The sequence below is a fragment of the Algoriphagus zhangzhouensis genome (genome assembly GCF_900148515.1).
Taxonomy (GTDB): Bacteria; Bacteroidota; Bacteroidia; order Cytophagales; family Cyclobacteriaceae; genus Algoriphagus; species Algoriphagus zhangzhouensis.
In genome coordinates this window covers 461,373-519,043 of record NZ_FRXN01000001.1, presented here as the reverse complement: position 1 = coordinate 519,043, position 57,671 = coordinate 461,373, and the positions used below count along the sequence as shown (strand labels likewise).

At 38.5% G+C, this 57,671-nt stretch carries 49 protein-coding genes (1 of these 49 only partly in view); 31 read left to right on the top strand and 18 right to left on the bottom strand.

The genetic code is table 11. The features are described 5' to 3' along the window. The first annotated feature begins 211 nt into the window (after window positions 1-211). Both tnpA and BUF13_RS02230 read left to right on the top strand, forming a co-directional pair. Window positions 212-649, top strand: a complete 438-nt coding sequence (tnpA, locus tag BUF13_RS02240; protein ID WP_073570115.1) for an IS200/IS605 family transposase — start codon at window positions 212-214, stop codon at window positions 647-649. Window positions 650-1,663: 1,014 nt separating this feature from the next. Next, complete coding sequence (locus tag BUF13_RS02230; RefSeq protein WP_073570113.1) at window positions 1,664-2,185, top strand: DUF4943 family protein; 522 nt, start codon at window positions 1,664-1,666, stop codon at window positions 2,183-2,185. Between the two features lie 32 nt (window positions 2,186-2,217). Here BUF13_RS02230 and BUF13_RS02225 read toward each other — a convergent pair whose 3' ends face one another. The 4 genes from BUF13_RS02225 to BUF13_RS02210 all read right to left on the bottom strand — a co-directional run bounded on the left by BUF13_RS02225 (window position 2,218) and on the right by BUF13_RS02210 (window position 7,454). Beyond that, window positions 2,218-3,510, bottom strand: coding sequence for a serine hydrolase domain-containing protein (locus BUF13_RS02225; protein ID WP_073570112.1), 1,293 nt, complete (start codon window positions 3,508-3,510; stop codon window positions 2,218-2,220). Window positions 3,511-3,647: 137 nt separating this feature from the next. Beyond that, on the bottom strand, window positions 3,648-3,866 hold the full coding sequence (locus BUF13_RS02220) for a DUF4287 domain-containing protein (RefSeq protein WP_073570111.1): 219 nt from the start codon (window positions 3,864-3,866) through the stop codon (window positions 3,648-3,650). 140 nt (window positions 3,867-4,006) lie between these two features. Then, complete coding sequence (locus tag BUF13_RS02215; RefSeq protein ID WP_243839681.1) at window positions 4,007-5,494, bottom strand: arylsulfatase; 1,488 nt, start codon at window positions 5,492-5,494, stop codon at window positions 4,007-4,009. A 73-nt stretch (window positions 5,495-5,567) separates the two neighbouring features. Beyond that, window positions 5,568-7,454 (bottom strand): sulfatase family protein, encoded by a 1,887-nt coding sequence (locus BUF13_RS02210; protein ID WP_073570110.1) that lies wholly within the window; start codon window positions 7,452-7,454, stop codon window positions 5,568-5,570. A gap of 226 nt (window positions 7,455-7,680) precedes the next feature. Between BUF13_RS02210 and BUF13_RS02205 the strand changes: the two genes are divergently transcribed. The 6 genes from BUF13_RS02205 to BUF13_RS02180 all read left to right on the top strand — a co-directional run bounded on the left by BUF13_RS02205 (window position 7,681) and on the right by BUF13_RS02180 (window position 12,500). Further along, window positions 7,681-8,340, top strand: coding sequence for a YiiX/YebB-like N1pC/P60 family cysteine hydrolase (locus tag BUF13_RS02205; RefSeq protein WP_083586344.1), 660 nt, complete (start codon window positions 7,681-7,683; stop codon window positions 8,338-8,340). A 253-nt stretch (window positions 8,341-8,593) separates the two neighbouring features. Continuing rightward, window positions 8,594-8,962, top strand: a complete 369-nt coding sequence (locus BUF13_RS02200; protein WP_134204300.1) for a DUF2147 domain-containing protein — start codon at window positions 8,594-8,596, stop codon at window positions 8,960-8,962. Window positions 8,963-9,043: 81 nt separating this feature from the next. Then, window positions 9,044-10,078 carry a sensor histidine kinase gene (locus tag BUF13_RS02195; protein WP_073570108.1) on the top strand — a complete coding sequence of 345 codons (1,035 nt, stop codon included), beginning with the start codon at window positions 9,044-9,046 and terminating at the stop codon, window positions 10,076-10,078. Further along, window positions 10,053-10,817, top strand: a complete 765-nt coding sequence (locus BUF13_RS02190) for a LytR/AlgR family response regulator transcription factor (RefSeq protein ID WP_073570107.1) — start codon at window positions 10,053-10,055, stop codon at window positions 10,815-10,817. Before BUF13_RS02195 ends, BUF13_RS02190 begins: the two co-directional genes overlap by 26 nt. Window positions 10,818-10,938: 121 nt before the next feature. Then, window positions 10,939-11,715 carry a sterol desaturase family protein gene (locus BUF13_RS02185; RefSeq protein ID WP_073570106.1) on the top strand — a complete coding sequence of 259 codons (777 nt, stop codon included), beginning with the start codon at window positions 10,939-10,941 and terminating at the stop codon, window positions 11,713-11,715. 11 nt (window positions 11,716-11,726) lie between these two features. Further along, window positions 11,727-12,500 (top strand): hypothetical protein, encoded by a 774-nt coding sequence (locus BUF13_RS02180; protein ID WP_073570105.1) that lies wholly within the window; start codon window positions 11,727-11,729, stop codon window positions 12,498-12,500. A 74-nt stretch (window positions 12,501-12,574) separates the two neighbouring features. On the opposite strand, the gene BUF13_RS02175 is transcribed toward BUF13_RS02180, so the two are convergent. After that, window positions 12,575-15,685, bottom strand: coding sequence for a VPS10 domain-containing protein (locus BUF13_RS02175; RefSeq protein ID WP_073570104.1), 3,111 nt, complete (start codon window positions 15,683-15,685; stop codon window positions 12,575-12,577). Window positions 15,686-15,768: 83 nt separating this feature from the next. Next, on the bottom strand, window positions 15,769-17,229 hold the full coding sequence (locus BUF13_RS02170) for a BNR-4 repeat-containing protein (RefSeq protein ID WP_073570103.1): 1,461 nt from the start codon (window positions 17,227-17,229) through the stop codon (window positions 15,769-15,771). 192 nt (window positions 17,230-17,421) lie between these two features. Here BUF13_RS02170 and BUF13_RS02165 point away from each other — a divergent pair, with 192 nt between their 5' ends. Next, window positions 17,422-18,240, top strand: coding sequence for a sugar phosphate isomerase/epimerase family protein (locus tag BUF13_RS02165; protein WP_073570102.1), 819 nt, complete (start codon window positions 17,422-17,424; stop codon window positions 18,238-18,240). A 9-nt stretch (window positions 18,241-18,249) separates the two neighbouring features. On the opposite strand, the gene BUF13_RS02160 is transcribed toward BUF13_RS02165, so the two are convergent. Further along, window positions 18,250-19,068, bottom strand: coding sequence for a PAS domain S-box protein (locus tag BUF13_RS02160; RefSeq protein ID WP_073570101.1), 819 nt, complete (start codon window positions 19,066-19,068; stop codon window positions 18,250-18,252). Between the two features lie 214 nt (window positions 19,069-19,282). Then, window positions 19,283-19,669 (bottom strand): hypothetical protein, encoded by a 387-nt coding sequence (locus BUF13_RS02155; RefSeq protein ID WP_073570100.1) that lies wholly within the window; start codon window positions 19,667-19,669, stop codon window positions 19,283-19,285. A gap of 231 nt (window positions 19,670-19,900) precedes the next feature. Here BUF13_RS02155 and BUF13_RS02150 point away from each other — a divergent pair, with 231 nt between their 5' ends. Both BUF13_RS02150 and BUF13_RS02145 read left to right on the top strand, forming a co-directional pair. Further along, window positions 19,901-20,293: a DUF983 domain-containing protein gene (locus tag BUF13_RS02150; protein ID WP_073570099.1), complete on the top strand. Its 393-nt coding sequence runs from the start codon at window positions 19,901-19,903 to the stop codon at window positions 20,291-20,293. 43 nt (window positions 20,294-20,336) lie between these two features. Beyond that, window positions 20,337-21,215 carry a helix-turn-helix transcriptional regulator gene (locus tag BUF13_RS02145; protein WP_073570098.1) on the top strand — a complete coding sequence of 293 codons (879 nt, stop codon included), beginning with the start codon at window positions 20,337-20,339 and terminating at the stop codon, window positions 21,213-21,215. A gap of 11 nt (window positions 21,216-21,226) precedes the next feature. On the opposite strand, the gene BUF13_RS02140 is transcribed toward BUF13_RS02145, so the two are convergent. Beyond that, window positions 21,227-22,372: a Pycsar system effector family protein gene (locus tag BUF13_RS02140; protein ID WP_073570812.1), complete on the bottom strand. Its 1,146-nt coding sequence runs from the start codon at window positions 22,370-22,372 to the stop codon at window positions 21,227-21,229. Window positions 22,373-22,479: 107 nt separating this feature from the next. Between BUF13_RS02140 and BUF13_RS02135 the strand changes: the two genes are divergently transcribed. Continuing rightward, on the top strand, window positions 22,480-23,313 hold the full coding sequence (locus tag BUF13_RS02135; RefSeq protein WP_166669804.1) for an SdiA-regulated domain-containing protein: 834 nt from the start codon (window positions 22,480-22,482) through the stop codon (window positions 23,311-23,313). Further along, a complete protein-coding gene (locus BUF13_RS02130) occupies window positions 23,310-26,951 on the top strand; it encodes a BamA/TamA family outer membrane protein (RefSeq protein WP_073570096.1) in 3,642 nt (1,213 codons plus the stop codon). Before BUF13_RS02135 ends, BUF13_RS02130 begins: the two co-directional genes overlap by 4 nt. Here the strand turns inward: BUF13_RS02130 and BUF13_RS02125 are convergent. The 3 genes from BUF13_RS02125 to BUF13_RS02115 all read right to left on the bottom strand — a co-directional run bounded on the left by BUF13_RS02125 (window position 26,919) and on the right by BUF13_RS02115 (window position 31,886). Then, a complete protein-coding gene (locus tag BUF13_RS02125; RefSeq protein WP_073570095.1) occupies window positions 26,919-29,294 on the bottom strand; it encodes a GAF domain-containing protein in 2,376 nt (791 codons plus the stop codon). The genes BUF13_RS02130 and BUF13_RS02125 overlap by 33 nt on opposite strands. Before the next feature lie 224 nt (window positions 29,295-29,518). Further along, window positions 29,519-30,586, bottom strand: coding sequence for an alkaline phosphatase (locus BUF13_RS02120; RefSeq protein ID WP_073570094.1), 1,068 nt, complete (start codon window positions 30,584-30,586; stop codon window positions 29,519-29,521). Window positions 30,587-30,794: 208 nt separating this feature from the next. Further along, entirely contained in the window at window positions 30,795-31,886 is a 1,092-nt protein-coding gene (locus BUF13_RS02115; protein ID WP_073570093.1) for an SGNH/GDSL hydrolase family protein, read from the bottom strand. A 170-nt stretch (window positions 31,887-32,056) separates the two neighbouring features. On the opposite strand from BUF13_RS02115, the gene BUF13_RS02110 reads away from it, so the two are divergent. The 3 genes from BUF13_RS02110 to BUF13_RS02100 all read left to right on the top strand — a co-directional run bounded on the left by BUF13_RS02110 (window position 32,057) and on the right by BUF13_RS02100 (window position 34,786). Further along, window positions 32,057-33,055: a bestrophin family protein gene (locus BUF13_RS02110; protein ID WP_243839680.1), complete on the top strand. Its 999-nt coding sequence runs from the start codon at window positions 32,057-32,059 to the stop codon at window positions 33,053-33,055. A gap of 288 nt (window positions 33,056-33,343) precedes the next feature. Next, window positions 33,344-33,961: an NADPH-dependent F420 reductase gene (locus BUF13_RS02105; protein WP_073570091.1), complete on the top strand. Its 618-nt coding sequence runs from the start codon at window positions 33,344-33,346 to the stop codon at window positions 33,959-33,961. Between the two features lie 150 nt (window positions 33,962-34,111). Continuing rightward, window positions 34,112-34,786 (top strand): ROK family protein, encoded by a 675-nt coding sequence (locus BUF13_RS02100; RefSeq protein WP_073570090.1) that lies wholly within the window; start codon window positions 34,112-34,114, stop codon window positions 34,784-34,786. A 54-nt stretch (window positions 34,787-34,840) separates the two neighbouring features. On the opposite strand, the gene rfbA is transcribed toward BUF13_RS02100, so the two are convergent. Further along, window positions 34,841-35,707, bottom strand: coding sequence for a glucose-1-phosphate thymidylyltransferase RfbA (gene rfbA, locus BUF13_RS02095; RefSeq protein WP_073570089.1), 867 nt, complete (start codon window positions 35,705-35,707; stop codon window positions 34,841-34,843). A 114-nt stretch (window positions 35,708-35,821) separates the two neighbouring features. Between rfbA and BUF13_RS02090 the strand changes: the two genes are divergently transcribed. The 11 genes from BUF13_RS02090 (at window position 35,822) to BUF13_RS02040 (ending at window position 47,639) form a co-directional block, all read left to right on the top strand. Continuing rightward, complete coding sequence (locus tag BUF13_RS02090; RefSeq protein WP_073570088.1) at window positions 35,822-37,084, top strand: glycosyltransferase; 1,263 nt, start codon at window positions 35,822-35,824, stop codon at window positions 37,082-37,084. Beyond that, complete coding sequence (locus BUF13_RS02085; RefSeq protein ID WP_073570087.1) at window positions 37,081-38,589, top strand: glycoside hydrolase family 32 protein; 1,509 nt, start codon at window positions 37,081-37,083, stop codon at window positions 38,587-38,589. Before BUF13_RS02090 ends, BUF13_RS02085 begins: the two co-directional genes overlap by 4 nt. 60 nt (window positions 38,590-38,649) lie before the next feature. Next, window positions 38,650-38,997, top strand: coding sequence for a hypothetical protein (locus BUF13_RS02080; protein WP_073570086.1), 348 nt, complete (start codon window positions 38,650-38,652; stop codon window positions 38,995-38,997). A 55-nt stretch (window positions 38,998-39,052) separates the two neighbouring features. Then, a complete protein-coding gene (locus BUF13_RS02075) occupies window positions 39,053-39,547 on the top strand; it encodes a hypothetical protein (RefSeq protein WP_073570085.1) in 495 nt (164 codons plus the stop codon). A gap of 133 nt (window positions 39,548-39,680) precedes the next feature. Beyond that, a complete protein-coding gene (locus tag BUF13_RS02070) occupies window positions 39,681-40,298 on the top strand; it encodes a TetR/AcrR family transcriptional regulator (RefSeq protein ID WP_073570084.1) in 618 nt (205 codons plus the stop codon). Window positions 40,299-40,352: 54 nt separating this feature from the next. Continuing rightward, complete coding sequence (locus BUF13_RS02065; protein WP_073570083.1) at window positions 40,353-41,705, top strand: TolC family protein; 1,353 nt, start codon at window positions 40,353-40,355, stop codon at window positions 41,703-41,705. Between the two features lie 2 nt (window positions 41,706-41,707). Next, window positions 41,708-42,757 carry an efflux RND transporter periplasmic adaptor subunit gene (locus tag BUF13_RS02060; RefSeq protein WP_073570082.1) on the top strand — a complete coding sequence of 350 codons (1,050 nt, stop codon included), beginning with the start codon at window positions 41,708-41,710 and terminating at the stop codon, window positions 42,755-42,757. A gap of 3 nt (window positions 42,758-42,760) precedes the next feature. After that, a complete protein-coding gene (locus tag BUF13_RS02055) occupies window positions 42,761-45,793 on the top strand; it encodes an efflux RND transporter permease subunit (protein ID WP_073570081.1) in 3,033 nt (1,010 codons plus the stop codon). A 3-nt stretch (window positions 45,794-45,796) separates the two neighbouring features. Next, entirely contained in the window at window positions 45,797-46,045 is a 249-nt protein-coding gene (locus BUF13_RS02050; RefSeq protein WP_073570080.1) for an acyl carrier protein, read from the top strand. 95 nt (window positions 46,046-46,140) lie between these two features. Further along, window positions 46,141-46,809 (top strand): CAP domain-containing protein, encoded by a 669-nt coding sequence (locus BUF13_RS02045; protein WP_073570079.1) that lies wholly within the window; start codon window positions 46,141-46,143, stop codon window positions 46,807-46,809. Window positions 46,810-46,889: 80 nt separating this feature from the next. Continuing rightward, window positions 46,890-47,639 carry a hypothetical protein gene (locus tag BUF13_RS02040; RefSeq protein WP_073570078.1) on the top strand — a complete coding sequence of 250 codons (750 nt, stop codon included), beginning with the start codon at window positions 46,890-46,892 and terminating at the stop codon, window positions 47,637-47,639. A 531-nt stretch (window positions 47,640-48,170) separates the two neighbouring features. Here the strand turns inward: BUF13_RS02040 and BUF13_RS02035 are convergent. Further along, window positions 48,171-49,550, bottom strand: a complete 1,380-nt coding sequence (locus BUF13_RS02035; RefSeq protein ID WP_073570077.1) for an MATE family efflux transporter — start codon at window positions 49,548-49,550, stop codon at window positions 48,171-48,173. Between the two features lie 231 nt (window positions 49,551-49,781). Here BUF13_RS02035 and mnmA point away from each other — a divergent pair, with 231 nt between their 5' ends. The 4 genes from mnmA (at window position 49,782) to BUF13_RS02015 (ending at window position 54,373) form a co-directional block, all read left to right on the top strand. After that, complete coding sequence (gene mnmA, locus BUF13_RS02030) at window positions 49,782-50,993, top strand: tRNA 2-thiouridine(34) synthase MnmA (protein WP_073570811.1); 1,212 nt, start codon at window positions 49,782-49,784, stop codon at window positions 50,991-50,993. A gap of 32 nt (window positions 50,994-51,025) precedes the next feature. After that, window positions 51,026-51,745 (top strand): pseudouridine synthase, encoded by a 720-nt coding sequence (locus tag BUF13_RS02025; RefSeq protein ID WP_073570076.1) that lies wholly within the window; start codon window positions 51,026-51,028, stop codon window positions 51,743-51,745. A 45-nt stretch (window positions 51,746-51,790) separates the two neighbouring features. Further along, window positions 51,791-53,263 carry a M28 family peptidase gene (locus BUF13_RS02020; protein WP_073570075.1) on the top strand — a complete coding sequence of 491 codons (1,473 nt, stop codon included), beginning with the start codon at window positions 51,791-51,793 and terminating at the stop codon, window positions 53,261-53,263. A 99-nt stretch (window positions 53,264-53,362) separates the two neighbouring features. After that, window positions 53,363-54,373, top strand: coding sequence for a family 43 glycosylhydrolase (locus tag BUF13_RS02015; RefSeq protein WP_073570810.1), 1,011 nt, complete (start codon window positions 53,363-53,365; stop codon window positions 54,371-54,373). On the opposite strand, the gene BUF13_RS02010 is transcribed toward BUF13_RS02015, so the two are convergent. The 4 genes from BUF13_RS02010 to BUF13_RS01995 all read right to left on the bottom strand — a co-directional run. Then, window positions 54,374-55,657 carry a NupC/NupG family nucleoside CNT transporter gene (locus tag BUF13_RS02010; protein WP_073570074.1) on the bottom strand — a complete coding sequence of 428 codons (1,284 nt, stop codon included), beginning with the start codon at window positions 55,655-55,657 and terminating at the stop codon, window positions 54,374-54,376. It abuts the gene before it with no gap. Window positions 55,658-55,740: 83 nt separating this feature from the next. Further along, complete coding sequence (locus tag BUF13_RS02005) at window positions 55,741-56,337, bottom strand: bifunctional nuclease family protein (protein WP_073570073.1); 597 nt, start codon at window positions 56,335-56,337, stop codon at window positions 55,741-55,743. 6 nt (window positions 56,338-56,343) lie between these two features. Continuing rightward, a complete protein-coding gene (locus BUF13_RS02000; protein ID WP_073570072.1) occupies window positions 56,344-57,312 on the bottom strand; it encodes an electron transfer flavoprotein subunit alpha/FixB family protein in 969 nt (322 codons plus the stop codon). Between the two features lie 35 nt (window positions 57,313-57,347). Further along, window positions 57,348-57,671, bottom strand: partial view of an electron transfer flavoprotein subunit beta/FixA family protein gene (locus tag BUF13_RS01995; RefSeq protein WP_073570071.1) — the final stretch only. The gene runs 414 nt beyond the window's last position; only the last 324 of its 738 coding nucleotides appear in the window; the start codon falls outside the window, past its right edge; the stop codon is at window positions 57,348-57,350.

Here is a 57,671-nt window from a genome sequence, read left to right as displayed (position 1 = left end):
GATAACCCCGGTTAAAACCGGGGCCTATTCAACACAAACATTTAAAATGGTTTTCCAATTTCAATAGGATTGGCCTTTAATTCAATTTGATAAATATGGGGATTGAATAGGATTGGCCTTTAGGCCATTCTAACAATGAATTGATTTTTTTATGGGGGCTTTAGCCCAATTCTATTTTTATACCTATATTCTTAATTAATATTTTTCAATCATGGCATTTATTAAAATTTATATCCATCTCGTATGGAGCACCAAAAACCGCCAACCATTTTTAAATTCCAGAGAACTCAGAATTAAAGTTTGGAATCATATCCGAGAAAATGCCTTGCAAAAAGGAATATTCGTCGATTTCGTAAATGGATTTTCAGACCATTGCCATTGCTTGATTTCTCTGGGAAAGGATCAAACAATTCAGAAAACAGTTCAATTATTAAAAGGTGAATCTTCCTTTTGGATCAACAAAAACAAATTGACAGAAGAGAAATTTGAATGGCAGGATGAATATTTTGCCGTCTCTATTGCCGAATTGATGTTAGATAATGTTAGGGAATACATCAAAAATCAAGAGGACCATCATCGAAAAAAATCCTATGCCCAAGAATATGAAGAATTTATTTCCAAATATGGATTTGAGAAATTGGGTGAATAATTGAATTATTTGATTGTTTTGAATTGGATTGGCCTTTAGGCCATTCTCTACCAATGGACATTTTTTATTTGGGGTTTTAACCCAATAATTGATCTATTGGGCTAAAGCCCGATTGGGGTGGTTGGTATTATTTAAAACCCCGGTTGAAACCGGGGCCTATTCAATACAAACAATTTTTAAGATTTACGATTTGAATAGGATTGGCCTTTAATTCAATTTGATAAATATGGGGATTGAATAGGATTGGCCTTTAGGCCATTCCCTACCCATTGACATTTTTTATTGGGGTTTTAACCCAATAATTGATCTATTGGGCTAAAGCCCGATTGGGGTGTTGGGGATTATTGATGACCCCGGTTGAAACCGTGGCCTATTCAACACCAACAATTATTATGATTTACGATTTTGAATAGGATTGGCCTTTAATTCAATTTGATAAATATGGGGATTGAATAGGATTGGCCTTTAGGCCATTCCCTACCGATGGGCATTTTTTATTGGGGGTTTTAACCCAATCATTGATCTTTTAGGCTAAAGACCGATTTGGGTGTTGGGCATTATTGATAACCCCGGTTAAAACCGCGGTCTATTCAATACAAACATTTATAATGGTTTTCCAATTTCAATAGGATTGGCCTTTAGGTCATGCCAAGAGGTTAAATTCCATAGGTTTTGAATAGGATTGGCCTTTAGGCCATTCCGTACCCATTGACATTTTTTATGGGGGTTTTAACCCAATAATTGATCTATTGGGCTAAAGCCCGATTGGGGTGTTGGGGATTATTTGAAACCCCGGTTGAAACCGCGGTCTATTCAACACCAACATTTATAATGGTTTTCCAATTTCAATAGGATTGGCCTTTAGGCCGATCTTTAATGGAATATTAATTAATACAGGGGATTTAATTAATGAAATAACTTTCTGAAAATCACCTGTATCGATTCGATTAGTTAACACGTCAATTATTTGATTATCATAGCCGTTTACCCAAAAAACCTTAATTAATTTCAAACATGAAATTGAAAGTTGCCACCCTCAGCATTTTTCTGATAGTAACCCTGGCCATTTTCTCTAGTTGCAGTGAAAATTCCGAATCCCCAAACATAAGCGTAGAACGATACGTCTCGCAATTAAAGGCTGAAAAATACGACAAAACAGAACTTCCCAATTTTAATGCAAATGATATTGAGAAGCTTCTAACTTATCGAAACGAGACTCAGAAAATTTCCAATTTCCCACGAAACCCAATTTCATCATCGATCACAGTGGAATCCACTGTGGGAATGTATATCCTCTGGACTATCGAGTCTATTCGGGCCAGATCTTTTGGAAGCGAATTCCTTATCGGAACATTTCCTTCACAAAATCCAGTGGTAAAGAATAAGGAAACACTAGAGTTTGTAAACCAAACAAATCTGATACAAAGGGAAATAGCGGATTCCTATTACGATTGGTGGGAAACAAATAAATCCAAAGACTTCTCAGAATTCAATCAAATTGATCCCTTGGAAGAAACTGACTATCGTTGGCATTGAAATGCTAATGATATCTCAGTACTGGTAATCTATTATTTTTCAGCCCTGTAAAAAACATCCATCAAAGCAGTTCGAATATTTAAGCCATACAGCTTTTGGTGAGATCTGGATGGATAAACTCGATTAGACAGGAAAATATAGGTTATCTTTTTGACCGGATCGGCCCAAACAAAGGTTCCAGTGAACCCAGAATGTCCAAAGCTTTCCGGACTAGCCAATGGTGAAGGATAAGCTTCAGATAGCGGAAGTTCCGAATTATTCAAAAGCGGCTTATCAAATCCCAAACCTCGACGGTTTTCATTTTCTGGATATTGCACCTTGATAAACTCCTTTACTGTAGCTGCAGAAATGAGCTGTTGACCATCCACATTCCCATAGTTTTGATACAAAAGCATCAGTTTAGCTAAATCATCAGCGGTGGCAAAAAGACCTGCATTTCCGGAAACACCACCTTTCAATGAAGCATTTTCATCATGCACCCAGCCTTTTACCAAGGATTTTCTAAAGAGTGAATCTACTTCTGTTGGGACAATTTCATTATCGAAATTTTTATCCTCAGGCAGAAATCCCATGGTTTTGCTCCCAATAGGATCATAAAAATTTTCCTTCAAATAAGTTTGATAGTCAGTTCCTGTAAGTTGCTCAATAAGAGCAGGAAAAATCAAAAACGTCAATCCTGAATACAGGTATTTCTTCTCCTCTGAAACCTTGGATCGGTTAATAATCCGATTCATTTTCTTCTCAAAGCGATTGTTGATATATATCCCATCGTAGACTTGTCCTTGAAACCGATTATCGGGTGTATCATGGACAAATCTCTTTTTGACCTTTCCATTTTTCTTTACCACTTCATTCAAAAAAACAATGTATGGGATCAAACCAGCTTGATGAGCTAAGATTTCTCTAAGTGTTAGGTCTTTTTTGTCTTTCCGCTTTCTCCAAGGTTCCCAATAGGTGCTGAAAGGTTTATCCAGATCCAGCTTCCCTTCATCCACCAATTTCATAAGGGCTGGTAAAGGACCGGAAATTTTGGTTACAGAAGCCAAATCATACAAATCATTCAAGGCAACAGGTTGAACCTTGTCATAAGTATGATAACCATAGGCTTTATGAAAAATGACAGTATCATTCTTCGCTATCAACAACTGAGCACCTGGAAATGCCAAACTATCAATTCCCATTTGCATGATTGAATCCACTTTTTGGTTGATGTAACTTTCATCAAACCCCATTTTCGTGGGTGTAGCATGGACAAGCTCACGCTGAGCATATCCCAATTGAACTACCAAAGCAAACAAGAAAAGCGAAGAGAAGATTTTTTTCATTCTGGCCGAAATTTGACTAAAAGTTAGACACAAATATGTCGCTAATTAACAGGCTAAAATGTCTGCACCAAATTGGGACAAGTATTTTCCTTAATCGGTAAGAAAAATGGGTTTGGGAGCAATTATTTATTTTTCCCTTACTCCTTCTTCCCTTTCAATAAGGCATAAATGGCCATGGCATGACCATGTCCTAATCCAAACTCCTCTTTCAACCAGTTAGTAATTTGAGTAGCCTTCACATCAGATTTGATTTTACCATTTTCGGTAAATCCTTTAGCTTCGGCCATCTCTTTAAAGTCAGACGGAGACTTTCCTGTTTTTGCTTGGATATTATCCAAATAAGCTTGAAAAGACATAATACTTTGGGTTAGAATATTTTTTAATTGGTATATCCGCTTTTGCACCACAACCCGAATTTACTTTGTTGGTAATAGCCAGATGACCGATGACCGATGTCCGATTTTCCAAGTCCTGATCTTAAAAGCGGATAGGAAATTTATTCAATCTCACTTTTCAAAAGAGGGAAAACCAAATTCCTTTGATGACTATTTTTCATAAGCTCTTCCATTTCCTTAACAATTTCGGGGTTTTGATCGGCCACATTTTGAGTTTCTCCCGGATCGGTTTGAAGATTGTACAACTCTATTGGAGAGTTTTCATTATTCTTCACATCCAGCTTCACTGCTTTCCAGTCACCTTTTCTAATTCCCTGCTTCCCTCCTTGCTCTACAAATTCCCAATACAAATAGTCATGTTCTTTTTGCTCTTTTTCACCCAAGAGAGTTGGTAAAAAAGAGACTCCATCAACTTGAGGTAAATTTTGATAATCTATAATCTCCGCAAAAGTTGGCAATACATCCCAAAATGCAGAAATGTGATCAGTTGTACTTCCTGCCTCGATTTTACCCGGCCATTTGACCACAAATGCTGTTCGGATTCCCCCTTCGTAAAGATCTCTTTTATAACCTCGATACCCGTTATTGGAGTCGAAAAAGTCTGGATCATTCCCTCCTTCTCGATGTGGCCCATTGTCACTGGCAAATAGAATAATTGTATTGTCTGTCAATCCCTTTTCTTCTAATTTTTCGATAATTTGACCAACGTAGGAATCAACTCTTTCAACCATAGCAGCATAGGTTGCTCTTGGATAGGGTTGGGATTGATACATACCGATCACCAAGTCATCTCCATAATCAGCGCCTTTTCCACCAACATGAGGTTTTTCATCTCCAAATCTTTCCCTGTATTTATTGATCGTTGCCGTATCTGGTGAAGCCAACTCTGCATGAGGAGCAACTAGAGGAACATACATGAAAAATGGCTCGTCCTGATGCTCATCGATAAAGGCCAAGGTCTTTTCCTGAATCACATCCTGGGCATAAGTCTCCTTATTGACCCAGCCATTTCCTTCCATAGTCACCTTATGATCATTTTCCCATAAATAATCGGGATAATAGCGATGAGCCTGACGCTGACAGTTGTAGCCAAAGAAATAATCCATTCCCTGATTATTGGGATCGCCGGTGGTACCAACAAACCCAAGTCCCCACTTTCCAAAAGTTCCCGTGGCATACCCTGCCTCTTTCATCATTTTACCAATGGTAAAAACAGAATCAGGCATCGCTTCCTGTCCTTCAGGCTGATATTCTTTGTTTCCACGGATCGGAGTATGACCTGTATGAAGACCTGTCAGTAAAGCCGATCTGGAAGGTGCACAAACGGTGCTTCCCGTATAGTGATTCATAAATTTGATCCCTGATGCAGCGAGTTTATCTAAATTGGGAGTCTCGATTTTTTCCTGCCCATATGCTCCCATATCCGCATATCCCATATCATCCGCCAAAATGTAGATGATATTGGGTTTTTTGAAGGTTTTTTCAACTGATTCACTAGCCTGTTCTTGAGAACAGTTTGTAAACAAAACGCAGACAGCTGCTGCAGCAAAAAGACTTGAAACTGTTTTTAGGGATTTTATTGTCATCATTAAACTTAAAATTTTTCTACTATTATTTCTAACCTAGGGAAGCTGTTTAAAAAGCCATTTTTTGAGAATTAACCTACCTGTTTTCAAAATCATTAGGGATCAAACCTAAACTCCCTAGAAAATCTTTACTAGCAGCAGCGGAATTATATTCTCCCTGTCTTTCATATACTTCGCGGATTGGCTCTATAAATGGACTTTTATGTTCAGAGTAAAGTAAATAATTGATAGCCATCAGTGACAAATGTTTGTCTTCACTCAAGATCGATTTCTTCAGAATTTCCTGAGATTCTTGAGCTTGATTTATCTCATATACGATCGAAGCAAGCGTTGCTGAAACATAAGGGTAATCATCATTCATTTTTTCTTCCAACTCAGCAAGATTAGCTTTCAAAGCTTCTTTGCTTTGGGATTTTAATCCAATCGCAGCCCAATACCTTAGGATTGGGTTAGAACTTTCCAATAAGTCAATTTGCTGGGCTAAAATTTCGGACGACCTAAACCCTGATAGTTTAGCTGCAGCATAAATTGCTTCAAAAGGAAAATCAGACTCACTTTCTCTAAATTCATAGGGAGAGGTTGTTTTTGAAATTCTATCCAATTCACCTTCTGGGAGCATCAATACATCTTTTCTTTCTAAAAGGTGCGCTTTTAATGCACTTCTCATTTCAACCAAAACATCCTGATATTCTGAATTGCCAACAAGATTGTTGGTTTCCCAGCTATCATTTTCAATGTCATATAATACTTCTGGCTCTCTCGACTGAAAAATGCTTTCCTGAATTGAGTTCAAAAGCCCATTTTCAAGATCAATTCTCATAATTTGCTTGATCTCTCCGATTTCCATGTACCTGATATACCTCGCTTCAGGCATGTAAGGCATAAAATTCCTGGAATAAACAAACCTACCGTCCGTCACTGTCCTAATCATATCAATTCCATTATCTGATCGGTCAGAAGAAAGAAAAAGCTTATCAGCTTTTGGAGATCTGTTTTCCCCCAACAAAACTCTCCCCTTCAAATAGTCTGGAACCTTTCCTCCAGCTAAACTGATCATCGTGGGTGCAAGATCCTCAAAGCTCATCAATTCATCCGTCCTCGTATTTATTCCCCAAGGAGACAAATGTTCGTACTTTGGAGGAAACCAAATCGTAAAAGGAACTCGGTAGCCAAAATTGATTCCGTTTGTCTTTCCCCTTGGCATCCCCTCACCATGATCCGCAAAAATGAAAATGATGGTCTCCTGCAATAGTCCATCTTCTCGAAGTCTTTCCAAAAGATCACCTATGCGATTATCCGTCAACTTCAGGCTATTATAAACTCTGGCCATTTGCTTTCTCATCTCAGGACTATCCCGATAAAAGGGAGGCATTTCAAATTCATCTTCAGCAATCCGATCTTCCTCAGGAAGCATTTCGAGGACATTTTCAACATACCATTCGTAGGGATGAGTCATGGTCCGAGATTGGTGAGATTCATTGAAATTGAATACCGAGAAAAAAGGTTGCCCTTCTTCCCTATCCCACCAACCTGCTTTTCCAGAACTCTCATTCCAAGCTTCAGCTATAAACTGCTTTTCATTGGCTACATTATAATCGGTTTTGCTATTGTTGGTGACATAATAACCTGCTTGTTTCAAATAATAAGGAAAGCCTTTGAGCCAAGCTGGAATGCTGTAATTACTTCGATGGTTTCCTGTACCCAGTTCATAAGTTTTGATCCCTGTGATGATGGCCGATCTGCTCGGAGAACAAACAGTTCCTGTTGAAAAAGCATTGGTAAATTGAACTCCTTCCCTTGTCAATTGATCCATTACAGGAGTTCTTGAGTCAGAATTTCCGTAGCTGCCAATAAATTGCGGCGATGTATCTTCTATGGTAATCCACAAAACATTGGGTTGTTGGGCACAAACAGATTCAATAGATAGGATTAAAAAGACAAGAACTACGCGAAAGGAATTCATAGGTAAATTTTGGGTAAATAATTTTGGTCCTCAAAAAGCTGAATTTAATCTATCAAACCAATTGAAAGCAATCTAGATCTGGCTCAACTCAAAATTACAAGTTATCCCTATTTGTCAAAGACTAGTCAAGGGTATTAAAAATCAATGGCAATTATCTGGGTTGAAATGATTCGTGTAATAATATAGACTTAAATTTGAATTGAATAATTAGCCTGATCCCTACCTCATGAAAACTCTTTTCAAATTAATTTTACTCTTATTAATCCTAGATTTTACTCCAGCCTTTTCTCAGGATCAAGTTTCTTATTTAGGTCAAAATCTTCAGAATGGAGATTTGATATTTGTAGGAGCTCAAAGCGAAAACCTTTCAGGAGCCATCAATCGGGTAACTCAAAAGACCGAAAATGCATCCTTTGATCATGTGGGCATTATCGAAATCAAGGGTGATAGTTTGCTTATTATTCATGCCAGCACTCAAAAAGGTTCTGTTCGTGAGCCTCTCGACAGTTTGGTTTTTAGAAAAAACTCCACTCCAAAACAGTTTGCAATTTATAGATTAAACGACCCTTATCAATCATCTATAGATCAGGCCATTAACACCTCAAAAACCTTATTGGGAAAACCTTATAATTGGTCGTATGTATTGAATGATTCTAGTCTTTATTGTTCTGATTTTGTCGAAAGAGCATTTAGACATGCCTCCATTTTTCAGTTGGAGCCTATGACTTTTAAAAATCCTGAAACAGGTAATACAGATGAATTCTGGATTGATTTCTATAAAAAGCTCAATATGGAAGTTCCTGAGGGAAAGCTGGGATGTAATCCAAATGGATTGGCATCCAATCCCAAATTAATTTTCATAGGATACCTTATTAATCAGTTCTGATTGATTATTCTATTGAAACCCTAACAGATGATATAGGTCATAAGGCTTTTTTTATCTATTCAGTGATTTAAATGGTTGTATTTATTTGATAAGATGGAATTAATAAAAACTAGGAAGGTAAAACTTTAAGTCTGCAAGTATAAAAACTTCACTCTTGTATTAGGAAGCTTTATCCATCCAAAAAGTCAACTCACCCAAATTTTTTAAGCCTCCACCTGCCTTTTTCCAACTTTTGAACAAAAACAAAAAAACTATGAAAACTACCTTTGCCATGTTCCTTACATTATTTCTGACTTTTCCTTTTTCTTTCAGTATTGAACCTGATTCAATCATAGGGAAATGGGAAAATTCTGATCAAAGCAGGGTCTTGGAATTTGTTAAATCAGGTAATAGCTATGAGGCTAGAATTCTGGAAGCAAAAGACTCAGATCTCATTGGTCAAAATCAATTGACTGACATCATTTTTTCGAAGGAAAACGAAAAATATGAGGGTGTGCTACATATCATTCAGCGAAATAGAACAATTCCCGCAATCCTTACTTTACTTGATTCAAACAATATGGAAATCGAAGTTTCCAAAGGTCCATTTTCAAAAAAGGAGAAGTGGGTAAAAATTCAATAAGGCTAACCAAATCCTAAAAATTAACCCCCGTTTGACGATTAATGGGGGTTAATTAAATGCTTATAGACCTTATATTTAACAATGAAATTTCAACTGGAAGCCAAAGTTTCCTTTAGTCTCACCTTCTTAGTGGCATTGATCCTAAATGCCCCAAAAATTCTATCTCTACAGCCAGATACGGTACTTTCTCAGTGGGTCCAATTCAATCTCCCAGAGTTCTTTCTCCAATGCTCCTTGTCTTGGTTTCTGGCAATGATTTGCTACTTTTTCTTTCAAAAGGTTACTGTCTATCAGTTTGAAAAACAGAAAAAATACCTCACTCTACTCAGTTTCCTTATATTTTTTGCCGGTATTACCTATTTGGCGATCTTGATTCATTCCAAATTATTTGAAATTGGAATGCCATTCAATTTTTTCCGAATGACTTACTTTTTAAAATCAGCCCTTATTTTCCTTTTCTTTGGATTGATGGTCTACATCTGGGAAAAGAATGAAGAGGCTCGTGAGAAAAAGGAAGAAAATCAACGCCTTCAAAACCTTTATCTCAATGCACAGCTTCAAGCTTTACGTCAACAGATCAACCCTCATTTCTTATTTAATGCCTTGAGTAGCCTCTCAGCAATTGTGAGAGAAAATCCTCCATTAGCACAGAAATACATAGGACATCTTTCAAAGGTCTTCAGATATGGATTAGTTGACTCGGAAACATTAGTGACTGTTTCCACTGAACTGGAAGAATTAAAAAGCTACTTTGAATTGATTCAAATGCGATTTGAAACAGGTGTTACCCTAGAAATTGATATTCCTGATTCAATTAGAAAGTATTCCCTTCCCCATTTATCTATCCAGCCTTTGGTTGAAAATGCCATTAAGCATAATCAATTCAGTTCCACCAATCCATTGAAAATCCGAATCTTTACAGAGGAAAACAACCTTATAGTCTGCAATAATTTTAGCCCTTTAAAGATCAAAGAACCTAGTACTCAGATAGGTTTAAGTAACTTGGAAGAACGTTTTAAAATTCTGACAGGTCAATCTATTTTAATTCAACAATCGGAAGAATCCTTCCTTGTAAAACTTCCTCTAATCTATGAAAATGCTCCTTTTGGAGGATGAAGCGGCGACTGTCCGTCTCATTCTAGGTACACTTCAAGATTCTTTCCCAGAAGTAGATGTTATTAAAACAATTTCTACAGTAGAAGAAGCTGTAAAGTGGATTCCTGCCAATCATGACCAATTCGATTTGGCCTTAATGGATATTCGATTAAGCGATGGCTTGTCTTTGGATATTTTTCAGCAGATTCAAATCACCCAACCCGTTATATTTTTAACAGCTTATGACCATTTTGCTTTGCAGGCATTCCAGACTTCTGGGATTTCCTACCTCCTCAAACCACTGGATGTTGACCAATTACGACTAGCGCTTGAAAAGTACAAATCTCTAAAGCAAAGTTCACCAAATCACTCCATGGATCAGATTGCTCATGTGGTTCAAAACCTACTAGCTCCAAAAGGTTATAGACAAGCATTTTTGATTCATGTAAAAGGTAGAATGATTCCCGTGAAAACTGAAAGTATAGCCTATTTCTGGAGCGAGCAGGAAGTCTGTCATGCTAAGACTTTCCAGGGACAAACCTATATTTTGGAAAGTACCCTTGAAAAGTTGGAGCAAGAACTTAATCCGGAACAATTCTATCGTGCCAATCGCCAATATTTTGTGAACCTACAGGCCATCCAAGAAGTCCACTATTATTTCAATGGACGACTTTCATTGAATCTTGATCCTGATACAGAGGACAGAGTTTTGGTTAGCAAAGCAAAAAGTACAGCCTTTAAGGCATGGATGAATAAGTAGGCCATTTTCGCCAATCCTATCCTAGGTCAATTGACCCTTTAATTTGACAGCTTGACCCAGATTTCCAAGCAATTACCCTCCCATTCTCTGCAAATTTGATTCATCAACAAACACAAAAAAGATGAATCCTCTTATTCAAAGTTATGGGAAATGGCTCCTGCTTTTGGTGGCTATTGCAATAATCGCTGAGGTCGTTTGGAACTGGAAAAATGAATGCAAAGTCTACGAGAAAAAAGAGACGGTTGCCAACCTATCAATTCTTGTTGGGCATGTCATTTTCAAAGTTCTCCTGACCGGCTATCAATTATTTATACTTCAATGGATCAGTCAATGGCAATTTTTCTCATTGCCTAAAAACGCACTAGTTTTTGGAGCAACATTCATTCTGGTGGATTTTGTCTATTACTGGTATCACAGATGGTCTCATGAAGTTCCATTTTTGTGGGGCTTTCATCTAGTCCACCATTCAACCCAACAAATCAACTTTTCAAGTGCTTACAGGTTGCATTGGCTAAATGGACTCTTTACTCCTTTCTTCTTTGCTTCCCTTGCTCTAATCGGGATACCGATCGATTGGATAGTGCTATCGATTTCACTTAACCTTCTCTATCAATTTTTCCTCCATACCGAAATGGTTGGCAAGTTGGGGCCATTAGAAGGAGTCCTGGATACCCCAAGTGCACATAGGGTTCATCACGCTAAAAACCCTCAATACCTAGATAAAAATTTTGGAGGTGTATTCATGATTTGGGATAGAATTTTTGGGACCTATATCAAAGAAACAGAAGCTCCGATTTATGGGATTACAGAAGGCAAAGTTGGATATAACCCACTGAAAATAATGGCTTTTGGATTCACAAAACTTATTAATAAAACGAAACAACAAAAAACAATTTAAATCAACATACCATGAAAAAAACTTCAATTTTTACTGACAAGCAATGGGGAAAGAAATTGGCAATTTTCTCCTGTTTAGCATTTGCCCTTACTTCTTGTAACCAAGAAAATGAAAATCCAGACTTATCTATTTCCGAAGAAGAAGCTGCTGAGGTAATATTCAATGCGGTGGATGGAGACTCAGGTGGAATCCTAGATCAAAGCGAATCACTTGGCTCATTTTCCTCCCAAATTCCTTCCCAAGGAGAAGAGGCCAGATATGCATCCAATTCATTCAATTTCACCTGTGGCACACCGCAGACTTATGAATGGAGTCAAGAAATCACTAAAACTAACGCACAGATTGCATGGGATTACCTAGTTACGTGGACTGTCAATTGTAGTATAAATCGGATTCCAAGTCAAATTGTTTTCGCTTTAGCCGGAAACTCTTTCTATGAAAGCCCACGAATTAGCTCTGCGGATTCCAATACTATCCAATGGACTTTTTCAGGTATAGAACCAACTGCAGAGCAATATCAATTAGGTTTAACTATGGAAAGAATTGGAAATCAGGTTTCATACATCAATGAAACAAAGCAATTTTCCAGTAAGCTAAATCTAAGTGCGGACAATCTCACTTTAGAAAAATCCGAAACAGGTGTTATTCTAGGAAAAGTTCAAGTTAGTCTATCTGGCACTGGCAGTGGAGGTGAAACATTCGCTTATGGGGGTACATTAGAGCTAAAAAGCACTCAGGTGATTCTTACTTTGAATAGTGGTCAGGTATTTACAAAAAATAGATAATCAGAGTTTTAAGAAAAATAAAAAGCCGGAATCCTTTAAGATTCCGGCTTTTTGAATTTTTAGCTTGATATAAATTATTCCTTGGTTATCCTGTCTAGCTCCGTTCCTTCCAAACCAATTTTTGCTAAGTCAGCTTTCAACTTGTCCCATTTTGCATGAAGCTCTTCATATCGATCATAAGCATCCTTTCCGGGACGTTGATCTGCTCTTTCCAGCATACTTCTCAAGTATTGAAGTTGGGCTATCAGCATAGGCTGAGGATAAATCTGATCTGCATTTACCAATTGAGTTTGGACTGCTTTTAGACCTTCCAATTCCAATTGAGCTTTCTTGCTTTCATCCTCTTTCAATTTTCCTTGCTGGTCCTCAATTAATTTGGATGCCTTCTTCACTTCTGACTCTAAATCAATGATTTGTTTTACCAGGGCTACTTGACTTTCCAAATCACTTTGGCTGACTCCTTCAAGCCTTGGATCGGCATTTACAGCAAATCCTTGTGCCTGTATATTTCCATCTGTTATCAACCGAACCGTAAACTCTCCAGGCTCAACCATTGGGCCTCTTTGATAAGCTATTCGTTTATTTTCATCCCAAGGACCCGGGTATTTCATATCCCACTCAAAACGGTGAAGACCTGCTGTGCTATCCAACTTGGACTGAAAGTCCTGGAAATAAAAATTGGTCGCCATGTCAGTTTCTTCTGAGCTACTGGCCTGCTGTTGACTTGTATAAGATCGTATCACTTCCCCATTTTTATTGACTATTTCAAGAGTCATTTCTCCTGAATATCCCTCTGGAACAAAATAATCAACAGCCAAAGCAACGCTTGGATAATGAGGAGTGCTTCTTTCACTATTTCCTCTGTAATAATAGCGAATCGCATCTTTCGGCTCATACAAGAAAGGTCCATTGCTATTCTTGGCATCTGCGATTTGATGAATTGGAGTGATATTATCCATGATCCAAAAACCTCTTCCCATAGTGGATAAAATCAAATCCTGACGGTAAACCTTGATATCAGTAATCGGAGTTATAGGAAGATTTTGTTGGAATGATTCCCAAGTCTCTCCATCATTCAAAGAAATAAACAAACCATATTCAGTTCCAGCATACAAAACGCCCTTTCTATCAGGATCTTCTCGAACTGTTCTGGTTGGGAAATCTTCAGGAATTCCATTTTGACCATCAGTCAAAAGAGTCCAGGTTTTTCCATAATCTTCTGTTTTGTAGATATATGGCTTCCAATCACCCAATTGATATCTCAAAATGGAAGCATAGGCCTTTCCTTTGGTATGAGGACTAGGATCAATACAATCTACTCTTCCCCCCTTAGGTAAACCCTTTGGAGTCACATCATCCCACGATGCTCCATCATTTCTAGTAACGTGGATTGGACCATCATTGGCCCCTACCCAGATTACCCCCTTTTCTATCCGGGATTCATTGATTTCATAGATTGTGCTGTAATATTCCTCACCAGTTATATCTCTGGTAATCGGACTTCCTGAAATTACCTGCTTATCAGGTTCATTGGCTGTCAAATCTGGAGAAATCCTTTCCCAAGTAATACCATTATCCTTGGTTCTATGAACATATTGAGAAGTGTGGTAAACCGTATTTGGATCATGGGGAGAGACATGAATCGGAGAAACACGCTGAAAGCGATAGGTCAAATCTTCAGGATCATGTCCATAGATATTGGAAGCGCCCACATAAAATTGCTGCTCTTGGCCTGTTCTTTTATCATAGACTCCAAAACGGCCTTTGCAATTGGCAAAGACTATATTCGGATCCCCTGGCTTAGGTACAACTGGCCCCGTCTCGCAACCACCTACTTCCATCCAAAGTCCAGATGCTCCACCTGGGGCGCTATAAGGAGGTAAACTAGGAACTGCTATCGTGGTATTATCCTGTTGTCCAGCATACAACCAATATGGATATTGGTCATCTACTTCCACCTGATACAATTCAGCTGTAGCTTGATTATGTTGAGAACTCCAAGTCCTTCCTCCATTAGTTGTCACATTCACTCCTCCATCATTCGCTTGAATAAACAAAGAAGTATCCTGAGGATGAATCCACATATCATGGTTGTCTCCGTGAGGGGTTCTCATCGTTTTCCAAGTTTTACCAGCATCTGTTGATTTGTAAAAACCGGTAGACATAGAAAAGAGTACATCCGCATTCTTAGGGTTGGATTCAATATTGGTGTAATAGAACGGTCGATCTAAAAGCCCGTCTTTATTACTTACAAAATAGAATGTTTCTCCTTGATCATCAGATCTATACAAACCTCCCTCTTCACCGGGAGCTTCAACCAAGGCATACAATCTATTGGGATCTGCATCAGAAACAGCTAAGTCAATCTTACCAATCAATCCAGCTGGAAGGCCTTGCGATTTTTTGGTCCAAGTTTCCCCTCCATCAGTGGATTTATAAATTCCTCCAACTCCATCAGCTCCACTTATTACAGTCCAAGGTTTTCTTTCAGCTCTCCAAAGAGCTGTATAAATCACATCAGGATTTCCAGGAGCAAATTCCAAATCCACTGCACCGACGGAATCAGAATGATAAAGGACTTTCTTCCAGCTTTCTCCACCATCAGTTGTCTTAAAAACCCCTCTTTCTTCATTTCGCTGAAAAGGCTGACCAATGGCTGCTACCAAAACAGTATTCGGATCAGAAGGATGAATTTCCACTGCACCAATCAAACCTGATTCTTCCAATCCGACAGATTTCCAAGTTTTCCCTGAATCCTCTGATTTATACATTCCTTTTCCAGCAATCACATTGGATCTCAAGCCATCGGAACCAGTTCCTACATAGACAATTTTGGGATTTTCCTGATATACTGAAATGGCTCCTATGGATGGTGATGCAAAAAAGCCATCACTCAAATTGGAATAGGTGATCCCATAGTCATCTGTTTTCCAAACACCTCCTCCAGTACTTCCCATGTAAAAAGTACCTGGGTTATTGGCAACTCCAGAAACTGCTGTGACCCTACCGCCACGGGTAGGTCCCACATTTCGGAACTTGAGCGTTTTCATGTAAAGTGAATCGGGGTCCGCTAGATGAGCACTCTTTTCCAAGCCAAAACTTGGAATAGAGAGCAATAGTCCAGCTCCCAGCAGGAATGCCCCATTCAATTTCCTCTTGAACAAGACTTCTTTAAATTTAATCATAGGTGGTTTTTTGATTAATAATTCTCTTGATGTAATGTTTACTTTTCATTCCGTTATCTAATGGAAGGAATTGAATTGGTGGGTCACTTTTTGGGCTTAATCCGAATAGGCTTCATATAATCTTCTTCCATATCAGTTGGCAACATATAAACTCTTCCCTTGGAATCTGAGAAATAAAGTCTTGATTCGGACTTTTCTCTTCCGTGTCCATCAGCCCAAAACGCATAGAATTCAGGATGAATAAGGACTGGTCTCCTTGCATAGGTATGGTTGTATTCGGAATTTCGGGTAATTGATTTCACTTTCCAGCTTTCCCCTTGATTTTTACTAGTCCACAGCTCCATTTCTCCTCCAGTATTGTATGCTTGAGGGCCTTTAGCCGTAGGACCAATTACTCTCCAAGTTCCTTTTTTATCAATATATAAAGAACCCATATCATAATTGTTGTCAGATACAGTCATGGGTAGAATATCCCACTCTGTTCCTGTAAATCTTGCTGTTCTCCAAGTTCTAGGATCATTTTTAGGACCAGATTCGTAGCCTTTACTAGTTACAAATAATATCACTGGGTATCCATTCTCATCAAAATTGAGATCATTGATGTAAACCAAAAGTCCCTGAGATTCATACTCAAAAACCAAGGCTTTATTATCCTTCTCTTTCAAGGGTAATTCTAAATCTTCACCTCCTGCCGAGTGCCAAGACTTTCCAAAATCGGATGTTTCCAGAAAATATAAATTGGTTCGAAAGTTTAATCCACTTTCTTTTTCCTTGTATGGATGAAAATTAAATGAGGTACCCACTTTAGAATCCTTAATTCCGCTTGTCTGATAATGTCCTTCTTGAATGGTTGCAATATCTTTCCATTCCGAATAGTTTATCCCGTCTCCACTTGTCATAAAGCTTATAGTTCTCCTCGGCTTTGAATCTTGCCCTGGGATCACGTCTCTATCGTAATGAGTAAATAGGTTTATGAATCCATTTCCTTCTACAAAATAGGTTTGCAAATAGGAGAAATTATTCAATGGAACTTCTTCTCCAGCTTCAATTTTGCTCACTTCTAGGATTTCAAATTCGGAAATATCAAAGGGCTTTTTGCTTTTGCTAATGTAAGATGGTCTACTCACACCATGAGAGGTCGAAAAAATCCAGATATACCCTTCATCATCTATGTTCATTACGGGATTATCATGAGCATCATCTGTTTCCTTGTCCATGATGATGGTAGGTTTTGGTACCCTCCCAGATTGATGATCAAAATAAGAAATCATGTGGAGCAATGTTTTCCCTTCAGGATCTGTACCTCCATAGCAAAAAAAGGTCTTATCCACTTCTGGAGCATAAATAGAGAAAGGATAATGATTGGCTGGATAAGTCCCTAACCCACCACTGTATTTAAAAACATATTCATCATTAGAAGGCTGATTACTATACCAAATCCCCCTATATCCAGTGTCTGATTTATTTATCAACTTGACTGTCTGGCAGTAATTGAATTCGCTGATAAAAAAGAAGACAAGGCTAAAAATGAATATTTTTCTCATGTTTCCTTAAAAAAGGATATTCCTGATTAAAAGACAATTCAAATTTAGAGTTTGGGGAATTTTATGATGTGAATGACTTGTCCCAGTACTCCTATATTTTTTTCTAATAAATGAACCTATTGGTACCGATGAAAATTTATTTAAAACAGGATTAAAAAAGATTGAGCTTTTTTAGCTCGAGATCAATAAAAAATGAAAACTGCTACCATATCATGGACTTTTGGATTGGAAAATCTAGATGAACTATTCGCCAAGGTCAAAGAAATTGGATTTGATGCACTTCAATTTTGTGGTGATTTTAAAATATATCCAGCTTCAGAGGTAAAAAAGAAAGCTCATGAATACCAAATTGAGTTAATTGGGTATGATCCTTTGGAATGCAAACCTTCCAAAGAAAGTGAATCCACACTTGAACACTCCATTAATTTTTATAAAGATGTAATAGACTATGCACTTGAAATTGGGGCACCTATGGTCACAATTCAAGGATTGTCCTTTTGGTGCAAATCGGGACAAACTTATCAAGAGGCCTTAGAACAAATAATTCAAGCGACAAAAGAGCTTAGTATTTATGCTGAAGGAAAAGAAATGACTCTTACATATGAAGCTTGCAATCACTACGAAACTCCATGGATTCATACAGCAGAGGAACTTCTTAGAATTCAGAGGAATGTTCTTTCTGAAAACCTCAAGTTGGTTCTGGAAAGTTTTCATATGAATATAAATGAAAAGGATTCCATTGAGGCAATCCAATCAATTGGAGAGAAATTACTATTTAGCTACCATGTTTCAGATTCGGGAAGAGGAGGAATAGACACAGGACATATAGACTATCCTTCACAATTCAAAGCCTTAAAAGACATTGATTTTAAGGGAATCATTTGTTTTGAAATAGTCACTAAAGAAGTAAGACCGTTCAAATTTCCTATGAACAAAAATCAAATGGAGGATTTTGTAAAACAATCCACCTATAGCCTTCAAAAATGGAATGAGTTAAACCCTTGGGTTTGAAAAAACTTGTTATTGAACCTCTTCCATCTTCTTTGAAATGGATTTCAAGGCGGTATCCAGTTCATTTCCAGATACTTTCAGATATTTAGTCAATTCCTTCATTTCATCTTCTGATAAAAAAGTCTCATCATCAAACAATTCCGTAATTCCTAAAATCCTAGCCAATGGAGCTCTCACCAGGTGACTTTGAGCAAAGGCAATTTCCCTCATTTGCATATTCTGTGTCTCCAGTTTTTCTAGAAAACGCACATTTTCAGTGATGTCTTGAAAGCCTGCAACAAATGAATATTTACCTTTCTTTTCCTCCTGACTTCTGGTTCCAAAAAGTTGGATGCATCTATCCTCCTTGGTTTTGGATTGAATGCAAAGTTTAAATATGAATCCAGTGCCCTTGGACTGAAAAACTTTAGAAAGCTCCAATTCCAACTCTTCTTTGAACTCATCCGCAACTAAAAATTCGAAGGGCTTACCATTCAATTCCTGAGGTGAATATCCTGAAATACCTACAATGTTTCCTGTTACTTGTTGTATTATTCCAGTATTATCAAATTTTATAATTCCAAGGTTGGGATTTGAAAAAAGCAACTCCAAATCCTGATTTCTGTTGTTTACATGATTAAAAAGGTTTTTGATCAATACATATAAAAATATAGCAGTAACTACAACATAACTGACACCTTTATATAATTGGAATTTAGCTAGACCTGTAATATCGTCTCCAAAAAATCTTAAGGCTATTTTATCACTAAATAAAATCCATAAAACTCCCCATCCTAAATAGAAAAAGCAAATCAATTCAGGTTGCTTAAGCCTTTTCAAAATGTTCATTAAAATGTGATTTAGTGCGAATTCGAAAGGTTTTCTTGTTCTTTTGAATGATAAATATGAAAAAAATTAGGGTTAATTACTCCCCTCTAAAATATTTTTGTCAATAAAAAATTAATTTATGTGAATTCATCGTTGTCTACACTTATAAGCAACCATAAAGACATATAAAAAAAGTTCAACTATTATAAAATAATCAATGTTTTCATGGTGGATTTTAATTCAAATTGTATTGATCACCATTCGAATGTGTTAAAATCAATTGATTATTAGTTTTCTGAAAGGTCCAGCTACCAGACAAAATCAAAGTCCAATCAAATTCCGCAGTCCAGGCGCAGGAGTTTGTAAATTCAATCTTGTTCCCTGAAACCTGATAAGTACCATTGCAAATGGCAGGAAATTTTGTAATCTCAGAACTCCCCTCAAACTTTCCATTTTCAAATATCAATTCTACAGTACTACTTTCATTTCCTCTGGTAAAGGTTCCTGAATAGTTTCCTTCCAATAATTGAGGTTGGTCTGTGTCACAGGAGAAAAGCACCACTACAAATCCAATTATCAATAATAGGATCCTAGAAAATGGGTATTGGGAATTAGAAATCATAAATCTTAAGGTCTTAAAGTGTAGGTCATCATAAAGACGTTTAGGTATTGCTCGCCGATACAATTGAGTCTAGGCTTAATAAATTCCTATCTAATAATTTTTCCTTTTCAAACTGAATAATCCTATCAAAAAGTCTAAAATAGAATCATTAAGGATTATTTATCCTACATATTTTCCCATTTGTCCTATATTAGAACTTAGAATTGAAATAGCTTTGCCAAAAAATTAGAAATGAAAGCTATCCAGTTACCATCCCTGATTCTTCAAGGCAAATGTCCCAAATGTCATCAGGGAAATATGTTTCAATCGCAGAACCCATTTCATCCCAAAAAAGGATATCAAATGGTGAAAAATTGTCCTCATTGTCAGCAGGCAACAGAGCCAGAACCCGGATTTTATTTCGGTGCCATGTTTATTAGCTATGCTATTAATACCGCATTCTTTATAATAGTATGGACAGCTTTGACTTTCATTTACCCGAATTACAGCCTAACTGTGCTCCTGTCGCTCTTAGCATTGACTGTTATTCTAATGCTTCCTCTCACCTTCCGACTAAGCCGAACGATTTGGATTTATATTTTTGTGAAATATAAGCCAGAAATCGAACTAGAAAACCAGAGTTGACTGGGTATTGAGTTGGCAGCTGATTTTTTGATTCCTATTTAAAATGAAAAAGTCTCAATTTCCTATTTACAGCATTCCAGACTTTGACAAACAAAGTCAAGAGCCTGAGATTTTTTACTATAGTGATCTTTTAAGCCATTGTCAAAAACATCAATTCATTCAAAAATCCCATAAACATGATTTTTTCCTCGTAGTCTATTTCACAAAAGGGATTGGAACCCATCAAATTGATTTCGAAGACTATCCTGTAAAACCTGGAATGCTCTTTTGTCTTAGACCGGGACAGGTACATAATTGGAACCTTACTGAGGAAACGGATGGACACATTCTTCTATTCAACACTACTTTTCTTTCCAATCATTCAAGCTTCGGGAATTCCATCCATTTTCCAGTCTTTCAAAATCCTTTTATCCAGATTCCCGAAAACTCAAATCTAGATCTTCAGATTAAGGAAGTTTTTCAAAAAATAAAGTTTGAATCTTCCCAGAAACATTGGTTGGGAGGCGAATTAACAAGGTTTTCCGTTTTGGAAATTTTGATCCTTTGTTCAAGAAAACTGATAGATCAAGGATTCAAACCCACTGCTTTTTCTCCCAATCAATCTGAGGTTCTTCCAGCCGAAAAGTTATTGGAATCCTCCTTTTCCATGCACCATGAAGTTTCCTTTTATGCTGAGCAAATGGGTATTGGAGTTAAAAAACTCAATGAATTGACCCGAAGTCAATTCAATGTTTCAGCCCATACATGGATCATGAATCGGGTAATGTTAGAGGCAAAGAGAGTACTAAGCTATGACACTTCACCTGTTCAGGAGATTGCAGCGAATTTAGGATTTGATGATCCCTCTTATTTTTCCAGATGGTTCAAAAAAGGAACTGGACTGACTCCAGAACAATTCAGGAAAAAACTTTTAAACCACTAATGTATTCAAAATCAATATTGAAGTGGATCAAAGAATAGGCTTGCAATAAGGAATGAAATAATTGAAACGATAAAGCCAAACATAAATACATTGTAGCTTTTCCGAAGGAGCTTATACTTAACTGCCAAAACCTTACCTAGAAAATAAATATCACGGATCATGGAGTCATAAAGAAACTCTCCATCCTCCATCATTTCGTGCATTCCTTCCTCATATTCCTTCAAACTCATGTCATAGAAATTACCAAAATAAAGCAAATTGCTTTCCTTTTTGGCGATACTTTCTTTAGAAACTTTCCCTTGAGTCACTTTCGGTCTTGTAGCCAAAATAGCAAAAACCATTGCTCCTAAACAGGTAGAAATCAACAAAATAGCAGGAATGGTATAATTAGGGAATTCCTCCAGTTTCCTGATCAATACTGTCACTACAATGGAAATGATAATCGAATTAACCGAAATCATGATGTTGGCCTTATTATCAGCTATTGAGGACAATTCCAAGTGATTTTTGGAGGTAACACGAAACATGGTTTCTATCCCCTTTTCAGACTTTTTGTCCTTCGATTTCTTTTTGGATTTTTTCTCAGTTTTATCTTCCATGAGTTTGATTTCTTCCTCGATATATCGGAGATTTTTTTCTTTCCCTTGTTGAAGGAACTCTTTTGCGTAATCCGTATGGTAAGAATGGTTATTCATAAACTCCCGAGTACCTATCAACCAGGAATGAAGAGGTATTTCCTTACCATGAACACATTCTTTTTCTTTTTTCAACAGCAATGTATGCTCTCGAAAATTCCCCATTCCAAAATGAGACAGATCGGCATCACATAAAATCGACTCAAATAGAGATTGCGGTTTTTGAGGAACTTGAGTAGCCAGGATTCCCGACTGAATCTTCTGAATCCTTTCACTTGAAACTCCCATTTCCTTCAGCATCTTATGAGCAAATTCAGCTCCTTGCTTTTCATGTCCTTTATCAGTCCCCCGCCAATATCCTACATCATGAAACCAGCCTGCATAGACCAAGTCCTCCAGTTCTTGATCATTAAGCTTGTAAAAAGCTCCCATTTTCTTTACCTGCTCCACTATCAATTGAGTATGATCTAGATTGTGATAACAGATTTCTGGGATTTGCTTTTCAGCAAAGAGCTCTTTCATCTTTATTTCAAACCGATCCAATTGATTTTCCACTGCAATTACCTTAATTTGATTATCTAAGATAAAAGAAAATGTTCACCCCGGTTCATCAAAAGTTATCTAATTTTTTGCCACTTTTTCTCCTTTTGATTTGTCAATGCACTGCTCAAAAGAAGGATTTGGAGCCTATTCCATTCCCTTCCGCCTATTCTTTGGAGCAAATGGAAAAAGTGAATCTCTCTGATGAATTGGAAGAAATTTCAGGCCTTGAATGGATCGATTCTGAAACATTATGGGCCATAGAGGACGAATCATCGATTATTTACCAGCTCGATCCGATGTCTGGTAAAAGAAAAAAGAAATTCAAGTTTGCCAAAAACAAAGACATTGAGGATATCCTCTATATCGATGGAACAGCCTGGGTATTGAGGAGCAATGGAAACTTGTATGAGGTAGAAAACCCTTTCTCTGAATATAGCCAAACCACCATTCATGAATTCCCTATTCATGACAAAAGAGACTTTGAATCACTCATCAAACCCGAAGGAAAGGATGCTATTTGGATATTTTGCAAAGTTTGTAGCTGGGATGAAAACGCAAGTCAGGCATCGGTTTATGAATTTGACCTCCTTTCAAAAACATTTAAAGAGGATGCCGTAATCCAGATCAAAAATGAATCCTTAACAGAGTTGGTATCAAAAGAAGATGCTCAAAAAGTTAAAATCCAGCCTTCTGCCATTGCTTTTCATCCTATTGAAAAAAAGTACTACCTGCTTTCATCAAGCGATCATTGGCTGATGAAACTAGATGAGAATTTCAATCCAGTTGAGTTTTTCCATTTGCCACGAGATATATTCAAGCAGCCAGAAGGGATCAGCTTTGCAGATGATGGAACATTATTTATTTCAAATGAAGCCAGAAATGGGAAACCAAATTTTCTAATTTTTCCTTTTAATCCGTGAAAAAGCTAATTTCTATCCTATTTCTACTCTTTTGGGCTATAGCCGCGGATGCTCAGGAGTCCGAAATAAAGTTTAGGGTCTATCTGATTGGAGATGCTGGAGAATTGGAGAATGAAGAACATCCGGTCATCAAACATGTTAGGAAACAAGTCTCTGAAACCCCTTCTATTCTATCACATGTCCTATTTTTGGGAGATAATATCTATCCTCAAGGTATGCCTGCCATTGGCGATGAGGACAGAAAAGAAGCTGAATTTATCCTCAAAACCCAATTAGATCTTTCTAATAATATCTCTGGGAAAATCTGGATGGTCCCTGGGAATCATGATTGGAAAAAAGGTAAATCCGAAGGCTGGGATAGAGTACTTTTCGCTGAGGAATTCATTGAAGACAATTATCCTCAGGAAAAAGTTATTCAAGTTCCTTCTGGAGGATGTCCAGGCCCCTATGTGACCTTATTGGATGACGAAACCTTGTTCATTGCTTTTGATAGCCAATGGTGGCTACACCAGAGAGATAAGCCAGGTTTAGAGTCTGATTGCGAATTCAAGACTGAAGAAGAAATCTTAGCTTCACTCAACTACCTTTTGGAAGAAAATCAGGACAAGACCATTCTTTTTGCTATGCATCACCCGATGAGAGCCTATGGACCTCATAATGGTGGCTATAGCTGGAAAGATCACCTATTTCCTCTGACGGCTGTTTCTGACAATTTATACCTTCCTCTTCCGCTTGTTGGATCTATTTATCCACTATATAGAACATGGTTTGGAGATATTCAGGACATCCCACATCCTCAATATGAGGCAATGATTAGAGCTTTGGACCAACTTTTCACCAAGCATCCTCATGTTATCCAGGTTTCTGGGCATGAGCATGGTCTCTCCTATACCCAAGAGGGTAATATGCATTACATAGTCAGTGGTGCTGGTGCAAAAGATACCTATATTAAAAAAAACAATCCCGCTGAATTTACTTATCCAAAACAGGGCTATGCCATATTAGATTTTTACTCCAATAATCAGGTGACGCTCCAATTCATGGATCCATTAGAGGAGGAACCACTCTATGAATCAAATCTGATCGAAAGATATGCGAGCAATGCCGCCCAGTTGAAATTGTTCCAACGATCATTTCCTGAAACCATCAAGGATACAATCTCCAATCAATACCTGCATGGAAAAGGATACCAACTCTTTTTGGGATCCAATTACAGAGAAACTTGGGCTATTCCTGCCACATTCCCGGTATTGGATCTGGCAAAAGAAAGAGGTGGCTTAAGGATCAGTAAGCGAGGAGGAGGAATGCAAACCCGCTCACTACGTTTGGAGAATCCTCAAGGAAAAGAATTTGTCCTTCGATCCATCAATAAATATCCTGAGAACGCTCTCACGCCTGCCTTGAGACAAACCATTGCAAAGCAGGTGGTTCAGGATCAAATATCCTCCTCTCACCCCTATGCGGCTTTGGCTGTGGCAAGATTGGCTGATGCAGCAGAAGTTGTCCACACCAACCCTAAAATTGTTTATCTACCAGATGACCCCTTATTGGGAGTTTATCGTGAGGACTTTGGAAATGGCCTATACCTGTACGAAGAGAGAGAGATAGGTCCCAAAAACAGTTCTGATAAGATCGAGTTTTTCAGTACTGACAAAATGCTCAAAAAAATCCGGAAGGATAATGATAATCAGGTGAATCAAAAGGAAGTCTTAAAAGCCCGATTGTTTGACCTTTGGATTGGGGATTGGGACCGGCATGATGATCAATGGAGATGGGTTGGAGAAAAGCAAAAAGGAGATTGGGAGTTTATACCAATGCCTAGAGACCGAGATCAGGCTTTTTTCGTCAATCAAGGCCTATTACCCAAAATTGCCAGTAGAAAATGGGCAAGTCCAAAGTTCCAAGGTTTTGACTACGAACTGAAGAATGTCAATGGATTCATGTTCAATGGACGCTATTTTGACAGAAGCTTCCTGACCAATTTGGATCAAAAAGACTGGGAAAAAGCCTTGGATCAACTTGATAAAAAACTGACTGAGGAAGTGATTGATGAGGCATTTCGCGATTGGCCAATTGAAGTTCAAAATAAGGATAAGGCCGAAATCAAAGCTAAGCTGCTTAAACGGAAAGCTTGGCTTAAAGAAAAGTCTCTGGAGTATTATCGCTTTCTTTCCAAAGACGTCAATGTGGTAGGTTCAAATAAGAATGAAGAATTTGAAGTCAAGCATTTAGAGGATGGAAATATCCGGGTACAAGTCCGAAAAATCAATAAGTCCGGAGACCTCAAACAGAAGATTTATGATAGAACCTTTTCCCCGGATATTACAGATGAGATTCATTTGTATGGCTTGGAGGGAGAAGATCAATTTACATTTTTGGGAGAAGGATCTGGTGACATCAAAATCCGCTTAGTCCCAGGAAATGGAGTGAAAACTCTAAATGATGAAGCAGATTTAAAGAAGAAATCACAATTCATTTATCTACCTGATAATAATACACTTGCCACATCTATCGGAAAATCCACTCGAATCAAAAAGGCCTACGATCCTGATTTATTTGCCTACAATCGCAAAGAGTTTAAATATGACAAACTCATGCCCTTGGCTTCCATAGAATTCAACAAAGATGATGGAGTATTTTTTGGTGCCGGAGTATTGTGGGAAAAGCAAGGGTTCAAAAAGGAACCCTATTCTATTCGACAATCCATCAAGGGAAACTGGGCATTTAAAACCAATGCATTCAACCTTAACTATCAGGGACATGCCGTGGACCGAGTTGGGAAACTGGATGTGGTTTGGGAGGCAGATGTGAGAGCTCCTGACTATGCTTTCAATTATTTTGGACAAGGAAATGAAACCACTTATGATCTGGATAAATATGAAATCCGCTATTATAGAGCACGCTTCAGTTGGTACGAAATTAATGCTGGCCTACAGGCAAAGTTGGGAGAAAAAGGATCTTTGACCTTTGGACCTCATTACCAAGTTTATCGATTTGATCCAGATGACAATGAAGGTAAATTCATTACCAGTCCAGAATCAGGCTTGGATCAAGTGGATATTGATCATGCCAAATTCTATACAGGACTGAGTGCTGAGGTCAATTTTGACAACAGAGATAATATCCATATTCCTTCGAGAGGATTTCAATTTCAAGGACGACTAAAACAAAACTGGGGAATCAATGAATGGGCGAGCAATTTCACCCGTGCAGATGCTGAATTAGCCTTGTTTTGGTCATTTAAATATCCTTCCCGAGTGGTTTGGGCAAGCAGATTTGGAGCTGGAAAAAACTGGGGAGATTATGAATATTTCCAAGGCCATATCCTAGGAGGTATGGATAATCTCCGTGGATTCAGACGATACAGATTCAATGGACGTGCTGTTGCCTATAATAATACCGAAGTGAGAGTGAGGGTTCTGAATTTGAAGACTTATGTCCTTCCTGCCACCATCGGAGTTCTTGGGTTTCACGATATTGGAAGAGTCTGGCTCGACAATGAAAAGTCAAACACCTGGCATCATACATTTGGTATGGGTCTTTGGATTGCTCCTTTAAACCAGATTGTAGCCACACTTTCTCTAGGTTTCAATGAAGAAGAAACCCTACCCTTCTTTTCCTTCGGATATCAATTTTGAGTCTTGAGAAAGGTTTGGTTCTAAGTCTTTGACTGTAACTCTAAGGGCTTTCATACCATATACCCCTTGCATATCCTCCAACTCAACTTCTTCAAGCTCAGAGGTCAATAAACCTTGCTTTTGTAGGAAATGAATATAGTCTTGATATTCTCTTGCGTCTTTGGTTTGAGAGTAAACGATCGCAATTTTACCCGGTTGGTTGAGACGCTCTCTAGTTCCTTTGATCAAAGCTTTATCTATTCGTTTTTTGATGATCTCATAGCGGATGTTATAGGCTCCTTCCACATCAAATTTTCTTTCGTCCAATCGGAAACTAATAGAAATCGGAGTGCTATGGGCCAGGATCATCTGAGTTACATCCAATTCATGAGCAAGTTCTTTTTTGGCAGCTGAAACTCGATGGACTATAGACACTAAAGAACGCAATTGCCAAAGCTTTAAGTTCTTGAGATACAATGGATCAAACTTCCTGTCTTTTACCAAAGATTGACCAATGTAAATATTATATTCTATCCCATCAGTTTTGAACTTCTCAAAATAGTGAGGGAACATTTTCTGAATATTTGTCTCCTCTTGATCCAAATATGAACCTACGATTTGATTCAATTTGGCTAGACTTTGTTCAAATGCTTTTCTGTTTTTATTAACAATTCCCGTCTTAGGATCCAAGGAACTTTGATAGGTTTCACAAAGATCCTTCAAGCCTTCATTTTGCTCCTTGAGATGCTGGAATGTAGGGTCCAATTCAAAATGGAAAAAGTCAGCGATTTTGACTTCTTCCTCTCCCACAACCAAAAGGTTTATTCGAGTTTCAAATTCTTCAATCTGATCAATCAACTTATCCAATAAGGGTAAATCTTGATACTCCTTGGCTTTCACCAAAATATCTTTTCCCATTTTCAGTTGCAACTGCAAGTCCTCCTGAGTGGCTTTGTTTCTTTCAATAGATGAATTTTTTACATCTACAGCTGCATAAAATGGATAAACCTCATTAAAAACAATCGGCTGAAATTCAGGTTCTTCACCCTCCTCTCCTTTCAACACATAGTCCAAAGCTATTTCATCAAATTTCCATTCAACGACTGGATGAATCGCGGTAAAATTCTTGCGAATAATACCTTTGATTTTTTGATCCAAAAGCTCTGCTTGACGATTTAGAGCTATGGATAAAGATGGCGCTAAATAATCCAAAGTATTGAACATGCCTGGATCGAAAGTTCCACTCTCTGGTGCACATATTTCCAATACTCCAACCAAATCATTATTGTGCTTCAAAGGATAAAGAATAATTTCTTTTATCCCCATCTCTGAAACCTTCACGCCTAGAGGAACTTCTTTTTTGGCCAGATCCAAATCATTCAAAAGGATCGGTTTCTCTACTTTCGCAAGCAATTCTAAGACTGCTTGATAGCTTTCTCCACAACCTTCTCCGCACAATTGTTTGATTAAATAGCTATAGGCCAATCTACTTTCAGTCATGACCATTCTTCCATTGATAGTTTGAAGAACAGCCAAACCAACTTTCAAGCCTTTTTTCCTTAGAATACTCTTTACTGAATCCTCTACAAGTTCCATAAATGAATCAGAAGAAACTTGCTCCTGGTGAAGAACCATCTCATTGAGGTTCGCTACACTTTGGGCTAAGGTAAGATCTTGGGCCTCCAAAATCGTAAATCCGTGGAATTCAAAAAGATCCAATGGGATTTCTTTGAGCCAACGATCAAGCTCATATGAATCTACATCGCCTACATTACATAAATCCGAAGCTTGGCTTAAATCAGGAATTGTACCTTTTGGTACAACCTTCACGTATTGCAAATTCATCTGGAATTGAAAATGCTTCGAATAGCCTTCAGGACTTGGAATCTTGAATACCAATGATTCTGAGCCTATAAATTTTTTTCCATAAATCTGGTCAAAAATCAACCCATAAATTTGAGTCATTTTTTGTTTGAATACCTTTTTATGGTAGAAATCCATCGGGATATTCATCTCACCAGCATGATCCAAAAATTCCTTTTGAAATGCAGGGGTACAATAGATTGGCGAATAATCAAATGGCGAAGTTAAGGCTAGGATTTTATCCTCCTCCTGTCCTGAAAGAGGGAAAAGAGAACTCAGGATTATTCCAAAACCTAGTTTATTTTCTTCTCGGTAGACATCATCTCTCTGAAGAGGAGATTTTTGAAGCTCAGGATAAGCTTGAATACGATCTATATAATCATGGTACAAACAAGTGCTAGGACTACTTCTATCCATTAACTTCTCCCACTGCTCAAACAAAAGCTTGAAATCCAGATAGGAAGCTACATTTATACCTCTGCTTTTTTCTTCGCGATCCATAAGATATTGATCAATAATAGCCTAAACTTAAAACTGAATGGGAAGGTTCCTTTTACAACTCTTCTACAAAATAGAAATAACAAGCTTAAACTCTGAAAACCAGAGCCTTTTAATCTTTAATAAAAAGGAAATCGAATGCTTGAAACCCAATATTTAAAGGTTAAAAATGAAAAAAGGCCATTGAATTAAACTCAATGGCCTTATTAATCAAATATGTCTCTTATTTAAAACTTATATGCCTTCAGCATTTTGTGGAAAATCTCATTGTTTTCGTAGATCCCAGAAAACGCTTCAGACCCTGGACCATAGGCAAAAACCGGAATCATAACTCCTGTATGACTTCCAGTGGTGAATTTTCCTTCTACCACACCCTTTTCGGTGCTTCCTTTATTGATCGTGAATCCTCCAGTTTCGTGATCTGCTGTAATGATCACCAAGGTGTTTTTATCTTTCTTGGCAAACTCCAATACCTTACCGATTGCATTGTCAAAATCAATCATTTCATCTACGATGTACTGGGTATCATTAGCATGACCTCCCCAATCGATTTGAGAGCCCTCGATCATCAAAAACATGCCTTTCTTATTGGTTTTCAACAAATCCAATGCGACTTCTGTTGATTTCACTAATTGTTCTCCTCTTCCTTCAGAATATTTTGGCTGCTGTACATCGGCTAAAAAAGCTGCCAATTTCCCAGATTCAACTGCTTCTACTTCCTCGATAGAATTGGCAATTTGATAGCCTCTCATTTTCAATGAATCAACCAAATTCAAATTGTCTTTTCTATCAGTAAAGAACTTTCTTCCTCCCCCAATAAAAACATCCACATCTGTTGATAGGAAATCCATTGCAATCTCCTCTTCCATGGATCTATTTGCTTGATGGGCGATAAAACTTGCTGGAGTGGCATGGGTAATAGCACAAGTAGCAACCAAACCGGTGGCTAATCCATTCTCTTCCGCAATTTCTAGGATTGTTGGTACTGGATTCCCTTCTGGATCAACACCAATTGCTCCATTATATGTTTTCACACCACAAGAAAAAGCGGTAGCACCTGCAGCTGAATCTGTCACATAGGAGTCACTGGATTGGTTTTTATGGAATCCAATTACTGGAAATTCTTCAAGATTTAAATGGCCAAAATTACCAGTCATACCGGCATAAATTTGTGCTACTCCCATTCCATCACCGACCATCAAGATGATGTTTTTAGGGCGTTTTGATTTTTTCTGAGCTTGGCTTACTCCAAATGTTGAGCAAAAAAGAAGAGCTAAAAGAATTCTGAATTTCATATTGTATTAGTATTTAAAAGGGTACCTAATTTGATCCATTTTTGGACTAGCGATTGACAAAACTATCTGTTTGAAAGCAATTCTATAAATAATAAAATAAACAAAGGGAATCAAAACAAAAATTGAACCCTGCACTTATATTCTTAAAAACTCATTTCCAGAATATTAGCATAGTTTTTAAGAAATAATTACTAATTGAATTCAGAGATCATTTCTTCATAATCTCCTTCAATTTCTTCTCATATGCTTTGGCATATCGATACATACCCAGGTCATTGGGATGAGTTCCGTCCACAAAATCATCCACACCTAAATTGATTTCCTCTTTTGTCAAATAATAAACTCCCTTTACAGCTGAGTTTTCCAAGAGCTGAAAGGTTTCTTTTAACATGACATTAAGGCCTTCGTAAATAACAGCCTTCTCTTCATTTACCAAACCATCCGAATATCCTGCATGCTCAGTGAGGAGAATTGGAATTTCAGGATGTTTTTGTCGGATGGATTTCACAGCATACAGATATTTTTCTTGGATTTCTCCCATTATATAGCCTGCTCCTGGTCCTAGATTTGGCAAGCAATCAATTACAAACAGCCCTGCATCAACTTCATTGACCAAATCCACTACTTCTTTCTCCATTCTACCATTGCCAGAAAATGCCAAATTGATAACAGGGTAATCCAAATCTCTTTCTAAAATCCCAGTCCAAGCCATTCCTGGACGAGATGCACAAGCCCCTTGAGCAATGGATGTCCCATAAACCAAAATTGGTTTTTCAGCTCTTTTGGTTAAGAAAGCAAATTCAGCTTCGGCCTTTACTCCTATTTCCATTCTTTTCAAACCATTGTAGAGAGGAAAAAACAGATAAAAGTCTTTGGCCAATTTCTGTGAATTATCCAGTCTAAATACCGCTTTCACAGAATCTGAAAAATTGTAATTCCCTTTGATCCAAAGCCAATTTCCATTTTCATCTTTGGTATATAAGTCCAATCCTGAAACTCCCGTAGTTGGCATATGGTACATATTGAGATTACCAGTTACCTCATAATTCACTTTGATCTCTTCACTACTTGTAGAAAATCTCAATACCAATCCAGCAGTTTGTCTCGACAAATTCCAGACAGGTTTTCTCACTTGCTCTTCAGCCGAAACTGGAAGCCGATTAAAACCAATATCATCCCATCCTCTCCCCTCTAATGCAGCCATCATTTCGGGACTTTCTTTGAACCATTTGAATTCTTGGGAATAGGTAAAAAAATTGACACAAAAAAGGAGGGTTATTAAGGAAATGGTAGCTCTCATTTAGATTTTTTATTGATGAATAAAATCGAAAGAATAGAAAATAGTTTTAAATGACTGACTCAACTGGCCACATTTGATATTGCAGAAACAATATTTACTTTCATAAATCAATTAAATTTTAAGGAGATTGATTTATGATAGTTACTAAAGGTATCAAATTTTCCACCCTGATGAGAATGTCTGGCCATCATATTGTATGGCTTTTGGCATTTACAGGGGCCGTGGCAGCATGTTATTATTATAAAATTTTGGATATGGCTATCCCATGGCTTCCAATCTCTGTAATTGGTACTGCTGTGGCATTTTATGTTGGCTTCAAAAACAACCAAGCCTATGATAGAATGTGGGAAGCGCGCAAGATCTGGGGAGGAATCGTCAATGACAGCAGAACCTGGGGAATGATGGTTGATAGCTTTATCACAAATCAGTTTACTGATAATCCTCAATCGGAAAATCAACTTAAGGAAATCAAAAAGCGATTGATATATCGGCATATCGGATGGCTTTATGCACACAGAAGTCAACTTTTAGTACCTACTTCATGGGAGCATGTCAGCCAATCTGGGCATATAGGTAAGTCTGCGGGATATTACCAAAAGAACTTTGGTGTAGGTTTATTGCATGATGATGACGCCGGAAACAATCTGATACAATTCCTTCCGCCAAATGAATATGAGGCCTTAGTCAAGGCCCAAAATACAGCTACTCAAATAGTCAATGAACAATCTCGAGACCTAGTCAAGTTAAGAGAACAAGGCCTATTGAATGACTTTAGACATATGGAAATGGAGAAAGTTCTGAGAACTTTCTATGAATTGCAGGGCAAAAACGAGCGAATCAAAAAATTTCCATTACCTAGACAATACGCAAATATGAGCAGATACTTTGTTGCCATTTTTATATTTCTATTGCCTTTTGGGATGATCCCAGAATTGGTAAAAATCGAAAATTGGAGGTTTTGGCTTTCCGTACCTCTCACCTCATTGATAGGCTGGATTTATGTCATGATGGAAATTATAGGAGACTATTCTGAAAATCCTTTTCAGGGCATGGCCAACGACATTCCCATGATGTCATTATGTAGAACGATTGAGATTGATTTGAGAGAAATAATGGGTGAAAAAGACCTTCCTCCGGCAATCCACGCCAAGGATGGAATTTTAATGTAGAACCATATTTCGGTGTGCAATAATTTGCTCGAAAGAGCTAAAAACAAAATCATAAGTCAATTTCTAGCTTAACCATAAAAAATTCTATTTTTCACTCAGTGCATTTCAATATACTAATTTTGGACTTTGCAATAGGTTTTATGGTTCGTACATTAAAACTTTAATATTTCCAAAATAAAATTTTGAAATAACTAATCAATACTCTAGTTTTCAATGTTTTATGTGAGTTATTGGAAGTTAATAATAGCTTCCCTTCACCCACGAATTCTTTCATAAAACTGAAAAACTATGAAGATTGGAATTCTTGGAGGGACTTCTTTAGCAAAGGCCCTCGGCAAAAGGTTCATCGACGCAGGACTCAATGTAGTATTTGGCGTTAGACCTGACTTTGACACTGAGGAGGCTGAGTGGAAGATCATGAACAGATTACATCACCGAATCTGTCCTTATGAATCTGCTATCATTCAGGCAGATTTTATATTAATCTGTTCTGAAAATGGCTATCTACCTGAAATATGGGTAGCTCTAAAAAACACAGATACTGAAGGTAAAATGATTATTGACTGTACCAATGCCAAGTTTGATAAAAAGCTTAGCAATGGAAATACACAATTGATCAAAAAAGCTGCACCAAAAGCTCACCTTTTTAAAGCTTACAATAATTTGGGTCTGGATTACCCTCAATCAGATGTTTTAGGAGTAATCAAAGAGACTTATTTCTGCGGGGATGATGTTCCTGAGAAATTACGTGTCAAACGTTTGATCGAAGTGTCAGGCTTCAATGCTGTAGATGTAGGAAAAATATCCAATGCATCTTTATTAGAGGCATTTTACCATTTAAGAAATGAAATTTCCTGGAATAAACAGGAGCACCAGAATTACCATTTCAAATTGGTTTCGATTTAATTTTTTTCATTTCATCAGAGTCAAATTCTTATACTTTTATCTGATTTAGGGCAAGGAGCCGAAGGCTTTTTGCCTTAATTTTTATAGTTTCGAATAATTAATGGATTAAAACCAATTTTCGGTCTTTGGTAAAAGACCTATTTCATTCGGATGAAAGAATTCAATAAAAAAATTCTCGTAATTGATATTGGAGGTTCCAATGTGAAAATTTTAGCAACAGGGCAGCCTGAAAGGATAAAAATTCCCTCAGGTTCAGATTTTTCCCCAGATCAAATGGTGCCTCTTGTCAAGGAACATGCTGCCGGATGGGAATATGATGCGATCACCATTGGCTTCCCAGGTGTTGTTAAACACAATAAAATTATCAATGAGCCTGTAAATATGGGTTCAGGGTGGACCAATTTCGATTTTCAAGCTGCTTTCAATTGCCCTATCAAAATCATCAATGATGCTGCTATGCAAGCATTGGGAAGCTTTGAAGGGAAAAAGCTTCTTTTCTTAGGACTTGGAACAGGACTCGGAACTTCAATTGTGGTTAATAAAACCATTATTCCAATTGAGGGAGGCCATCTTCCTTACAAAAAATCAACTTTCGAAAGCTATATAGGAAAGCCCTTTCTATTCAATAATGGTCAAAAGCGATGGGAAAAGCACGTTTTCAAGACTATTGAGATCTTTGCTGATGCTTTTCAACCTGAAGATATTGTACTAGGTGGAGGCAATTCCAAATTACTCACACAAGTACCTGAAGGATGCCGCTTGGGCACCAATCAAAATGCTTTTAAAGGTGGCTTCCGACTCTGGGAGGATGACTACTGGGTATAAAAAAAGGCTCAAATTTTAAAATTTGAGCCTTTTTTATGTTTTAATTGGTCAGGATTAATTCTTTCCGATTAACCTTCTTAAGTAAACTCCATAGCCACTTTTTCCCAATTTATCCGCAGCTTCCAGCAGCTTTTCTTTTCCGATAAAGCCACTTCTGTAGGCTATCTCTTCGATACATCCGATTTTTAATCCTTGGCGCTCCTCAATCACTTCTACGAATTGCGCTGCTTGAAGTAAGGACTGATGAGTCCCTGTATCAAGCCAAGCAGTTCCCCTATTCAAAATCGCCACTTGCAAAGCTCCCATTTTGAGATATTCATTATTGATATCGGTGATCTCCAACTCCCCTCTTGGGCTTGGTTTGATGTTTTTTGCAATCTCAACTACCCTATTGTCATAAAAATACAATCCAGGAACCGCATAATTTGACTTTGGTTCAACAGGCTTTTCTTCAATGCTTATTGCTTTCTGGTTTTCGTCAAACTCCACTACCCCATAGCGCTCAGGATCATTGACATGATAGGCGAAAACTACTCCACCTTGAGGATCCACATGCTCCCTCAAAGTACGGTGGAGTCCAGATCCATAGAAGATATTATCTCCGAGAATCAATGCTACCTTATCGTCACCTATAAACTTTTCACCAATGATAAATGCCTGAGCCAAGCCATCTGGCGATGGCTGAACCGCATATTCAAACTTACAACCTACCTGAGATCCATCTCCCAATAATTTTTGAAAGGCTTCAGAATCATCTGGGGTAGTTATGATCAAGATTTCGGTAATTCCAGCCATCATCAAAACTGACAGCGGATAATAAATCATGGGTTTATCATAAACAGGCATGAGCTGCTTGCTCACAGAAATTGTCAATGGATATAGCCTTGTACCAGACCCACCTGCCAAAATAATTCCCTTCATTGGATACGTATTAGATTCTTACAAGAAATCCTTCTTTTCAAGAAGGATTTACAAAAAACAAAAACTAGATTAAGTCCTAAAGCTACAATAACCCGAAATGAAAGAAAAATTATCATGAAAATCCTTCTGATTTCATTAGGTACCCGAGGTGATATAGAGCCATTTTTAGCACAAGCAGAACTATTAACTCAAAGCGGTCATGAAATTCTTTGCCTTTTCCCTGAGCAATTCAAAGAGACAGTTGAAAAGCTTGGATATGGCTTCTTGGGCTTTGATAAGCGTTTTCTTGAATTGTTAGAAAGTCAGAGCGGAAAAAAAGTCATGGGTGGAGGCGGCGGATTGAGTCAGTTAAAAGGCTATTTCAACCTAGTCAAAGATTCATTTAAGATTCAGGGAATCATCCAAGCTCAACAAAGACAAGCCATCCAAACTTTTGACCCTGATAAAGTACTATTTCATTCTAAAGCATTGTATTGCTATTTGGGAGCTTTGGTAGATCCCACTCGCTATTTCCTTTTGACTCCTATTCCTTGCATTACGCATCCAACCTTTCAGTTTTCTCACATTGGACTGGCAAAATGGAAATTATCTGAAAAGTGGAATTTCAAAAGTTTCGGATTAGTCAATAGAGCCAGACATATGGTTCTTAAGAAATATTGGAAAAAGTATTATATGGATTTTAAAGACTCAGGAAAAGAATTTAAAGACCTAGCAAATTTCGAAAAGACAGAATTAGAAACGCTATACACCATCTCTCCTAGCTTGTTTCCTAAACCAAAAAATTGGCCCAATTCAGCTCATTTGGTGGGTTTCTATCAAAGAAATCAACAAAAAGATTTTCAACCAGCACCAGAATTGACAGAATGGTTAGCCAATCATCCTAAAGCAATTTTGGTCACTTTTGGATCGATGAGTAATCCCAAACCAAAAGAGCATTCCCAAATGATTATCGATGCATTGGTCGCAAATCAAATTCCTGCAATCATTAACCTTTCTTGGGGTGGCTTAAGTAAAATAGAAAATAGTCCAGAGTCGATTTTCTATGTAGAACAAATACCCTATGACTGGATTTTGCCTCAGCTTTACGGCATGATTCATCACGGAGGGTCTGGTACCACTCATTATGCGGCATTGTCAGGTTGCGTACAATTCATTATACCACATATTATAGATCAATATTTTTGGAATAGACTCATAAATGAAAGAGGACTAGGTCCTTTAGGTACTTCAATCCATCAAATGAAAAAAGAGAAGTTTGAGTCTGACCTAAAGGATTTTTATACAAATTCAGATTATAAAGTAAAAGCTTCTCAAATAGCACTTCAGATGAAGTCCGAGACAGACCCCATCCAATTAACAAAACTCATTACCCAATGAAAAACCTTTCTCAGTCACTTCAATTGGCAATTTCTTTAGCTCTTTTGGTAGGAACAATCACCTCTTGTGAGAAAAAAGAAGAGCTTGGTTTTACCGAATCCACCAATGAGAAATACCGCCCAGAATATCATTTCACTCCTCCTTTTGGATGGATGAATGACCCAAATGGCTTGGTATATCAGGATGGAATCTATCATCTTTTTTATCAGTACTACCCTGATAGCACTGTTTGGGGTCCCATGCATTGGGGACATGCTACTACACAGGATTTGGTCAGCTGGTATCATGAAGATATCGGGCTTTATCCTGACTCTCTGGGATATATTTTCTCAGGAAGTGCTGTATTTGATGCCGAAAACAGTTCCGAATTGGGAACAGATGAGAACCCTCCTTTAGTCGCTATTTTCACTTACCATGATATGGAATCTGAGAGAGCCGGAAATGAGGACTACCAAAGTCAAGGCATTGCATTTTCTACAGATAAAGGAAAAACATGGACCAAATATGAAGGAAACCCGGTCCTACCTAATCAAGGTATTCGCGATTTTAGAGATCCAAAAGTCAGTAGAATTACCAATATCAATGGAGAAAAGGTCTGGTTGATGACTTTGGCGGTAAAAGATAGAATTCAATTTTATGAATCTCCAGACTTAAAAAACTGGAATCTACTGAGTGAGTTTGGACAAACAATTGGCGCACATGGAGGAGTTTGGGAATGTCCAGACCTCATTCCGATGTCTGCTCCAAATGGTGATCAAAAGTGGATTTTGTTTGTCAGCATCAACCCTGGTGGACCGCAAAAGGGATCAGCAACCCAATATTTTATCGGAGATTTTGATGGAAAAACATTTACTCCAGATGATGAGCAAGAGCAATGGATAGATTGGGGGACAGACAATTACGCTGGAGTCACTTGGTCCAACTTACCGGAAAGTAGAACCAACCCACTTTTCATTGGTTGGATGAGCAATTGGCAATATGCTCAAGTAGTTCCAACAGAGTCCTGGCGCTCAGCGATGACTATCCCAAGGGAATTGGAGCTTTTTGAGGCTAATGGCAAACTTCATCTGAAATCAATTCCAGTTCCTGAGATCAAAGACCTCAGATCAGCCCCTATCCAAGCAAATGACGGAATAATTCCATTACCTTCTCAGTCATTTGAATTTCAAGCTGAAATATCTAATTCAACAGATTTTGGATTTGAAGTCTCTAATGAAAAGGGAGAAAAACTGGTTTTCTCAAAGGATGGAAATGAATTTAGCATAGACAGAACCCAATCAGGAATTATCGATTTCAATGAGGATTTTGCCAAGAAAATTTCTGCCAACATGGATTGGGAAGCTAAAAGTATAAGAGTCTTCTTTGATGCTCATTCTACCGAGGTTTTTATCAATGAAGGGGAATTGACCATGACTGTAATATCCTTTCCTTCAAGTCCTTGGAAGAATATCGAAAATATCCATGGCTTGGATAACTCTGAAGTTTATGACATTAAAAATAAATAACCTTTCCTATTGACATTTTCGTTAATAATCACGAAAATTCAAGAAGGTTTCTTTTCTAAAATGTATAAAAAGCTATCAATTTCTGTTCTTTCCTTGAGCTGGATCTTTGGTCTGATAGCTTTACTTTCCTTTAATCCGGTTAATGGACATGGATTAGATCAAGTTGAAACCTCAGTGCATGAATCACTGACAACTGCAATTTCCAATCCCTTAGCATTTGTTTTAGATGCTGAACTTGAGATTCCCAAATTCAAAATTGATTGGAATACTTTTGGAAAATTGAATTCAAATTGGTCTTTCCAGCCAATAGAGCATGTTTTAGGATCAGTTTGGAATCAAATCCCTCCAAAAAGCCATGCGCTTTTTGATGTCAAAATCACTTTCATCCAATTTTTCTATACCTGGTAAATGGGCTGTTTAATCTTTTGATAAACAGTATTTAAACCATTTTACAAGTATATACATGATAACTATTGATTCTGCGGCACTGATCGTGTCCTCATTTTATTTCAGTGGCTTTGTTGCCCCATTTGCTATTCATTCCTATAAAATCAAAAACTATAAACACGAACAGGATGTGAATTTTGAAGCTCTCAGCGAAGAAAGTCATACACATCCAGAAAAAAGCCAACGTTGGAGAAACCATTATCAGCTTGGTTTAGACAGCGCGAATAAAAAGCTGCTGTATTGCAGATATGGACATTATCCTACCCAAACTGTAATAAATCTTGAAGATTACAATAAAGTAAGTGTACAGGAGAAGTTCCACCACGTTCAAGTCAATAAAGAAAAAAGAACCATTGTGGATTACGTAGCTCTTCAATTTCACCCTAAGGATTCCAAAGGGCCTTCCAAAACATTGGAAATATATGATGGAAACATGTTTTCCGATTTGGCGGGAGAAAGAGTCCTGGCCAAAAAATGGAAAGGCTTGATTGAGTCTCAATTAACTGCATAATCCGAGAGAGGGGCCTTTGCCCCTCTTTTTTTTTCTCTACCCCTATTTCTCAGCTTTTTATCCAAAATTTTTAAACAATCATTTGTTTTATTAAACAGTGTTTAATTAAATTTGACCGTTCACAAAAATTATCATGGGAATAGCTGATAGAAAAGAAAGAGAGAAAGAAGAACTAAGAGCATCCATTTTGGAAGCGGCAAGAAAGCTGTTTTTAGAGAAAGGTGTCGAAAAAACTTCTATTCGAAATATTGCAGACCTGATTGAATATAGTCCTGGAAGTATATACCATTATTTCAGGGATAAAAATGAGATATTCCATGCTTTACACCAGGGAGGTTTTCAAGCGCTCGGCGAGAAAATGCAAGTCCTTGGATCTGTACAAAACCCTATGGAAAGGCTAAAAGCCATGGGAAGTATTTATATAAGGTTCGCTATGGAAAACCCTGATATGTACGACCTTATGTTCATCAAAGAAGCTCCCATAGATCATCTCTATGACCAGGAGCATTGCGATTGGAAAGAAGGTGCAGGGGCATTTGATACCTTAAGACAAACCATCTCCCAATGTATTGATCATGGATACTTTAAAGGTCATGATGTAGAACCTCTATCTTATATGATATGGTCAACGGTTCATGGAATGGTTTCATTAAATATTCGAAAAAGATGCGAAGTGATTGATTTTGAGGACAAAGATCAGATAGTAAACCTGGGACTTCAATCCCTATTTAAAATATTAGACCAACTCTAATATTTTTTTACCCAACCATTAAACAGTGTTTAATTTTATCACGGTGTTATAATTATGAGTCAAAAATTAATTCTAACCTCTATTTTTTTCACACTCCTCCCCCTTACAGTAATAAGTCAAAATGTATTGGAGAAGTATGTAAATGAAGGAATAGAGAACAACCTTAGTTTGCAGGAAAAGAATATCTCATTAGAGCAAAGCCTACTTGCTTTGGAGACTGCTAAAAGCTATTTCCTTCCTGCCGTTGATTTTGGATTTACCTACAATCTTTCCAAAGGAGGTAGAAGTATACAGCTTCCTATTGGGGATTTATTAAATGATGTCTATTCGACATTAAATGATCTAACTTCTTCCGATCGATTCCCTTTGGTTGAAAATGTTTCTCAGCAGTTTCTTCCCAATAATTTCTATGATGCCAGATTTCGGATTACACTTCCAGTAGTAAATCCGGATCTACATTTCCAAAAAGAAATCCGGGAACAACAGGTCATCGTTTCAGAGCTTGATTTGGAAATCTATCGAGCAACCTTGATTGAGGACATCAAAACTGCCTATTATAATTATTGTACAGCTTTCAAAGCAATTGAAGTCCTTGAAAGTTCTGCTGAGCTTGTCCAAAGAAATTTAAAGGACAATCAGTCCCTTCTGGAAAATGGAAAAGGATTGCCTGCGTCCGTATTAAGAGCCGAAAGTGAGGTAGAAAATATCAGAGCGCTTATGATTGAGGCAGAAAACAGGAAGCTAAATGCATCCTATTATCTCAATTTCCTAATCAATAAGCCTTTGGATTCAGAAGTGATTTATGAATCACAAGATATAGATCAAGCTCATTTACAGGCACTTTTGATTGAAGACAATTTGGATACTCGTCCAGAATTACTCCAAGTTTCTACGCTTCAACAAATTCGGGAAACTTCTCTCCTCCAAAGCAAACGTTATTGGGTGCCACGAATCAATACTTTTGCAGATTTAGGAAGCCAAGAGTTCAATTTTGAATTCAGTACTCAGAATTCTGCTTATGCATTTTTTGGTTTGAATCTGAACTTTCCAATTTTCCATGGAGGGAGAAATCAACAACATATCCGACTATCCGAATTGAATTTGGTAGCTAGTAATCTTCAGAAAAATCAATTGGAAAATAAGCTATCCATGGACCTAAAGATGGCAAAAAATGCCGTCATAAGTAGTCAGGCAGCTCTTAAGTCCTCAGAAAAGAAATTGACTTCATCAGAAGCTTACCTCAGATTGGTGGATAGAGGGTTCCGAGAAGGTGCCAATTCATTAATTGAATTTATAGATGCCAGAAACCAATACACTCAGGCATCTTTACAGCAAACGATCAACACTTACAGCTTGCTGATTTCCCAAACTAAATTAGAAAGACAACTCACGATTGATAATTACTGATCATGAATACATACCAATATACTTTACCATTTCTTTTTATCCTTTTTATAGGAATCTCCTGTACTTCCAGTGAAGAAAAAACAAGCATTCCAAAGAAAGGAAATCCAGTTCCGGTTACAGTTTTGAAATTGAATAAATCGGATTTATCTAGTCCTATTTCGGCAAGTGGAAACTTCACCACCAATGACGAAACAGTCCTTTCCTTCAAAACAGGAGGCATTATTTCCAAAACTTATGTGCAAGAAGGTGATCCAGTTAGAAAAGGACAACTACTGGCTTCTTTGGATTTGACTGAAGTTCAAGCGGGTCTCAATCAGGCCAAACTAGCCTTGGATAAAGCAAAACGAGATCACGATAGAGCTATGCGACTCTATACAGACTCGGTTGCTACATTAGAGCAGTTTCAAAACAGTGAAACAGCACTTCAAATTGCTCAGGAACAATACAATTCTGTAGAATTCAATCTGGAATATTCCCAAATCAGAGCCAATCAAAATGGCTATGTTCTCAGAAAATTTGCCAATAATGGACAGCAAGTAGGCCCCGGAACCCCAGTCTTTCAAATCAATGGTGCACAGGATAGTCCTTGGATATTCAAAGCAAATGTCAATGATGTCAATTGGGCATTGATTCAAGAGGGAGACTCTTCTCAAGTCTTATTGGAAACTACTTCAGAGCAGACCTTTAATGGAAAGGTTGTTCGCAAAAGCAGAGCAGCAGACCCCTACTCTGGTTCTTGGTGGGTCGAAATCCAAATCCAAAACCCTCCAAAGAATGTTTTAGCATCCGGGCTTTTTGCAAGATCTGAAATATACCCATCAAAGCAATCAGAGGGCTGGGAAATCCCTTACGCGTCTCTTTTCGATGCACAAGGAGATCAAGGATATGTCTTTGTCGTTGGTAAAAATGGTCAAGCAAGTCGAGTACCAGTTCAATTAGGAAGAATCTCTAATCAAACAGTCCAAGTCCTTTCTGGCCTGGAAAACTTTGACCAATTGATTGTTTCGGGTTCAGCTTATTTATCTGACAATTCTCCAATCCAAATTCAATAGGCTATGAAGATTTCAGATTTTTCAGTCAAGAACTACCAATTCACGCTGATCATATTTTTGATGATTGTGGCTTTGGGGACTACGACCTTTTTCAGCATGCCTAGATCAGAAGATCCTATGCTGGAAGCTCCTATGTATCCCATCATTGTGATTTACCCTGGTGCCAGTCCTGAAGATATGGAGGAGTTGGTGGTGGATCCAATGGAAAAAGTCATCTATGAACTAGAGGACATCAAAAGGATAAAGACCGAGATCAAAGACGGAGTAGCTGTCATGATGGTGGAATACAATTACGAGGAAGATGTCAGTGAAAAATACCAGGAATTGGTTCGTGAAATCAACCTTTTACGCTCTGATCTACCAGAGGATATCTATTCCATCGATGTGAACAAAGTAAGCCCATCCGATGTAAATGTGCTCCAATTGGCTCTAATCAGTGAAAATGCATCAGAAGAAGCCTTAATGGAAGAAGCGGAAAGGCTTCAGGATCAGTTGGAAAAAATTACCGAGCTGAAGAAAGTTGAAATTCATGGCATCCCAGACCAAATCGTAAGAGTCGATTTGAAATTGGATCGCATTGCAGAGATGAAAATCCCTCTCAATGCAATAATTGGGAATATTCAGAGCGAATTGGCGAATATCCCTGGCGGTAGCATCGATGCTGGAACAAAAACTTTCAACATCAAAACCAGTGGAAACTATAGCAGTGCGGAAGAAATCGGTGAAACAATCATTTTCAGTGCTGCAAGCCAAAATGTTGCTCTCAAAGATGTAGCATCAGTTTATCCTGATTTTGATGAAAGCAAACATTTGACGAGGCTGAACGGCTATCGATCTGTTTTTGTGACAGCGGCTATGAAAGAAGGGAACAACATTAGTTCGGTACAGGAAAAGTACTTGGCTTCTTTGGATGAATTCAAAATTGAAGTACCCCAGAACATTGATTTTGTTGTTTCATTTGATCAAGGTGATTACGTAAATAGGCGTCTAGGAGGACTAGGAGTAGATTTTCTAATAGCTATCGGCCTTGTATTTATCACACTCCTTCCATTAGGGAATAGAGCTTCCCTGATTGTGATGATCTCAATTCCACTTTCCTTGTCTATTGGCTTGGTCTTACTCAACGCCCTGGGTTACGGTCTAAACCAACTTTCAATTGTAGGATTGGTGGTAGCGCTAGGTCTTTTGGTGGATGATAGTATTGTGGTGGTTGAAAATATCGAGCGATGGATTCGGGAGGGACACAGTAAACAGGAAGCGGCACTAAAGGCAACCAAACAGATTTCTATTTCAGTTGTGGGTTGTACTGTTACCTTGATTATTGCCTTTTTGCCATTGGTTTTCCTTCCAGAAGGCTCAGGAGATTTTATCCGAAGCCTTCCAACTGCTGTGATTATGAGTGTCTTGGCCTCAATGCTCGTCTCTTTGACCATCATTCCATTCCTATCCTCCAGATTGCTTAAAGACCACGCAGGACATGGAAATAAGGTATTGGATATTTTCCAAAAAGGAATCCATATGAGTTATGCTCCTGTATTGGAAAAAGCTCTAAATATGCCCAAAAGGACATTATTGATTGCCTTTGGTATCTTCATAGCCTCCTTGATGCTATTTCCAATCATTGGATTTAGCCTTTTCCCAGCCTCAGAAAAACCCCAATTTCTAGTCAATATCACTACTCCTCTTCAGTCTAGCCTAAAGACAACGGACTTAGTGACCCAAGAGGTAGAGAAAGAGATTATCGAATTGCCTCAGTTGAAAAATTTCGCAACTAATGTCGGTAAAGGGAATCCACGAATCTATTACAATGAAAATCCTGAGAACGAACGTACAGACTATGCTCAGATTTATGTTCAGCTAGACCCTGAAACTTCTCCTCCAGATAAAATGGATGTCATTTCGCAGCTTCAGTCCAAGTTTGCAAACTACCCGGGAGCAAAAATTGAAATCAAAAACTTTGAGCAAGGACCTCCTGTCACAGCACCAATTGAGGTACGTTTGAGTGGTGAAAACTTGGACAGTTTACGGACTTTGGCTGCAAAAGTGGAAACACTTCTTCAACAAACTGAAGGGACCATTTATGTAAACAATCCAGTCGCAAATTTGAAGACTGATATTCGGGTTGCCATTCAAAAACAAAAAGCCCGTCAATTGGGAGTCGGAATAGTTGATATTGACAGAACCGTGAGAATGGCGATCGCAGGATTGGATTTGGGAAAATTCACCGATTTGAAAGGAGATGAAAGGAACATTGTTTTGTCAACTCCTAGGGTAGAAAAAGCAAGTTTGGAAAACTTCAAAGGTCTTTATGTCAACTCAATGCAGGGAGTCGGAATCCCATTGGACCAGATAGCGAATTTAGAATTGGAAAGTTCCACCTTGGCAATAGACCATTACAACAAAGCCAGAACGGTCTCCGTTACTGCCTTTGTAGACTCCAATTTCTTGGTAGACAACGTATTAAACGATGTGATTTCTCAAATGGAGGAATTTTCATTTCCGCAAGGATACAATTATACCATGGGAGGAGAATACGAAACAAGACAGGAATCCTTTGCCGGTTTCAACACGGTGATTATCGTCACAGTTTTCCTATTCATTGCTGTATTAATTTTGCTTTTCAAAACCTTTAAGAGCACAATTATCGTACTCTCTGTCATACCATTGGGAATGGTAGGCGCATTAACCGCTCTTTGGATTACTGGAAACTCGCTCTCATTTGTAGCTATTGTCGGGCTAATTGCTTTGGCCGGCATAGAAGTGAAGACCTCCATTCTTTTGGTGGACTTTACCAATCAATTGAGACAAGAAGGAAAAGGACTGGTAGAAGCAATCCGGGAAGCCGGTGAATTACGTTTCTTACCGATAGTACTCACAACCATTACAGCGATCGGTGGATTAATCCCAATCGCACTGAGTACCAACCCTTTGATTTCGCCACTGGCAATTGTCCTTATCGGAGGATTGATCAGTAGCACCTTGTTATCCAGAATCGTTACACCGGTAATGTACTTGTTGTTCCCTCCTAAACTATGAAACATGAACCAACAATTTACTCTACTAAAAAAAGCCGCTGAAGTCTTCCATTCCTATGGAATCAGTCTATCCGGCGCAAGAAAAAATGATCATTTCATTCAAAAATTGAATATGGATCCAATTTTCATCAATGGATTAATTTTCGAATTGGAATATCAACTTCAATTATTCCTTCAGGATGAAAAACTTCAAAAGGCAGCCACTCCCAAAGAGTTAATTGCTTTGTTTTTGGAAATCCCTCAAGACAACTAAGCTGAAATAATAAATCCAGAAGAAATTCAATTCTGGCATACTATTTTGAGCATTTGAGCGTGAAAAAGAAAGGTTAGCTTTCCAAATCCCCTCAAATGCTCAAGTATAGTTTTACCCTTATTGCCTGTCTGATTTCATCCCTTGTTTTCGCCCAAAATTGGGATTACGATGATTATTCGGACTATTCTTGGAAGACTTTTTATCGTTTTGAGCCGATTTATCAAAACTTAGATCCAAGAGACATTGACTACCCCTTACTTCATGCAGCTATTTTTTATGTCACCAATGAGCATCGGGTAAAAAATGGTTTGAAACCCTTTAGACATTCAGACAAAATTGAACGTGCCGCTGCTGGACATGCCTCAGACATGGCCAAATATAATTTTTATGGGCACCAAAGTAAGATCAGAAATAAAAGACATTTGAGAGACCGGTTTCAAATCGTAGGTTTAAACCCAATCCTAATCGCAGAGAATATCAGCTCAACTGCCGGAATCCAATATGAATATGGCCGAAAAGTAAATCGCCCTCAAAGTCCTGGTGAGTTTACCTACATGACTTCCAAAAGAGAACCTGTTCCTCCTCACACTTATATTTCATTTGCAAAAGAGATCGTTCGACTTTGGATGGAATCTCCTGGACATCGAAAAAATATCCTGAACCCAAGTCTCACACAAATGGGAGCAGGATCATCGGTCTATGCAGAAAAAAACTTCTACAACATGCCCTATTTCATGAATGTGCAGTGTTTTAGTGGTGACTAACTTAGAAATACGCCATTTGCCGTATTGATGAATCTGTTGCTTTGAAGGAATTTTGAATATCATTTTAAACCTTTTAAGCGATGAAATTCAAATTCTTTAAGTATCTCCTTATCCTAACTTTCGGAGCATTTTTATTCACTTCCTGTAGTGATGACTCTGAAGATCCCATTGAACAGACTTCTTCCAATCCCATCCCTGAACCGGGTGATGCTGATGGGGTAATGGCCGCAATCAAAGCAAAATCCAATACTCCTGGCGGAACCACTGTTCCAGGTTTGGGAGACATTTATTTGGACGTAGCCTCCGCCAATTTTTACTCTGCCTCAGGTGGTGGCTCTTTGGTAAATGTAGGAGCCGTTTCTTTAAACGATTTCGACCTTCAAACTGTCAGCAATTCTTACATCAACAACTATACAGACATCACTTTGGATATCAATTCAGGCCAAGTAAATGATTGGATTGTCGCAGGTGCTAATGGTTTTGATGGTTTTAGTCATAGCACTACTAAAAAAATGCCTTCAGTGGTCAAATTCGCAACTTCTGTAACAGAAACCATCAGCATTTCTGGAGATGTAACCTTAGCAATTGAATCTATCCCATCCAACTGTGATAATATACTTTGGTTGATATCGGATGGTAGCAAAGTAGTTACTAAAGAAAGCAAAACTACCTCTGTGACCTTCACGGCTTCTGAATTAAGCGGAGTAAAAACAACCAGCAATGGGATTGTGCAGGCTGCAGCGTATAATAGCGAGAGTAAAACTTTTGGAGGTAAGAAAATCTATTTCATCAATGAAACGGTGGATAGTAAGTATGTGACTTTGAATTAAGTAAGTCAATTTCAAAAAAGGGTTGATTCTGGTTCTTCAGAATCAACCCTTTTTTGAATTCTAAATCAAAATCATCATTTTTTTCTGTCCTTTTTCCTATAGGTGAAAAAGGACCAATACCGATAAGTATCGGGATACGGGACCACCGCTGTCAATTTTTGGGTTAAAATCAAAATAATTTAGTGATTAGAATTCTTAACTAGGCTAAAACTCCAAAGTTTTTAAACACCAATAGTTAATTCAATTCCAAGTATTCAATCTATTGATTGTACTTTTGGCATGGCCCAAAATGTACCAAAAGGCCTAGTCGCAGCTAAGCTTCCACCCGCAATACCCACGCATGCCCCGCGGCTGCGACGACCCACCGCACCAAAAGAATGAAGGTATTTTCAAAATTCAAAAGATCTGGAATTGTAGAAGGTTATTAGAATGGTTTGGAATCTGCTTTGAAGTGGCTGGTGACGGATTGAGGTCAATATGCGTGAAGAATATCGAGGATGGTGACTTTTGGTCTTTCAAAAGTTACATAAACTAAACCGCCATTCTCTTCCACTTCCCTCTTTTAAAGAAATACAGTGAGACTAATGCATGGAAAGAATGAGCAAATGCAATGGCTATAAATATTCCTAAAAAGCCAAATCCCAAAGGAAATGCCAATGCCCAAGCCAAAGGAACTTCAATGCACCAAAGTACCCCGATATTGATCCAAGCTGGCGTTTTGGTATCTCCTGCCCCATTAAAAGCCTGAGTCAATACCATCCCGATTGCAAAGAATACATAGCCTAAAACAATCACCCAAAGCCCTTGAGCGGCGATATCCTGAACTTCGGGAATGTCGGTGAAGAAACCAGCCAGTTGCTTGGAAAACAACAAATAGATTCCGGTAACAGAGGCCATGAAAATCACATTGTATTTGGTGGTCAACCAAACTGCTTCCTCGGCCCTTCCAACATGTTTTGCTCCCAGATTTTGCCCCACCAAAGTTGCTGCAGCTCCAGATAAACCCCAAGCAGGTAAAATGGTGAAAATCAATACCCTCATGGCTATGGTATAACCAGCCAAAGCAGCAGAACCAAATTCGGCATTCATTCTTGTCAAAGCCAACCAAGCGACTGAGTCAATTAAGAATTGTCCCATTCCACCTATAGCGATATCCAAGATTTTGCGGATGGTCTTCCAGCGGACTTTGATGTTTTGAGTCAGGATATGAAGCTTGTGTTTCCCATTGAACAAATGGTAAAGCTGATACAGAACCCCCAAACCTCTGCCCAAAGTGGTTGCAATTGCAGCTCCATCAAGACCCCATCCGGCCCAGCTTCCAAATCCAAAAATGAAAAGTGGATCCAAAACGATATTAAAGCCATTGGCTATCCACAAGGCTCTCATTGCCAAATGAGGCTGACCTGCACCTCTAAAAGCTCCATTGATCAGGAAAAGCAACATAATAGCTGAATTCCCCGCAAAGATGATTTTGGCATAACTCACCCCAATCTCCAACACATCCGCCTCTGCTCCCATCAATTGAAGAATATCTTTGGCCAAAAACCATCCTCCTAAACCCAAAAGAACAGAAATCCCTCCTCCTACTAACAATAACTGAAAGGCAGCATCTCCTGCTTTTTCGTATTCCTTCTCTCCAAAACGTCTTGAAATCAAGGCTGTGGCAGCCATACTGATACCGAATCCAATGGCATATACCAAAACTATGACGGACTCCGTCAATCCGACAGTGGCGATGGCACTTTCACCCAATTTGGCAACAAAGAAAATATCCACAACCGCAAATGCAGACTCCATCATCATCTCCAAAATCATTGGAATGGCCAAAACCATGATGGCTGTTTTCAGGGAAAGAACAGTAAAATCCTGTTCCTTACCTAGGATGGCATCTTTGATTAATTGAAAAGTCATAATGGGTAAAAAAGGTTGGTTATGAAAATTGGAATCCAAAAATAGAGTATTGCTTGGTTTTCAATCCTTTTCAGAGCTTTATTATTCCAATATTTGAGTCTGAAGCTGTCACTTTTGAATTTTGAACCAAATTCCTTTGTAATTTTGAATCAAATTGAACTGTTAGATCATCAGTTCGGTTTTCCACGTATTGTAATCGAATGGACCTTGAATCCATTAATGAATGCAGCTATGAATCAAAAACCAAGAGTAGTCGTAGGACTTTCCGGAGGAGTGGATAGTTCTGTTGCAGCCCATTTGCTTATCGAGCAAGGCTATGAAGTCATCGGCATGTTCATGAAAAACTGGCATGATGAATCCGTGACTATTTCCAATGAATGTCCTTGGATGGAAGACTCCACAGATGCCATGCTTGTGGCAGAAAAGTTGGGAATTCCCTTTCAGGCAATTGACCTGAGTGAAGAATACCGCGAGAGAATCGTGGATTATATGTTCTCAGAATACGAAGCAGGACGAACCCCAAACCCGGATATTTTGTGCAACCGGGAAATCAAATTCGATATTTTCCTTAAAGCCGCTCAAAAGCTTAAAGCTGATTTTGTGGCAACTGGTCATTATTGTCAAAAAGGAAGCCTGGAAAAAGATGGCCAAACAGTCTTTCAATTATTGGCAGGAGCTGATCCCAACAAAGATCAAAGCTATTTCCTTTGCCAACTTTCCCAAGATCAATTAGCGAAAGCCCTTTTCCCAATCGGACATCTGCAAAAGTCTGAGGTTCGTGCAATTGCCAAGGAACTGGATCTGATTACTGCAGAAAAGAAAGACTCTCAAGGACTTTGTTTTATTGGAAAAGTACGTCTTCCCGACTTTCTTCAGCAGCAACTCAAGCCTAAAAAAGGTAGAATTCTGGAAATTCCTGAAAATTTGGAAATCTATCAGAAGTATCAAATCCCCGCAGGTTTGGATGTAGAAGATTTGGATGAAGAAACTCTTCAAGGTCTTGCCTATCCTATCCATTATTCTCAAAATCAGGGAAAAATGGTGGGAGAACATAATGGTGCACACTATTTCACAGTAGGCCAAAGAAAAGGCCTTCATGTGGGAGGAACAGGTAAACCATTGTTTGTCATTGCTACGGACACTCGTGAAAATGTCATCTACACCGGATTGGGAGATGAACATCCAGGGCTTTTGAGAAATGCTCTTTTTGTAAAAGAAGATCAAATTCATTGGATCAGAGAAGATTTAGAATTGAATCCAGGAGAATCTGCTCGATATCAAGCTAGAATCAGATATAGACAACCACTAGTCGGTGCAACCCTGCTCAGAAAGGAAAATGGACTGTATGTCCTATTTGATCAGCCACAAAAAGGAATCGCCTCAGGCCAGTTTGTTGCCTGGTATGAAGGCGAAGAGTGCATTGGATCTGGAACAATTTTCTAATTTCACCAGCCGGAATTTTCCGGCTTTTTTTTATGGATTTAGAAATCATCTACCAAGACGAATACCTCGTTGCTATCAATAAACCATCAGGCTTATTGGTTCATAGAACCTCCATGGCTGCTGAGGAACAATCTGCCTTTGCCGTGCAACTTCTCAGGGACCAAATTGGACAGAGAGTCTATCCAGTTCATCGCTTGGATCGACCTACCAGCGGTTTATTGCTTTTTGCACTATCAGAAGAAATCCTTCCTTTACTTAAATTCCAATTTGCTGAAAGACAGGTAAATAAAACCTATTTAGCTGTAGTGAGAGGAATTCCCCAAGAGCCCGATTTCAAAGTTGACCAAGGGTTAAAAAATGAGAAATCAGGGAAAATTCAGGAAGCTTTCACTGAATTCTCATTGATTCAGAGCGCTGAAATCCCTTTCGATACCACCGGAAGATATCCAACTAGTCGATATTCACTTGTTCAGGCCTTTCCAAAAACCGGAAGAACTCATCAAATCAGAAGGCATTTAGCTCATAAAAGGCACTATATCCTGGGAGACAAAAAGCATGGCAACAACAAACAGAACCATTTTTTTGAAACTCAATTTGGATTAAAAAATCTGCTACTCCACGGACATCAATTAGAATTCACGCATCCCGTTTCCTCCCAGAAAATCCTGCTTACAGCATCTATTCCCCAGCATTTTTCTAAGATTTTAGAAGATTTAGGGATGAATTCCCAAGAATTACACCGGCAACTATAAGCCTTTCTTTTATTTCAATTATTTTGCCTTTATAAAGACTACCCTATGAATAAATACTGCTTGGGATTGGGAATGCTTTTATTTGCAGCCAACCCCATTTTAGCCCAAAAAAATCAAGTCAAAAAATCCTTTAAGGACAAAGAGGCAATTGCTGATTTCACCTATTTGGCTTCCGACGAATTGATGGGAAGAGACCCTGCTAGACCAGAAATCGTAAAAGCATACACATACATTGCCAATGAGCTTGAAAAAGCCGGTGCAAAACCACTTGCCGGAGCCAATGGTTATTATCAAGATATCCCCTTCCGACTTTCTGCTCCTCCGACAAAAGGAAGTGTTCAGTTTGGAAAAACCACTTACGAACAAGGAAAAGACTTATTGGTTTTAGATGGTAAATCTATTGATGGAACCTATGAATTGGTTGATGTTGGTTTTGGTCTAGCAGAAGATTTGGAAGGAAAAGATTTGAAAGGGAAAATCGCTATCTCCAATGTGGGAGCCCCTAACCGATTGGGTCCTGCTGATCTTTTTTCATTAGGAAGAGAAAAAACAGCTTTGGCTAAAGAAGCTGGAGCTATTGCTTTGATTGAGCGATTCAATGTTCCTTCTGTTCCATGGCAAATGGCTGCAAATTACTTGAATAGAACCACGCTAGGAATCGATCAAGGTGCCAGTTCGGACTTGCCTTACATCTGGGTGAAAGACTTAGACAACACCATCAGAACAGCCATGAGCCAAGATAATCTTTCTAGCTCTACGCTTCAGATTGAAGGAAAAACTTCCAAATCCATTGAAGGAAAAAATGTCATAGCCTACATAGAAGGTACCGACCCTGCTTTGAAAGATGAATACATCATGCTTTCAGCTCACTATGATCACGTGGGCGTAGGAAGACCAGATGCAGAAGGTGATTCTATTTACAACGGAGCGCGAGACAATGCAGTGGGAACTGTTGCTGTGATGAATGCTGCTAGATATTTTGCTAAAAACCCTCCTAAAAGATCCATTTTGTTGGCTCTTTGGACAGCTGAAGAAAAAGGATTGTTGGGTTCAAGATATTTCGCTGAAAATCCATTGCTTCCTTTGGATGAAATTATCTATAACTTAAACATTGACAATGGCGGTTACAATGACACTTCAGTGATCACAGTAATTGGTTTAGGAAGAACTACTGGTGACTTCCACATCAACCAAGCCGTGTCTGAAATGGGATTGGAAGCAATTGCAGACCCATCTCCAGAGCAGGGTTTGTACGACCGTTCCGACAACGTAAATTTTGCCAGAAAAGGAATTCCAGCACCGACCTTTTCCTTAGGTTTCCGCGCATTTGATGATGAAATCCAAAAGTATTATCACAAGCCAGGAGATCACGTTGACAATTTCGATTTGGACTACGCAGTGAAATATTGGAAAGCATTTATCCTTTCAGCTGAAATGATTGCTAATGATCCAAACCAACCAACTTGGGTTGCAGGAGACAAATACGAAGAAGCAGGAAAAATTCTTTACGGCAAATAATAATTGCCGACCTAATAAACTGAAAGCAAGTCATTTGATGGCTTGCTTTTCTTTTTGCCCAATAATCTCAATATTCAATCCTTGCAAAAACATATTCCAATGAACTGGTCCTTTATTCCATTTTTTCTGAGCTTATTTTCTCTGATTTCCAATCCGGAATCTCAAAACCATACTTTTCAAAATCCAGTTTTTGAACCTGTTTTAGCAGACCCAACAGTGCTAAGAATTGGGAATCAATTTTATGCCTATGGGACGGAGGACAATTGGGCTGAAGAAGGTGGGTATCATTTGGTTCCGGTTTTAAAATCAACGGATTTAATCAACTGGGATTTGCAAGGAGACTCCTTTGAATCTAAACCCAGCTGGAAACCTAAAGGCGGAATTTGGGCACCAGATGTCACAGAGGTAGATGGTCAATATTACATGTATTACTCTTTTTCGACTTGGGGAGATCCAAATCCAGGAATCGGGTTGGCCATTTCCAAAACTCCAAACGGTCCTTTTATTGATCAAGGGCCGGTATTTACTTCAGAAGAAATTGGAGTAAAAAACTCCATTGATCCCTTTTATTGGGAGGAAAATGGAAAGAAATATCTGATATGGGGAAGTTTCCATGGCCTTTATTTATCTGAGCTAACTGAGGATGGTAAAAAGGCTATTGGAGAAAAAATCCATTTAGCGGGAAATCATTTGGAAGCGTCTTATATCCACTTTAGAAATGGCTTTTACTACTTATTTGGCTCGGCAGGAACTTGCTGTGAAGGTGAAAATAGCAGTTACAGAGTTTTAGTTGGAAGAGCAAGCAAGTTAGAAGGACCATATTTGGACCAACATGGAAAATCTCTGTTGGAGGGTGGATCAGGAACTTTGGTCATACAAGGAAATGATCAAGTCGCTGGGCCGGGACACAATGCAGAAATCATCACAGACGATCACAATCAAGATTGGTTACTATATCATGGGATGGTGCGCACCAAAGCCAGACTTTCCAATGGAGCTAACCGAAGATCACTATTCCTGGATCCAATCCAATGGGAATCTGATTGGCCAACAATCCTAAATCAATCGCCCAATTTGGAAGAACAAACCGCTCCTTATTTCCAAGAATGATTAGAAAAGCATTCCTGCGATGGTAGCAGTCATCAAACAGGCCAATGAGGCAGCCATCAATGATTTCAAGCCCAATCTACTCAAATTCCCCTGCTGATTGGGAGCAATGATGCTGATCCCTCCCAACTGAATTGCAATGGAGGAGAAATTGGAAAAACCACAGAGAGCATAAGTAGCAATCACAATGGATTTCGCAGATAGGGATCCAACTTCCTTCATTTCTGAAAGGGATAAATAGGCTACAAACTCATTGATCACAGTTTTCTGCCCCAATAAACTTCCAACCTGAAGGGTATCATCCCACTCCACCCCGATTACCCAGGCGAATACCCGGAAAATCTGACCAAAAATGTATTCCAGTGAGAATCCATCAAATTGACCATTGGTTGAACTTGCCACAAAGGCATTCAAACCGGTAAACTCTCCAATGACACCTGCTAAAACATAATTAATAGCTGCTATGACAGCGATAAATGCCAAAAGCATTGCTCCTACATTCAAAGCCAGTTTAAGACCGTCAGAAGCGCCGATGGACATGGCGTCTATCAAATTGACTCCCAAACTCTCTTTATTAACCTCCAACTTATCCTGAATCAATTCTTTTTCTGTCTCAGGTATAAAAATCTTGGATAACACAATCGCTGCAGGTGCATTCATGATACTTGCTCCCAAAAGATAGGCTGCAAATCTACTTTGCTCCTCTAAACTATCTCCTCCCAAAAAAGCCACATATCCAGCCAAAACACCCCCTGCAATGGTTGCCATTCCCCCTGTCATCAAGCACATCAATTCGGATTTACTCATTTGAGGGATAAAAGGTCTGACAAGCAATGGTGCTTCCGTTTGGCCTAGAAAGATATTCCCAGCAGCTGATAAACTTTCAGGACCGGAAAGACGCATGGTTCTAGCCATCACCCAAGCAATGGCAAACACGATTTTTTGAAGAATTCCCAGATAATACAATCCTGCAGAAACCGTTGAGAAAAAGACAATTGTAGGCAATACCTTAAAGGCAAAGATGAATCCGTATGTATCCCCAGCTAAATCTCCAAAAATGAACCTGGCTCCATCTTCAGAGAAACTCAGGAATTTCACAAAACCATCGGAAAGTAATGAAAAGCCAGAAGCTACGATAGGCACTTTGGTGATCAAAAATCCAAAAATCAATTGGAGTGTGATTCCTATTCCAACCAATCTCCAATCAATCTTTCTTCTGTTGTTAGAGAATAAATAGGCAACACCTACGATGACAAGTAATCCGAGGACTCCTCTGATATAATCCATGCGTTATTGTTTCAAATAAAGCGCTAAAAATAGGGAAGTCAAGGGCAAGAAAAAAGTCCTGATTTCTCAGGACTTTAAATTGATTAGTTTCTTTTATTGATTTCGTCTCGAATTCTTGCGGCTTTCTCATAATCTTCATTGGAAATCGCCTTATCAAGCATCTGGTTGAGTTTGTCAAGACTATAATCTTTCAATGAAGGTTCCTTTTTTGTTGGAAACTTTTGTGCCGGTTCAGGTTTGCTGGTTTGACTTTCTTGTCCTTCTACTTCATAATGCTCGACTGCACCTTCTGACATGGCTTTTTCACTACAGAAAATAGGACAGCCAAAGCGAATCGCAATTGCAATTGCATCCGAAGGTCTGGCATCAATTTCAGCATCGATCCTTTCGCTTTTACATTGAATTTTGGCGTAGAAAACACCCTCTTTCATATCTGTAATCACAATCTGATCGATGTCAAAATTAAATCCATGAGCAAAGGATTTGAAAAGGTCATGAGTCATAGGCCTGTTCGGGATGATTTTTTCAATCTCCAGAGCAATAGCCTGCGCTTCAAACATTCCAATGACAATCGGTAATCTCCTGATTCCCCCTACCTCTCCCAGCACCAGAGTAAAAGACCCTGATTGGGAATGGTTGGACGAAAGGCCCAAAATCTCAAGTTCTATGAGTTTCTCCACAAAAATTTAAAGTTCTGCTTTAAGTGCTTCGTTTAATTTAGGAACAACCTCAAATGCATCGCCAACAATCCCATAATCAGCAGCTTTGAAAAATGGAGCTTCCGGATCCTTGTTGATTACGACTATACATTTAGAAGAATTGACCCCTGCAAGATGCTGAATCGCACCTGAAATTCCTATTGCGATGTACAAACTAGGGGCAACTTTCACTCCTGTTTGTCCAACGTGCTCATGATGAGGTCTCCATCCCATGTCAGACACTGGCTTAGAACAACCTGTGGCCGCTCCCAAAGTTTTCGCCAAATCTTCGATCATTCCCCAGTTTTCAGGGCCTTTCATTCCACGACCTCCAGACACTACAATATCAGCTTCCGGTAGAAGCACTTCACCGGTTGCTCTTTCTGTAGAAACAATTTTTGAAGCAAAATCAGAATCAGGAATTGACACTTCCAAAGCTTCAACAGCAGCATCTCCACCATCTGTCTTCAGATCAACCGCATTTTTCTTCACTGCCAAAATTTTATTGGCTGTTGTCAAGCTAGTTTCAGCAAATGCCTTTCCAGTATATATACTTCTTTTCACCAAGTATCCACCATCTGTATTGGGCAATTCTACTACGTTGGAAACCAAACCTGCCTTGATTTTAATTGACAATCTTGCAGCTACAGCATCTCCCAAAGAAGACTTTGCTAAAACAACTGTACTTGCACCTGCTTTTTCAAAAGCTTGAGCCACCGCAGTTGCATGCGCTTGGATCACTCCTGCATCCAATCTTGAATCAGAAACCTGCAAAACTTTTGCAGCTCCTGCTTTTCCAACAGCAGCTAATTCAGCCTGGTCAATAGCTCCCAATGCCAAAGCTACTACATCTCCCTCTCCTGTTTTTGCTGCCAAAGCATTTGCAAAGGAAACCGCCTCTAAGCTGGTTTTCTTCACTTTTCCTTCGGCATGTTCTATATATACTAAAACGGACATATTCTCTTGATTTATCGTAAGTTATTAAAAATTGCTTAAAGTACTTTTGCTTCGTTTTTCAACAATTTCACCAACTCAGACACATTGTCTTTGTCGATCAACTTCACTGCTCCTTTAGCTGGAGGAAGCTCATACTTTACAGCAACTGCTTGGGTTTCTTCGGATACTGGTTCCACTACATTCAATGGCTTGGTTCTAGCAGACATAATCCCTCTCATATTTGGAATTTTCCACTCAGCGATTGGTTCCTGACATCCTGCAATCAAAGGCAAAGAAGCTTCAACTACCTCTTTTCCTCCCTCAATTTCTCTTGACATAGTCACAGAAGTACCATCCAAATCCAATTTCATAACTGGAGA

Excerpts from the sequence above, each read along its gene's own strand:
- rfbA (WP_073570089.1), bottom strand. The coding sequence starts at position 35,707 with ATGAAGGGAATTATTTTGGCAGGTGGGTCTGGTACAAGGCTATATCCA.
- BUF13_RS02000 (WP_073570072.1), bottom strand. The coding sequence starts at position 57,312 with ATGTCCGTTTTAGTATATATAGAACATGCCGAAGGAAAAGTGAAGAAA.
- BUF13_RS02060 (WP_073570082.1), top strand. The coding sequence starts at position 41,708 with ATGAATACATACCAATATACTTTACCATTTCTTTTTATCCTTTTTATA.
- BUF13_RS02180 (WP_073570105.1), top strand. The coding sequence starts at position 11,727 with ATGAAAAAAACTTCAATTTTTACTGACAAGCAATGGGGAAAGAAATTG.
- BUF13_RS02205 (WP_083586344.1), top strand. The coding sequence starts at position 7,681 with ATGAAAACTCTTTTCAAATTAATTTTACTCTTATTAATCCTAGATTTT.
- BUF13_RS02100 (WP_073570090.1), top strand. The coding sequence starts at position 34,112 with ATGAAAGAATTCAATAAAAAAATTCTCGTAATTGATATTGGAGGTTCC.
- BUF13_RS02220 (WP_073570111.1), bottom strand. The coding sequence starts at position 3,866 with ATGTCTTTTCAAGCTTATTTGGATAATATCCAAGCAAAAACAGGAAAG.
- BUF13_RS02090 (WP_073570088.1), top strand. The coding sequence starts at position 35,822 with ATGAAAATCCTTCTGATTTCATTAGGTACCCGAGGTGATATAGAGCCA.
- BUF13_RS02035 (WP_073570077.1), bottom strand. The coding sequence starts at position 49,550 with ATGACTTTTCAATTAATCAAAGATGCCATCCTAGGTAAGGAACAGGAT.
- BUF13_RS02110 (WP_243839680.1), top strand. The coding sequence starts at position 32,057 with ATGAGAATGTCTGGCCATCATATTGTATGGCTTTTGGCATTTACAGGG.
- BUF13_RS02115 (WP_073570093.1), bottom strand. The coding sequence starts at position 31,886 with ATGAGAGCTACCATTTCCTTAATAACCCTCCTTTTTTGTGTCAATTTT.
- BUF13_RS02045 (WP_073570079.1), top strand. The coding sequence starts at position 46,141 with ATGCTCAAGTATAGTTTTACCCTTATTGCCTGTCTGATTTCATCCCTT.
- BUF13_RS02055 (WP_073570081.1), top strand. The coding sequence starts at position 42,761 with ATGAAGATTTCAGATTTTTCAGTCAAGAACTACCAATTCACGCTGATC.
- BUF13_RS02200 (WP_134204300.1), top strand. The coding sequence starts at position 8,594 with ATGAAAACTACCTTTGCCATGTTCCTTACATTATTTCTGACTTTTCCT.
- BUF13_RS02155 (WP_073570100.1), bottom strand. The coding sequence starts at position 19,669 with ATGATTTCTAATTCCCAATACCCATTTTCTAGGATCCTATTATTGATA.
- BUF13_RS02085 (WP_073570087.1), top strand. The coding sequence starts at position 37,081 with ATGAAAAACCTTTCTCAGTCACTTCAATTGGCAATTTCTTTAGCTCTT.
- mnmA (WP_073570811.1), top strand. The coding sequence starts at position 49,782 with ATGAATCAAAAACCAAGAGTAGTCGTAGGACTTTCCGGAGGAGTGGAT.
- BUF13_RS02140 (WP_073570812.1), bottom strand. The coding sequence starts at position 22,372 with ATGAAAGAGCTCTTTGCTGAAAAGCAAATCCCAGAAATCTGTTATCAC.
- BUF13_RS02040 (WP_073570078.1), top strand. The coding sequence starts at position 46,890 with ATGAAATTCAAATTCTTTAAGTATCTCCTTATCCTAACTTTCGGAGCA.
- BUF13_RS02185 (WP_073570106.1), top strand. The coding sequence starts at position 10,939 with ATGAATCCTCTTATTCAAAGTTATGGGAAATGGCTCCTGCTTTTGGTG.
- BUF13_RS02210 (WP_073570110.1), bottom strand. The coding sequence starts at position 7,454 with ATGAATTCCTTTCGCGTAGTTCTTGTCTTTTTAATCCTATCTATTGAA.
- BUF13_RS02120 (WP_073570094.1), bottom strand. The coding sequence starts at position 30,586 with ATGAAATTCAGAATTCTTTTAGCTCTTCTTTTTTGCTCAACATTTGGA.
- BUF13_RS02150 (WP_073570099.1), top strand. The coding sequence starts at position 19,901 with ATGAAAGCTATCCAGTTACCATCCCTGATTCTTCAAGGCAAATGTCCC.
- BUF13_RS02075 (WP_073570085.1), top strand. The coding sequence starts at position 39,053 with ATGATAACTATTGATTCTGCGGCACTGATCGTGTCCTCATTTTATTTC.
- BUF13_RS02175 (WP_073570104.1), bottom strand. The coding sequence starts at position 15,685 with ATGATTAAATTTAAAGAAGTCTTGTTCAAGAGGAAATTGAATGGGGCA.
- BUF13_RS02065 (WP_073570083.1), top strand. The coding sequence starts at position 40,353 with ATGAGTCAAAAATTAATTCTAACCTCTATTTTTTTCACACTCCTCCCC.
- BUF13_RS02215 (WP_243839681.1), bottom strand. The coding sequence starts at position 5,494 with ATGATGACAATAAAATCCCTAAAAACAGTTTCAAGTCTTTTTGCTGCA.
- BUF13_RS02160 (WP_073570101.1), bottom strand. The coding sequence starts at position 19,068 with ATGAACATTTTGAAAAGGCTTAAGCAACCTGAATTGATTTGCTTTTTC.
- BUF13_RS02165 (WP_073570102.1), top strand. The coding sequence starts at position 17,422 with ATGAAAACTGCTACCATATCATGGACTTTTGGATTGGAAAATCTAGAT.
- BUF13_RS02195 (WP_073570108.1), top strand. The coding sequence starts at position 9,044 with ATGAAATTTCAACTGGAAGCCAAAGTTTCCTTTAGTCTCACCTTCTTA.
- BUF13_RS02170 (WP_073570103.1), bottom strand. The coding sequence starts at position 17,229 with ATGAGAAAAATATTCATTTTTAGCCTTGTCTTCTTTTTTATCAGCGAA.
- BUF13_RS02125 (WP_073570095.1), bottom strand. The coding sequence starts at position 29,294 with ATGGATCGCGAAGAAAAAAGCAGAGGTATAAATGTAGCTTCCTATCTG.
- BUF13_RS02190 (WP_073570107.1), top strand. The coding sequence starts at position 10,053 with ATGAAAATGCTCCTTTTGGAGGATGAAGCGGCGACTGTCCGTCTCATT.
- BUF13_RS02105 (WP_073570091.1), top strand. The coding sequence starts at position 33,344 with ATGAAGATTGGAATTCTTGGAGGGACTTCTTTAGCAAAGGCCCTCGGC.
- BUF13_RS02020 (WP_073570075.1), top strand. The coding sequence starts at position 51,791 with ATGAATAAATACTGCTTGGGATTGGGAATGCTTTTATTTGCAGCCAAC.
- BUF13_RS02070 (WP_073570084.1), top strand. The coding sequence starts at position 39,681 with ATGGGAATAGCTGATAGAAAAGAAAGAGAGAAAGAAGAACTAAGAGCA.
- BUF13_RS02080 (WP_073570086.1), top strand. The coding sequence starts at position 38,650 with ATGTATAAAAAGCTATCAATTTCTGTTCTTTCCTTGAGCTGGATCTTT.
- BUF13_RS02230 (WP_073570113.1), top strand. The coding sequence starts at position 1,664 with ATGAAATTGAAAGTTGCCACCCTCAGCATTTTTCTGATAGTAACCCTG.
- BUF13_RS02015 (WP_073570810.1), top strand. The coding sequence starts at position 53,363 with ATGAACTGGTCCTTTATTCCATTTTTTCTGAGCTTATTTTCTCTGATT.
- tnpA (WP_073570115.1), top strand. The coding sequence starts at position 212 with ATGGCATTTATTAAAATTTATATCCATCTCGTATGGAGCACCAAAAAC.
- BUF13_RS02225 (WP_073570112.1), bottom strand. The coding sequence starts at position 3,510 with ATGAAAAAAATCTTCTCTTCGCTTTTCTTGTTTGCTTTGGTAGTTCAA.
- BUF13_RS02145 (WP_073570098.1), top strand. The coding sequence starts at position 20,337 with ATGAAAAAGTCTCAATTTCCTATTTACAGCATTCCAGACTTTGACAAA.
- BUF13_RS02010 (WP_073570074.1), bottom strand. The coding sequence starts at position 55,657 with ATGGATTATATCAGAGGAGTCCTCGGATTACTTGTCATCGTAGGTGTT.
- BUF13_RS02025 (WP_073570076.1), top strand. The coding sequence starts at position 51,026 with ATGGATTTAGAAATCATCTACCAAGACGAATACCTCGTTGCTATCAAT.
- BUF13_RS02050 (WP_073570080.1), top strand. The coding sequence starts at position 45,797 with ATGAACCAACAATTTACTCTACTAAAAAAAGCCGCTGAAGTCTTCCAT.